55 protein-coding genes and 2 pseudogenes (2 of these 57 running past the window's edge) are annotated in these 56,025 nt (G+C 62.5%); 31 read left to right on the top strand and 26 right to left on the bottom strand.

Translation table 11 applies throughout. The features are described from left to right. From E1748_RS00515 to E1748_RS00505, 3 genes are all read right to left on the bottom strand, one after another. A protein-coding gene (locus E1748_RS00515) for a sugar ABC transporter ATP-binding protein (protein ID WP_133645206.1) crosses the window boundary here: on the bottom strand, positions 1 to 1,000 show its 5' portion. It extends 530 nt beyond the left edge of the window; the window shows 1,000 of its 1,530 coding nt (coding positions 1-1,000); its start codon is at positions 998 to 1,000; the stop codon falls past the left edge of the window. A gap of 72 nt (positions 1,001 to 1,072) precedes the next feature. Beyond that, entirely contained in the window at positions 1,073 to 1,966 is an 894-nt protein-coding gene (locus E1748_RS00510; RefSeq protein WP_133645205.1) for an amidohydrolase family protein, read from the bottom strand. A 100-nt stretch (positions 1,967 to 2,066) separates the two neighbouring features. Continuing rightward, the gene (locus E1748_RS00505; protein WP_133645204.1) at positions 2,067 to 2,393 is read right to left on the bottom strand and encodes an L-rhamnose mutarotase; all 327 of its coding nucleotides are present in this window, start codon (positions 2,391 to 2,393) and stop codon (positions 2,067 to 2,069) included. A gap of 230 nt (positions 2,394 to 2,623) precedes the next feature. Between E1748_RS00505 and E1748_RS00500 the strand changes: the two genes are divergently transcribed. Further along, on the top strand, positions 2,624 to 3,574 hold the full coding sequence (locus tag E1748_RS00500) for a LysR family transcriptional regulator (RefSeq protein WP_133645203.1): 951 nt from the start codon (positions 2,624 to 2,626) through the stop codon (positions 3,572 to 3,574). Between the two features lie 14 nt (positions 3,575 to 3,588). Here the strand turns inward: E1748_RS00500 and E1748_RS00495 are convergent, their stop codons facing one another. From E1748_RS00495 to E1748_RS00480, 4 genes are all read right to left on the bottom strand, one after another. Next, positions 3,589 to 4,371: an L-rhamnose 1-dehydrogenase Lra1 gene (locus E1748_RS00495; RefSeq protein WP_133645202.1), complete on the bottom strand. Its 783-nt coding sequence runs from the start codon at positions 4,369 to 4,371 to the stop codon at positions 3,589 to 3,591. Positions 4,372 to 4,408: 37 nt separating this feature from the next. Beyond that, complete coding sequence (gene rhmD, locus E1748_RS00490) at positions 4,409 to 5,587, bottom strand: L-rhamnonate dehydratase (protein WP_133645201.1); 1,179 nt, start codon at positions 5,585 to 5,587, stop codon at positions 4,409 to 4,411. A 63-nt stretch (positions 5,588 to 5,650) separates the two neighbouring features. After that, complete coding sequence (locus E1748_RS00485; RefSeq protein WP_133645200.1) at positions 5,651 to 6,979, bottom strand: MFS transporter; 1,329 nt, start codon at positions 6,977 to 6,979, stop codon at positions 5,651 to 5,653. Positions 6,980 to 7,041: 62 nt separating this feature from the next. Beyond that, positions 7,042 to 7,794 carry an SDR family NAD(P)-dependent oxidoreductase gene (locus tag E1748_RS00480; protein WP_133645199.1) on the bottom strand — a complete coding sequence of 251 codons (753 nt, stop codon included), beginning with the start codon at positions 7,792 to 7,794 and terminating at the stop codon, positions 7,042 to 7,044. A gap of 262 nt (positions 7,795 to 8,056) precedes the next feature. Here E1748_RS00480 and E1748_RS00475 point away from each other — a divergent pair, with 262 nt between their 5' ends. After that, the gene (locus tag E1748_RS00475) at positions 8,057 to 8,434 is read left to right on the top strand and encodes an ArsR/SmtB family transcription factor (RefSeq protein ID WP_133645198.1); all 378 of its coding nucleotides are present in this window, start codon (positions 8,057 to 8,059) and stop codon (positions 8,432 to 8,434) included. After that, complete coding sequence (locus E1748_RS00470) at positions 8,406 to 8,891, top strand: SRPBCC family protein (RefSeq protein ID WP_133645197.1); 486 nt, start codon at positions 8,406 to 8,408, stop codon at positions 8,889 to 8,891. The genes E1748_RS00475 and E1748_RS00470 overlap by 29 nt, the downstream gene beginning before the upstream one ends. 13 nt (positions 8,892 to 8,904) lie before the next feature. On the opposite strand, the gene E1748_RS00465 is transcribed toward E1748_RS00470, so the two are convergent. Next, on the bottom strand, positions 8,905 to 9,390 hold the full coding sequence (locus tag E1748_RS00465) for a DinB family protein (protein ID WP_133645196.1): 486 nt from the start codon (positions 9,388 to 9,390) through the stop codon (positions 8,905 to 8,907). 155 nt (positions 9,391 to 9,545) lie between these two features. On the opposite strand from E1748_RS00465, the gene E1748_RS00460 reads away from it, so the two are divergent. Further along, positions 9,546 to 10,121, top strand: a complete 576-nt coding sequence (locus E1748_RS00460) for a TetR/AcrR family transcriptional regulator (protein ID WP_240766213.1) — start codon at positions 9,546 to 9,548, stop codon at positions 10,119 to 10,121. Positions 10,122 to 10,176: 55 nt separating this feature from the next. Here E1748_RS00460 and E1748_RS00455 read toward each other — a convergent pair whose 3' ends face one another. The 4 genes from E1748_RS00455 to xylB all read right to left on the bottom strand — a co-directional run bounded on the left by E1748_RS00455 (position 10,177) and on the right by xylB (position 14,296). Continuing rightward, positions 10,177 to 10,419: a GFA family protein gene (locus E1748_RS00455; RefSeq protein WP_133645194.1), complete on the bottom strand. Its 243-nt coding sequence runs from the start codon at positions 10,417 to 10,419 to the stop codon at positions 10,177 to 10,179. A 121-nt stretch (positions 10,420 to 10,540) separates the two neighbouring features. After that, positions 10,541 to 11,038: a hypothetical protein gene (locus E1748_RS00450; protein ID WP_133645193.1), complete on the bottom strand. Its 498-nt coding sequence runs from the start codon at positions 11,036 to 11,038 to the stop codon at positions 10,541 to 10,543. 68 nt (positions 11,039 to 11,106) lie between these two features. Then, positions 11,107 to 12,588 (bottom strand): glucose-6-phosphate dehydrogenase, encoded by a 1,482-nt coding sequence (zwf, locus tag E1748_RS00445; RefSeq protein WP_240766212.1) that lies wholly within the window; start codon positions 12,586 to 12,588, stop codon positions 11,107 to 11,109. Positions 12,589 to 12,775: 187 nt separating this feature from the next. Next, on the bottom strand, positions 12,776 to 14,296 hold the full coding sequence (xylB, locus tag E1748_RS00440; protein ID WP_240766211.1) for a xylulokinase: 1,521 nt from the start codon (positions 14,294 to 14,296) through the stop codon (positions 12,776 to 12,778). Positions 14,297 to 14,759: 463 nt separating this feature from the next. Here xylB and E1748_RS00435 point away from each other — a divergent pair, with 463 nt between their 5' ends. From E1748_RS00435 to E1748_RS00410, 6 genes are all read left to right on the top strand, one after another. Further along, on the top strand, positions 14,760 to 15,533 hold the full coding sequence (locus E1748_RS00435; protein ID WP_133645191.1) for an L-iditol 2-dehydrogenase: 774 nt from the start codon (positions 14,760 to 14,762) through the stop codon (positions 15,531 to 15,533). Between the two features lie 72 nt (positions 15,534 to 15,605). Beyond that, on the top strand, positions 15,606 to 16,940 hold the full coding sequence (locus E1748_RS00430; RefSeq protein ID WP_133645190.1) for an ABC transporter substrate-binding protein: 1,335 nt from the start codon (positions 15,606 to 15,608) through the stop codon (positions 16,938 to 16,940). Between the two features lie 95 nt (positions 16,941 to 17,035). Next, complete coding sequence (locus E1748_RS00425) at positions 17,036 to 17,968, top strand: carbohydrate ABC transporter permease (RefSeq protein ID WP_133645189.1); 933 nt, start codon at positions 17,036 to 17,038, stop codon at positions 17,966 to 17,968. A gap of 44 nt (positions 17,969 to 18,012) precedes the next feature. Beyond that, the gene (locus E1748_RS00420) at positions 18,013 to 18,843 is read left to right on the top strand and encodes a carbohydrate ABC transporter permease (RefSeq protein WP_420819304.1); all 831 of its coding nucleotides are present in this window, start codon (positions 18,013 to 18,015) and stop codon (positions 18,841 to 18,843) included. 147 nt (positions 18,844 to 18,990) lie between these two features. Next, complete coding sequence (locus tag E1748_RS00415; RefSeq protein WP_133645187.1) at positions 18,991 to 20,103, top strand: ABC transporter ATP-binding protein; 1,113 nt, start codon at positions 18,991 to 18,993, stop codon at positions 20,101 to 20,103. Between the two features lie 143 nt (positions 20,104 to 20,246). After that, a complete protein-coding gene (locus tag E1748_RS00410) occupies positions 20,247 to 21,248 on the top strand; it encodes a LacI family DNA-binding transcriptional regulator (RefSeq protein ID WP_133647173.1) in 1,002 nt (333 codons plus the stop codon). Between the two features lie 19 nt (positions 21,249 to 21,267). Here the strand turns inward: E1748_RS00410 and E1748_RS00405 are convergent, their stop codons facing one another. Both E1748_RS00405 and E1748_RS00400 read right to left on the bottom strand, forming a co-directional pair. Next, positions 21,268 to 21,675, bottom strand: coding sequence for a GFA family protein (locus tag E1748_RS00405; protein ID WP_133645186.1), 408 nt, complete (start codon positions 21,673 to 21,675; stop codon positions 21,268 to 21,270). A gap of 58 nt (positions 21,676 to 21,733) precedes the next feature. Beyond that, positions 21,734 to 22,216 (bottom strand): aldehyde dehydrogenase family protein, encoded by a 483-nt coding sequence (locus tag E1748_RS00400; protein ID WP_240766210.1) that lies wholly within the window; start codon positions 22,214 to 22,216, stop codon positions 21,734 to 21,736. Between the two features lie 314 nt (positions 22,217 to 22,530). Between E1748_RS00400 and E1748_RS00395 the strand changes: the two genes are divergently transcribed. The 4 genes from E1748_RS00395 (at position 22,531) to E1748_RS00380 (ending at position 27,316) form a co-directional block, all read left to right on the top strand. Then, positions 22,531 to 22,896: a DUF2946 domain-containing protein gene (locus tag E1748_RS00395; RefSeq protein ID WP_133645185.1), complete on the top strand. Its 366-nt coding sequence runs from the start codon at positions 22,531 to 22,533 to the stop codon at positions 22,894 to 22,896. 77 nt (positions 22,897 to 22,973) lie between these two features. Further along, a complete protein-coding gene (locus E1748_RS00390; RefSeq protein ID WP_133645184.1) occupies positions 22,974 to 25,364 on the top strand; it encodes a TonB-dependent receptor in 2,391 nt (796 codons plus the stop codon). 14 nt (positions 25,365 to 25,378) lie between these two features. Next, positions 25,379 to 26,833: a PepSY-associated TM helix domain-containing protein gene (locus tag E1748_RS00385; protein ID WP_133645183.1), complete on the top strand. Its 1,455-nt coding sequence runs from the start codon at positions 25,379 to 25,381 to the stop codon at positions 26,831 to 26,833. 33 nt (positions 26,834 to 26,866) lie between these two features. Continuing rightward, positions 26,867 to 27,316, top strand: a complete 450-nt coding sequence (locus E1748_RS00380) for a copper chaperone PCu(A)C (protein WP_133645182.1) — start codon at positions 26,867 to 26,869, stop codon at positions 27,314 to 27,316. A 141-nt stretch (positions 27,317 to 27,457) separates the two neighbouring features. Here E1748_RS00380 and E1748_RS00375 read toward each other — a convergent pair whose 3' ends face one another. From E1748_RS00375 to E1748_RS00365, 3 genes are read right to left on the bottom strand one after another with little or no spacing between them, the layout of a single operon-like run. Then, the gene (locus E1748_RS00375; RefSeq protein ID WP_133645181.1) at positions 27,458 to 28,708 is read right to left on the bottom strand and encodes a type VI immunity family protein; all 1,251 of its coding nucleotides are present in this window, start codon (positions 28,706 to 28,708) and stop codon (positions 27,458 to 27,460) included. Positions 28,709 to 28,726: 18 nt separating this feature from the next. Further along, complete coding sequence (locus E1748_RS00370) at positions 28,727 to 29,596, bottom strand: VRR-NUC domain-containing protein (protein WP_133645180.1); 870 nt, start codon at positions 29,594 to 29,596, stop codon at positions 28,727 to 28,729. A gap of 26 nt (positions 29,597 to 29,622) precedes the next feature. Continuing rightward, on the bottom strand, positions 29,623 to 32,340 hold the full coding sequence (locus E1748_RS00365) for a type VI secretion system Vgr family protein (protein ID WP_133645179.1): 2,718 nt from the start codon (positions 32,338 to 32,340) through the stop codon (positions 29,623 to 29,625). A 532-nt stretch (positions 32,341 to 32,872) separates the two neighbouring features. On the opposite strand from E1748_RS00365, the gene E1748_RS00360 reads away from it, so the two are divergent. After that, positions 32,873 to 33,361 carry a dihydrofolate reductase gene (locus tag E1748_RS00360; protein WP_133645178.1) on the top strand — a complete coding sequence of 163 codons (489 nt, stop codon included), beginning with the start codon at positions 32,873 to 32,875 and terminating at the stop codon, positions 33,359 to 33,361. A 33-nt stretch (positions 33,362 to 33,394) separates the two neighbouring features. Here the strand turns inward: E1748_RS00360 and E1748_RS00355 are convergent, their stop codons facing one another. Together E1748_RS00355 and E1748_RS00350 are read right to left on the bottom strand one after the other, a co-directional pair. Beyond that, entirely contained in the window at positions 33,395 to 35,353 is a 1,959-nt protein-coding gene (locus E1748_RS00355; protein ID WP_133645177.1) for a methyl-accepting chemotaxis protein, read from the bottom strand. A 326-nt stretch (positions 35,354 to 35,679) separates the two neighbouring features. Then, positions 35,680 to 36,378 carry a TetR/AcrR family transcriptional regulator gene (locus tag E1748_RS00350; protein ID WP_240766209.1) on the bottom strand — a complete coding sequence of 233 codons (699 nt, stop codon included), beginning with the start codon at positions 36,376 to 36,378 and terminating at the stop codon, positions 35,680 to 35,682. Between the two features lie 86 nt (positions 36,379 to 36,464). On the opposite strand from E1748_RS00350, the gene E1748_RS00345 reads away from it, so the two are divergent. Continuing rightward, the gene (locus tag E1748_RS00345; RefSeq protein ID WP_133645175.1) at positions 36,465 to 38,003 is read left to right on the top strand and encodes an MDR family MFS transporter; all 1,539 of its coding nucleotides are present in this window, start codon (positions 36,465 to 36,467) and stop codon (positions 38,001 to 38,003) included. Between the two features lie 19 nt (positions 38,004 to 38,022). Here E1748_RS00345 and E1748_RS00340 read toward each other — a convergent pair whose 3' ends face one another. Further along, positions 38,023 to 39,453: an aminotransferase-like domain-containing protein gene (locus E1748_RS00340; protein ID WP_133645174.1), complete on the bottom strand. Its 1,431-nt coding sequence runs from the start codon at positions 39,451 to 39,453 to the stop codon at positions 38,023 to 38,025. Positions 39,454 to 39,583: 130 nt separating this feature from the next. On the opposite strand from E1748_RS00340, the gene E1748_RS00335 reads away from it, so the two are divergent. The 7 genes from E1748_RS00335 to E1748_RS00305 all read left to right on the top strand — a co-directional run bounded on the left by E1748_RS00335 (position 39,584) and on the right by E1748_RS00305 (position 46,796). Then, positions 39,584 to 40,468, top strand: a complete 885-nt coding sequence (locus E1748_RS00335; RefSeq protein WP_133645173.1) for a DMT family transporter — start codon at positions 39,584 to 39,586, stop codon at positions 40,466 to 40,468. 512 nt (positions 40,469 to 40,980) lie between these two features. Further along, positions 40,981 to 41,289, top strand: a complete 309-nt coding sequence (locus E1748_RS00330; protein ID WP_133645172.1) for a hypothetical protein — start codon at positions 40,981 to 40,983, stop codon at positions 41,287 to 41,289. A gap of 94 nt (positions 41,290 to 41,383) precedes the next feature. After that, a complete protein-coding gene (locus E1748_RS00325; protein ID WP_133645171.1) occupies positions 41,384 to 42,223 on the top strand; it encodes a MerR family transcriptional regulator in 840 nt (279 codons plus the stop codon). 154 nt (positions 42,224 to 42,377) lie between these two features. Continuing rightward, a complete protein-coding gene (locus E1748_RS00320) occupies positions 42,378 to 43,952 on the top strand; it encodes a flavin-containing monooxygenase (RefSeq protein WP_133645170.1) in 1,575 nt (524 codons plus the stop codon). Between the two features lie 53 nt (positions 43,953 to 44,005). Beyond that, positions 44,006 to 44,914: an SDR family NAD(P)-dependent oxidoreductase gene (locus E1748_RS00315; protein WP_133645169.1), complete on the top strand. Its 909-nt coding sequence runs from the start codon at positions 44,006 to 44,008 to the stop codon at positions 44,912 to 44,914. Positions 44,915 to 44,982: 68 nt separating this feature from the next. Then, positions 44,983 to 45,873 (top strand): metal-dependent hydrolase, encoded by an 891-nt coding sequence (locus E1748_RS00310; protein WP_133645168.1) that lies wholly within the window; start codon positions 44,983 to 44,985, stop codon positions 45,871 to 45,873. Next, a complete protein-coding gene (locus E1748_RS00305) occupies positions 45,870 to 46,796 on the top strand; it encodes an alpha/beta fold hydrolase (RefSeq protein WP_133645167.1) in 927 nt (308 codons plus the stop codon). Before E1748_RS00310 ends, E1748_RS00305 begins: the two co-directional genes overlap by 4 nt. On the opposite strand, the gene E1748_RS00300 is transcribed toward E1748_RS00305, so the two are convergent. After that, complete coding sequence (locus E1748_RS00300) at positions 46,771 to 47,325, bottom strand: putative glycolipid-binding domain-containing protein (protein WP_133645166.1); 555 nt, start codon at positions 47,323 to 47,325, stop codon at positions 46,771 to 46,773. The two genes, E1748_RS00305 and E1748_RS00300, sit on opposite strands and share 26 nt — an antisense overlap. 222 nt (positions 47,326 to 47,547) lie before the next feature. Between E1748_RS00300 and E1748_RS00295 the strand changes: the two genes are divergently transcribed. Genes E1748_RS00295 through E1748_RS00285 form a run of 3 tightly spaced genes read left to right on the top strand, consistent with a single transcriptional unit; the run spans position 47,548 to position 49,485 of the window. Further along, positions 47,548 to 48,450, top strand: a complete 903-nt coding sequence (locus E1748_RS00295) for an urea transporter (protein ID WP_133645165.1) — start codon at positions 47,548 to 47,550, stop codon at positions 48,448 to 48,450. Between the two features lie 28 nt (positions 48,451 to 48,478). Beyond that, positions 48,479 to 49,264 (top strand): class II aldolase/adducin family protein, encoded by a 786-nt coding sequence (locus E1748_RS00290; RefSeq protein ID WP_133645164.1) that lies wholly within the window; start codon positions 48,479 to 48,481, stop codon positions 49,262 to 49,264. 32 nt (positions 49,265 to 49,296) lie between these two features. Continuing rightward, entirely contained in the window at positions 49,297 to 49,485 is a 189-nt protein-coding gene (locus tag E1748_RS00285; protein ID WP_133645163.1) for a 4-oxalocrotonate tautomerase, read from the top strand. 14 nt (positions 49,486 to 49,499) lie between these two features. On the opposite strand, the pseudogene E1748_RS31670 reads toward E1748_RS00285, so the two are convergent. Together E1748_RS31670 and E1748_RS00275 are read right to left on the bottom strand one after the other, a co-directional pair. Beyond that, positions 49,500 to 49,691, bottom strand: a pseudogene (locus tag E1748_RS31670) (addiction module antidote protein); the annotation flags it as partial. A gap of 144 nt (positions 49,692 to 49,835) precedes the next feature. Further along, complete coding sequence (locus E1748_RS00275) at positions 49,836 to 50,129, bottom strand: hypothetical protein (protein WP_133645162.1); 294 nt, start codon at positions 50,127 to 50,129, stop codon at positions 49,836 to 49,838. Here E1748_RS00275 and E1748_RS00270 point away from each other — a divergent pair, their 5' ends adjacent. From E1748_RS00270 to E1748_RS31395, 3 genes are read left to right on the top strand one after another with little or no spacing between them, the layout of a single operon-like run. After that, a complete protein-coding gene (locus tag E1748_RS00270; RefSeq protein WP_133645161.1) occupies positions 50,130 to 51,539 on the top strand; it encodes a cytochrome ubiquinol oxidase subunit I in 1,410 nt (469 codons plus the stop codon). Positions 51,540 to 51,575: 36 nt separating this feature from the next. Next, positions 51,576 to 52,577 carry a cytochrome d ubiquinol oxidase subunit II gene (gene cydB / locus E1748_RS00265; RefSeq protein WP_133645160.1) on the top strand — a complete coding sequence of 334 codons (1,002 nt, stop codon included), beginning with the start codon at positions 51,576 to 51,578 and terminating at the stop codon, positions 52,575 to 52,577. Beyond that, entirely contained in the window at positions 52,555 to 52,728 is a 174-nt protein-coding gene (locus tag E1748_RS31395) for a hypothetical protein (protein WP_166653486.1), read from the top strand. The genes cydB and E1748_RS31395 overlap by 23 nt, the downstream gene beginning before the upstream one ends. Before the next feature lie 78 nt (positions 52,729 to 52,806). Here E1748_RS31395 and E1748_RS00260 read toward each other — a convergent pair whose 3' ends face one another. Then, entirely contained in the window at positions 52,807 to 53,013 is a 207-nt protein-coding gene (locus E1748_RS00260) for a DUF7661 family protein (protein ID WP_133645159.1), read from the bottom strand. Positions 53,014 to 53,668: 655 nt separating this feature from the next. Between E1748_RS00260 and E1748_RS00255 the strand changes: the two genes are divergently transcribed. Then, positions 53,669 to 54,412 carry a response regulator transcription factor gene (locus E1748_RS00255; protein WP_133645158.1) on the top strand — a complete coding sequence of 248 codons (744 nt, stop codon included), beginning with the start codon at positions 53,669 to 53,671 and terminating at the stop codon, positions 54,410 to 54,412. Positions 54,413 to 54,418: 6 nt separating this feature from the next. On the opposite strand, the pseudogene E1748_RS00250 reads toward E1748_RS00255, so the two are convergent. Together E1748_RS00250 and E1748_RS00245 are read right to left on the bottom strand one after the other, a co-directional pair. Next, a pseudogene (locus E1748_RS00250) lies at positions 54,419 to 54,585 on the bottom strand (IS5/IS1182 family transposase); the annotation flags it as partial. Positions 54,586 to 54,668: 83 nt separating this feature from the next. After that, entirely contained in the window at positions 54,669 to 55,577 is a 909-nt protein-coding gene (locus tag E1748_RS00245; protein ID WP_133645157.1) for an alpha/beta hydrolase, read from the bottom strand. 65 nt (positions 55,578 to 55,642) lie between these two features. Between E1748_RS00245 and E1748_RS00240 the strand changes: the two genes are divergently transcribed. Next, positions 55,643 to 56,025: the 5' portion of a MarR family winged helix-turn-helix transcriptional regulator gene (locus E1748_RS00240; protein ID WP_133645156.1), read on the top strand. Its footprint extends 82 nt past the window's final position; only the first 383 of its 465 coding nucleotides appear in the window; the start codon lies at positions 55,643 to 55,645; the stop codon falls past the right edge of the window.

Genomic DNA, 56,025 nt, shown 5'->3' with positions numbered 1-56,025 from the left:
CAGCAACTGCCGCAGCAGGACGTCCCGGCGCGAGCTTCTTGCCTGCGATACGGATCTCGCCAGCATCGAGCGGATCGATGCCGAAGATCGCTCGCGCGACTTCGCTGCGGCCCGCGCCGACCAGACCCGCGAGCGCGACGATCTCGCCTGCACGCACGTCGAACGACACGTCGCGGAATACGCCCGTGCGTGTGAGGCCGCGCACCGCGAGCCGCACGTCGCCGGGTGTGACGTCGGCTTTCGGATAGAACGTCGCGAGATCGCGGCCGACCATCTTCGCGACGATCGCGGCGGTGGTGAGATCGGCGGTCGGTGCGTCGAAGACTTTCGCGCCGTCGCGCATGATCGTCACGTGCTGCGTCAGCGCGAACACTTCGTCGAGCCGGTGCGTGATGAACAGGATCGCGACGTCGCGCTCACGCAGCCGCCGCACGATCGTGAACAGCCGCTCCACTTCGGGCAGCGACAGCGCGGCGGTCGGTTCGTCCATGACCAGCACGTTCGCGTTCAGCGACAGCGCCTTCGCGATCTCGATCACCTGCTGATCCGCGATCGACAGGCCGCGCAGCAGACGGTCGCCATGCAGATCGACGCCGAGCGACGCGAGCAGCGTATCGACCTCGCGATGCATCTCGTCGTAGCGGATGCGGCCGAATCGATCCACCGGCTGCCGGCCCATGTAGATGTTTTCCGTGATCGACAGATCGAAGAACAGCGTCGGTTCCTGATAGATCACCGCGATGCCCGCGTCACGTGCCTGCGCCGGCGTCGTGAATTCGCACAGCTTGCCGTCGATGCGCAGCTCGCCCGTGTCCGCGCGGTGCACGCCCGCGAGGATTTTCACGAGCGTCGATTTGCCCGCACCGTTCTCGCCGAGCAGCGCGTGCACCTCGCCGCTGCGCAGCACGAGTTGGCCGTCGCTGAGCGCGCGCACGCGGCCGAACGACTTGCTCGCGTGAATCAGTTCCAGCCGCGGCACGGCGGGGGTCGGTTGCTGCACAGGCTTGTCTCCTTCTTTATGGGGGCGTGTTGTTTGCACGCGACCGGTGTTTTCTAATTTCTGATGCGGCTTTCAGATGCGATACACACGCTCGGCGTTGCGGACGAACAATGCTGCGCGCTCGTCGTCGCTCGCGCCCGCGACGATCGCCGCATACGCATGCCACAGCGCCGCATACGTGCCGAACAGCCGGTCCACCGGAAAATTCGACGCGAACATCGCACGCTCGACGCCGAACGCGTCGATCGTTTCGAGCACATACGGACGCAGGCTTTCGACCGTCCAGCGATGGTCGAACATCGCCAGCCCGCTGATCTTCACCGCGACGTTCGGGCACGCGGCCAGCGTGCGCAATCCGTCGCGCCATGCGCGGTAACCGGCCACGCTATCGCGATCGACGAACATGCCCGCGTGATTGACGATGAACTGCGTGTCCGGATGCGCACGCGCGAGCGCCGCTGCATCGTCCATCTGCGACGGGTACAGCTGCAGATCGAACGACAGCCCATGACGATGCAGCAGCGCAAAGCGCTCGCGCCACAGCGGCTCGCGCATGAAATGCCGGCCGACATAGTCGTACAGCTTGTCGTCATGTACGTTCAGAATCTGCCGCACGCCGCGCGTATTCGCGAACGACGCATGCGCTTCGAGCACCGCTTCCGCATCTGGCGCCGCGAGATCGACCCATGCGACGATGCCGTTCGGCATGCCGTACGAACCTTCGGTGTCCGCTACCTGTTGCAGCCAGCGCGTTTCTTCGACCGGGTTCGCCGGATCGTGATTCGCTTCGACGTGGACGATTTTCAGAACCTCGATTTCCGCTGCGTCGGCGAGCAGATGGTCGAGCAGGTAGTCGTGCTTCAGCGCGCGCGCATCGCCGACGAACGACACGCCGGGGTTTTCCAGCCACGGATAGCGATGCGTTTGCAGGTCCCACAGGTGGATGTGGGGGTCGACTACTTGCATGAGGTTCTTTCTCCTGTGTCGACCAGAGTTAGCGCTTTAGCGCTTACTCTGGTCCCATGCCTGAGTTAGCGCTTTAGCGCCTACTCAGGCGGTCGACCGATCAGCGGTTGCCCGCAGCCAACTCAAACACCGGCACAAGCCCCTGCTGCTCCGGCACATGATCCCGCGCAGTCACCATGATGTCCGCCATCGCGTCCCACCATTTGCGCATCACCGGCAGATCGGGCAGCGCATCCATCGTGTGATCGTCGGTACGCGTGAGCGTCGCGAACAGCGCGCCGGTCGATTCGTCGAGGTAGATGCGATAGTCGCGCACGCCCGCACTGTGCAGCGCATCGACGAGTTCCGGCCAGATCTCGCGATGCCGGCGCGCGTACTCTTCGCGCATGCCGGGGTTGAGCGTCATCCGGAAAGCGATGGTTTCCATGCGGGTTTTGTCTCCTGTCGATGGGAGTTAGCGCTTTAGCGCTTACTCCCATCCCATGCTGGAGTTGGCGCTTTAGCGCCTACTCCAGCGATCAATGTTTTTTGCAGTCGCACGCGTCCTCTCTACGGAGCGTTTCGAACGACTATAATTCCGCCGTCGATAGCGTCTCAATCCGTTGTTGGGATTAGGCGATCCAGAAACCGAATCGCGCAGTTGCCATCCCGGGTCCCATGAATCACCAAGCCGCCACGGTCGCTCTCGTCAATCGCCTCAAGTTCAAGCACCTCGCGCTGCTCGTCGCGCTCGACGACGCGCGCAACGTCCATCAAGCCGCCGAAGCGATCAACGTCGCGCAGCCGAGCGCAAGCCGCATGCTCGGCGACATCGAGGAAGCGTTCGGCTTCCTGCTGTTCGAGCGCAACGCGCGCGGAATGCAGCCGACACCGCTCGGCGTCGTCACGCTCGCGTACGCTCGACGTGCGCTCGCGGAACTCACGCGCTTCGCCGATGATCTCGACGTCAAGCGTAAAGGCGGTCACGGCCAGCTCACCGTCGGCGCGATCATGGGCGCCGCGCCCGATCTGCTCGCGATGGCTGTCGCGTCGCTGAAAACCGAACGGCCGCTGCTGAACATGCGCATCCTCGGCGAAACCAGCGACCAGGTCGTCCAACTGCTGCATCGCCGCGAAGTGGATCTCGCGCTCGGCCGGCTCACGTCGCCGCTGCAGCACAACGATTTCGACTTCGAACCGCTCGCGCGCGAAACGCTGGTGCTGGTCGTGCGTACGCGTCATCCGCTCGCCAATGCGCGCAGCGTCGCGTTGCGCGAACTGATCGACTGGCCGTGGGTCGCGCAACCGCTGACCAGCCCCGCGCGCGTGCTGTTCGAAGAAGAGCTCGCGCGTGCGGGGCTCGCGACGCCGGTCAATCTCACCGAATGCGCGTCGATCTTCGCGACGCTGCAACTGCTCGAAAACTTCGACGCGGTCGCGATGCTGCCCGAGTCCGTCGTGCGCGATCACGTGCGCGGCAAACTGCTGGTCGCGCTGCCGATCGAGATCGGCAAGAGCCTGCCTGGTTTCGGCATTCTCACGCGCAAGGGCGAAGCGCTCGCCGAACCGGCCGAACATTTCGTCGGACTGCTGCGGCGTTTTTCGCAGCCGTTCGATACGCCTCGCTAAACCGCTCGCTGCGTTCACTGCAGGTTCACGAACAACCCGCCGTCCACCAGCAACGCCGCGCCGGTCACGTAGCGCGCCTTGTCCGATGCGAGGAACAGCACGCAGTCCGCGACATCTTCCGGCGCACCGAGACGGCCCAGCGGAATGCGCTTTTCGAAGTACGCTTTCTTCGTTTCGTCGGCGAGGTCTTCCGCGTTCAGATCGGTTGCGATCGTGCCGGGCATCACTGAATTGCAGCGGATACCGTACGGCCCCAGCGCAATCGCGCACGACTGCATCAGCGAATGCACGCCCGCTTTCGTCGGCGTGTAATGCGTCTGCATCCCGCCGCCGACCAATGCGCTGATCGAACTCGTCGCGACGATCGCGCCGCCGTGGCCCTGCTCTTTCATCTGCCGCGCGGCCGCCTGCGTTACGTAGAACGCGCCGTTCAGGTTCACGCCGACCGTGCGTTCGAGCACCGATGGCGGCATGTCGAGAAATGCGTGGAACGGACAGATGCCCGCATTGCTCGCGAGCACGTCGACCTTGCCGAACGCTTCGACGGTCTGACGCACGAGATCGATACCGGTCTGCGGCGCCGCGACGTTGCCCTCGACGGCAATCGCGCGACGTCCGAGCCCTTCGATCTCGGCGAGCACTTCGCTGATCGCCGAACGCTTGCCATACGATGCGTCGTTATCGCCCCAGTAGTTGATCGCGACGTCCGCGCCCTCTGCCGCGCATGCGACCGCAATCGCCCGGCCGATGCCGCGCGATCCGCCCGTCACGATGACCGCCTTGTCCTTGAGCAGCACTGCTGCCTCCTGATCGAACGTTGAGTTTTCCGCGTGTTTAATGCTGGTACGGACGCACCAGCGTGCAATCCGGATTGAGCCGCACGCCGAAGCCCGGTGTCTCCGGCACCTTCATCCGGCCGTTCACCGGTACCGGCTCGTCGAGCAGCAGCGGCGTGAACATCGGCACAACTTCGTCGGCCTTCGGCGCCATCATCAGAAACTCGGCGAACGGCGAGTTGTGCCGCGTGACGACGAAGTGATAGCTGTACACCGACGAACCATGCGGCACGACCATCACGTTGTGCGCATCGGCGAGCGCGGAAATGCGGATCAGCTCCGTGATGCCGCCGCACCAGCCGACGTCCGGCTGGATGAAATCGCAGCACTCCATTTCGAGCAGCATCCGGAAACCCCAGCGTGTCGCTTCATGTTCGCCGGTCGACACCATCATGCCGCGCGGCACGTTGCGGCGCAGTTCGGCGTAACCCCAGTAGTCGTCGGGCGGCAAACATTCTTCGAGCCACTTGAGCCCATATTCCTGCGCGGCCTGTGCAAGACGCGTCGCGTAGCGCACGTCGAGACTCATCCAGCAGTCGTACATCAGCCAGAAATCGTCGCCGACGCGGCTGCGCATTTCCGCGAGCTTCTCGATGTTCTTGCGCAACCCCTCTTCGCCTTCAGCGGGACTGTGCTGCAACGGCAGCTTGCCGCCGATAAAGCCCATCTCCTTCGCGAGATCGGGTCGCGCGCCGGTTGCGTAGAACGTCAGCTCGTCGCGCACCGGGCCGCCGAGCAACTGATACACCGGCTCCTTGCGCACCTTCGCGAGCAGATCCCACAGCGCGAGATCGACGCCCGAGATCGTGTTCAGTACAATCCCCTTTCGGCCGTAGTAAAGCGTCGCGTAGTACATCTGATCCCACATCTTCTCGATGTCGGTAACAAGCTGCCCTTCGAGAAAACGCGCAAGATGCCGCTCGACGATGAACGCACCGATCTCGCCGCCGGTCGTCACGCCGAAGCCGACGGTGCCGTCGCTCGCCTCGATCTCGACAACGAGCGTACCCAGCACGTTGATGCCGAACGATTGCCGGCTTTGTCTGTACTCGGGGTAGCGCGCCATCGGCGTCGAGATGTGATCGTCGATCCAGTGGCCGTCGCCCTGGTCGTGATAGTCCGCGCCGCCGCCGCGAACGATGAAGGCACGCACGTGCCGGATAGTGGGCATGGCCATGTCGATGAACTCCGTAGTGCTGTCGCTTGATGTTGCTTCGTGTTGGGTCGAAACACCGCCGCGTTACGCGGACCGGTGCAATGCAGTTGCTGTCTCCGCGCCGCGCCGTTCGCGCGCCGTCACACCGATCAGCAACGCGGCCAGCAGGCTCGCCGCGCCGAGCACGATGAGTCCCGCCGACGTCGATTGCCACGCGTGTTCCGCGACCGTGCGCAGGGTCGGCGCGATGAAACCGCCGAGTCCGCCGAGCGAATTGATCAATGCAATGCCGCCAGCTGCGGCAGCGCCGGTCAGATAACGTGTGGGCATCGTCCAGAACAGCGGTTGCGCGGCGATGAAGCCGCTTGCCGCGCAACACAGCGCTAGCAAACCGACGAGCGGACTGTGCGTGAGCCCCGACACACCGATGCCGAGCCCCGCGAGTACCAGCAGCGCGACAGCCCAGCGTCGATGACCACCGTGCAGGTCCGCACGACGCGGCACCCATGCGGTCACCGCGACCGCACACAGCCACGGCAGCGCGGTAACGAGCCCGACGCGCAGCCCCACCTTCGTACCGAGCAATGCAGCGACCTGTTGCGGCAGATAGAAGATCACGCCGTACACGCTGATCTGAATCAGCAGATAGATCAATGACAGCATCAACACGCGACGATCGAACATCGCGGCAAGCACACCGCGCGGACCATGCGATGCAGCGGCCTGCGCATCGCCGGCGAGTGCCGTGCGCAGCACGTCGCGATGCGCGGCATCGAGCCAGCGCGCGTCGTCGGGACGATTGTCGAGAAAGCGGAACGCCCACACACCCACCGCCGAAGCAAGAACGCCCTCGACGAGAAACAGCCATTGCCACCCCGCGAGCCCAAACGCGCCGTGCAGATCGAGCAGCAGACCCGACAGCGGACTGCCGAAAATAAACGCGAGCGGCGCGCCGAAATAAAACACGCCGACCGCACGCGCTCTAGACGCCTGCGGAAACCAGTGCGTGAGGTAATAGATGATGCCTGGGAAGAAACCCGCCTCGGCGACGCCGAGCAGAAAACGCAGCCAGTAGAACGCAGTCGGCGTGTGCGCGAACGCCATCGCCGCCGACACGATGCCCCACGTCACCATGATGCGGCACATCCAGATGCGCGCGCCGACGCGATGCAGCAGCAGATTGCTCGGCACCTCGAACAGCGCATAGCCGACGAAGAACACGCCGGCACCGAACGCGAACGCCGCGTCGGAGAGACCCGTGTCGTGCTGCAGCGCCTTTTGTGCAAAGCCGATGTTCGCGCGGTCGAGAAACGCGAGCACGTACATCAGCAGCAGAAACGGCAGCAGACGCCGCATCACGCGGCTCACTGCGGATTCGAGCGTGGCCGCGTCAGCGGCCGGTTGCGTGGTCATGATGGCTCCGGAGGGACCGTTTCACGCATCGTTGGGGCCAGGCGCTTCACAGCGCCTCGCGCTCAGTAAGTCGCGCGGCCGCCCGACAGATCGAACACCGAGCCCGTGCTGAACGCGCAATCCTCGGAAGACAGCCAGAGGATCAGCGACGCGGCCTCTTCGGGCAGCAGGAAGCGGTTCATCGGGATTTTCGACAGCATGTAGTCGATGTGCTCCTGCGCCATCGAATCGAAGATCTCGGTCTTCGCGGCCGCCGGTGTCACGGCGTTGACGAGGATGTTGCTCGTCGCGAGTTCCTTGCCGAGCGACTTCGTCAGGCCGATCAACCCGGCCTTCGACGCGCTGTAGTGGGAAGCGTTCGGATTGCCTTCCTTGCCCGCCACCGACGCGATGTTGACGATGCGCCCGTAGCCCTGCTTGAGCATCTGCGGGACGATCGCACGCGACGTGAGGTACGGGCCGATCAGATTGACGTCGATCACGCGACGCCACATGTCGGGCTCAAGCTCCCAGGTTTTGCCGTTGCCGCCGGTGATGCCCGCGCAGTTGATCAGCACGTCGATCCGCTGATGTCGTGCGACGGTTGCGTCGGTTGCGGCGGTGACCGAGTGTTCGTCGGTGAGTTCGACGATGGCGGTCGACACGTCGCCGAGTGCAGCGAGTTCGCGCTGACTGCTTGCCAGCCGGTCGGCGTCGACGTCCCATAGCGAGACTGCGGCGCCTGAGCGTAACGCGCGTTGTGCGACGGCGTAGCCGATGCCGCGTGCGCCGCCTGTGATGACTACGACGCGGCCTTTGAGGTCGATCTGGTTCATGCTTTTGTCTCCTGTGCTGTCAACCAGAGTTGGCGCTGTCGACCAGAGTTGGCGCTTTAGCGCTTACTCTGGTCCCATGCGCTTACTCCGGCGCGGCTGTTTATATTCAATGACGGCCAATATACGGGCCGTTCATGGCGACCACAATTCAACTATCGGATGAAGCGATAACAAAAGCGGATTGTCTCGCGGGCCTTCTGCGTGCCCTTCGTCCGGGTGCGCGAGTTTCCCTCTTTGAAGAAGTTGCCCCATACTTAGCCACATGGCTAACTATTCAACCAACGCAACCGACGTCAGCAGCATCTTCCAGGCACTCGCCGACCCGACCCGCTGCGCGATCGTCGCGTCGCTCGGCCGTCGCGAGCAGAGCGTCTCCGAGCTTGCCGCGCCGTTCTCGATGGCGCTGCCGTCGTTCATGAAGCACGTTTCGTTGCTCGAACGTAGCGGCCTGATCCGCACGCGCAAGACCGGGCGCACGCGCGTGTGCGAACTGATGCGGGACCGGTTATCGGAAGCCGAGCAATGGATAGCCGAACAGCGGGCGATGTGGGAGGCGCGATCCGACCGCATGGCCGATTTTGTCGAACGCCTTCACGAACAGGAGCAAGCGCATGTCAACAAACCCCGCCGGTCACGCTGAAACCCACGACCTCGTGATCTCCCGCGTGCTGCGCGCGCCGCGCGCGACGCTGTGGCGTGCGTGGACCGAGCCCGATCTGCTGAAGGAATGGTGGTGCCCGAAACCGTGGACCACCGAGGTACTCGCATTCGATCTGCGGCCCGGCGGTGCCTTTCACACGCTGATGCGCGGCCCCGACGGCGGCGTGAGCGACAACCCCGGCAGTTTCCTGGAGATCGTGCCGCACGCGCGCCTCGCGTTCACGTCGATGCTCGTCGCGGACTGGCGGCCGAACACGCCGTGGCTCGGCTTTACAGCCATCATTACGATGGCCGACGAAGGCACAGGCACCCGCTACGAGGCACGCGTGATGCATCCCGACGACGCGACGCGGGAGCGTCACGAAACGATGGGCTTCTTCGACGGCTGGAACGCCTGCATCACGCAACTCGACGATTTCGCGTCGACGTTGCGCTAGGCCTTCGCATGCTTCACGCCGCGTATTCGAGAAAATCGGTGATCGAATCGCGGCTCGGCGTCATGCCCTTCAGTTGCAAAACGGCACCGGCGTTGCCGCGATGGTAGGTCCCGTGCTGGCAGACATGCAGAATGATCTCGCCGCGTCGCATGCGTGCCGGCTTGCCGCTCGTGAACGCGAATTCGAGCGGCTGCGCGAAATCCTCGTCGTTGAGACTGTCGACGTATGACGCGTACCAGTCGTCGACTTCCCGCGCGCTGTTCGCAAGCGCTTGCAGATCCGGGATTTTTTCCGAGCGCGGTGCGCTGAACGGATGCGGGCGTCCCTGCAAATGATGCTGAAAGATCCGGTCGACCACGTGAATGTGATCGAGGATGCGCAGCATGATCGACGCGTCGTCAGCGGTCAGCCGGTCGAAGTTCTCGCTGACGACAGCGTAGAGGCCGAGATCGGCCCATCGCTTGACGGCTATAAGCTGTGAGTAAGGCTGGGTGGTCATGGGGCATTTCCTCCATCGTAGGGGTTGTGGTTCAATCCACCCGATGCATAATACGAGTCATCACTCGTATTCCCCTACTCGCATTCTGAGTGCGAAAAATGCCCCGCAAACCGCTGACCAAACCCAGAAAACACGCGTCTCAACAGAGATCGCGTGTGACCGTCGATGCACTCGTCGAAGCAACTGCTCGCATTCTGGTGAAGGACGGCTTCGACAAGGCAAGCACTAACCGGATTGCGGAGAAGGCTGGCGTAAGCGTCGGTTCGCTGTATCAGTACTTCCCGAGCAAGGAGGCGTTGGTGACCGCGGTCATCGAGCGCCATAGTCAGGAACTGATGCAGGTTGTCCGCCGCGCGTTGCTAAAGGCTGCAATGCTCCCGATGGAACAAGCAGTGCGCACACTCGTCGTCGCAGCAATCGACGCGCACCGGATCGATCCCAAGCTACATCGCGTGCTCGCGGAGCAGATTCCGCGCACGGGGCGGTTTGAAAATGCGGCAACCCTGGATAGCGAAACCTATGCGCTGTTCCGCGCGTACCTCGAAGCTCATAGCGATGAGTTTCGCCCACTGGACATGGGGCTCGCGGCGTTCGTATGCGTAACGTCAATCGAAGCGCTGACGCATACGGCCGTCGTGCATCATTCGGAGAGTCTTTCGGATGAGGCGTTCGATGCGCTGGTTGATGAAGCAACGCGGCTTATCGTCCGGTATCTGCAGCCCGATGTTTAATGTTCTTTGTGACTGTTCGATGCGATGGAGTGGCCGGGCCACTCCATGCCTTACGTCAAGGACTCAGCGCAAAACCCACCGCGCCGTCAAACGACTTGAGCCACTCCACCGAACGATCCGTATAGATCTCGATCTGCGGGGCCGGTAGGCCTTCCATGCTGTCGAGTGTGCCGGCTTTCACGATGACCTGCCCCGGCATTGTCGATACCCGCGTGACCACAGTCGACCCGCAGCTTCCGCAAAAGTAGCGGTACGACGGATGCCCGCTATCGCCGAAGTCCTCGATGGCCTTGATCACACCTTGCTGCCGGCTGGACTTGCCCGTGAGCTCACGCCGTCACCGTGTCGAGCTGAACCCCAAATGCCGGAAAACCCGCGCCAGCTTTGATCCGGAAAACCCAGGTGGATCAGCTTGGCGGCTACACCATCCGATGTCTGTCGCGTAGACTCGCCCGCAACGGAGATTCGCAGTGGGGACTTGCCAGCAATCTCCGAAGACTGGCGTCGGCCTCGGCAATGCAACCGTTGGTCGCCGAAGCCAGCTCCTGATCGTAGATACGAAGGACGGGCTTCAGTACTTCGATGTCGTCTCTCATGAGTTGCCAGACACCTGTTTCTTCCGCTCGCAGCACGGTACGATCAAGCGCTTCTTCTGCGGCCACGAACATCGACAGACTTGAGTCACTGCGACTTCGTTCTTGCAGAAAGAACGCCACGTAGACGACCCGCGCGAGCCACATAACCGAATGGCGGTCACTGCCCGGATATCCGCTTGCAACCAGAGCGAGATGGCTCCTGAGGGAAAGGTCACGAATGCAGGTGTCGGTCAGCGGCATTAAAAGCATCTTTCTGTGCCACCAGGATATCTGCGCTTGAGGATTTTTTCCCCTGTGCGACGACTGCTTCCGAAATGTCATGACGAGTTTCCCGAGCAGACTTGCTGCCGCGATAATGATCCAGGCAGCAAACTGCTACCCCCTGGTTCTTATTCGGTTTCGATCCGGCAGGTGTCGGCACGTGCGAGCATGGCGTTCGCCGCAACGGGGCCCCATGTACCGGCTGCGTAAGGCCTGGGCTTGTCTGGAAAACGTTTCCATTCGTCGAGAATCGGCGCAACCCAACGCCATGCAGCCTCTTGCTCATCTCGCCGGACGAAAAGCGCAAGCCTTCCGTCTATGACGTCGAGAAGCAGCCGCTGATATGCCTCCATGCGGTCCTCCTCGAAGAACTTGTCGAAAGCCAGGTCAAGGAACACCCCGCGCAGGTTCATGCCCATGCCAGGCATCTTGCCTAGTGTGTCGAGCCGAATCGATTCTTTAGGCTGAAGGCGTATGGTTAGTCGATTCGAGCCGGATAACAAAGGCACGGGGCCTAGCGCCGAATGCGGTACTGGCTTGAAGTTCACGACAATCTCCGCGACTCGCTCAGCCAGTCGCTTCCCCGTCCGAAGGAAAAAAGGTACGCCCGACCAGCGCCAGTTTTCGATTTCTGCTTTCAGCGCGACGAAGGTCTCCGTCACGCTGTCGGGTTCGACGCCGGCTTCATCGTGGTAGGACGGAACCCTCTGCCCGCGGATGGTCCCTGCGCGGTATTGCCCACAAACGAGATTGTCCCGAATGCGCCCAGAGACGAGGGGTTTGAGCGCCTGTAGTACCCGAAGCTTTTCGTTCCGTACAGCATCGGCGTCCATCGAATGCGGCGGCTCCATCGCGATGATGGAGAGAAGCTGCAGGAGGTGGTTTTGCACCATATCCCGGAGAGCACCAGTCTGGTCATAAAAGAGCCCGCGTCGCTCGACGCCGAGCTCCTCTGCAACCGTGATCTGAATGCTTTCGACCCACTCTCTGCGCCACAGCGGTTCGAACAGAATGTTTCCGAACCTCAGTGCGAACAGGTTCTGCACCGCCTCTTTCCCGAGATAGTGGTCGATACGGTAGATCTGATTCTCTTCGAAAACTCTTCCGACTTCGTCGTTGATGGTTGCTGACGACGCGAGATCGTGTCCGAGCGGCTTTTCCAGCACGATGCGCGCATCGTCGGTGAGATTGGCGGCAGCCAGGCCTTCGCAGACCGGCACGAAGAGGGATGGACCCGTTGCGAGATAGTAGATGCGAACGGCGCCGCTCTTCAGCGCGGGGAGCTCGCTCAACGCACGATACGCTTCGGGCTTGCCTGCATCGAGCGACACGTAACTAACTCGCTCCAGGAAGGTGCGCCAGCATTCGCCATCGAAACTCCCGTTTTTCAGGTTCGGTTTGACGTGCTCGTCGACCCACTTCAGATAACCCTCCCGGTCCAACGCCGGCTGTGCGACGGAAACGATGGTCCCGAGTTCGGCAAGCGAGCCATCTCGATGTGCCATGTACAGGGCGGGCAAGATCTTGCGCAACGCGAGGTCGCCCGTTCCACCGAAAAGGACGAATGCAAAGCCCTTCTTGCTCGTTGCTCTGGTTCTTTGCGTCAGCACTACAGTGCTCCCGAGGTGTGCCGCCACTCGTCGGTCAGGCATGAACCATTTGCCGGCGCTCGCAGTTGCACGAACCCGTCATGGTGTTCGTCGAGCGCGTGACGGGCGCGGGTACTGGGCAACTTCAGCTGTTCAAGCCGGTTCAGGTTTTTCACGTGCACGTACAAACTCCAGGAAAGCGGTGCGTTCAGCAGTACAGCGTTTGCGCTGCCGAGTAGAGGCCGAGGAATTTTTCATAACGCGCGTTCAGCTGATCGGCCGAAGCGGCATGCGGGACGAACACTTTCTTCGCTGGAAGCGATGCGTGGATGTGAGCATCCGGGAAGCCAAGCGCGGCGAAGCCGAGTTTCGCAGCACCAATGCCAGCTGCAAGCTCGCTGCCCTCGAGAGTACGCAGCTCACGTCCCAGCACATTCGCGAGGAGTTGTGCCCAATATTCGCTAACGGCTCCTCCCCCGACGAGAGAGCACACGCCGACGCCGAGTCCCGATGCTTCCACCGACGTCATGGCGTCGCGCAATGCGAACGCAACCCCCTCAAGAACGGAGTATCCGAACAATGCCGTCGATGTTTCAATCCCGACATTCATAAAGCCGCCTCGAACGTAGGGATCGTTATGCGGGGTGCGCTCGCCGGTTAGATAGGGCAGAAAAAGCGGCGCGCTGTCCGGGGCCGGCTGGTCGAGGAAAACAGTCTTGCTAACCAGATCGAGCAGCGCCTGCTCGCTTGGGATCGACAGCAGCTTCGACGCCCATCGGAGGCAACTGGCGCCGCATAGGACGGCGCCCATCCCGTACCAGCGGGCGGGAATCCCGTGACAAAAACCGTGGACCCCTCTCTCGATCTGGCTCAGCGGAGCATCGGTGAACGACACGACGGCAGCACTGGTGCCTAGCGTGACAAATGAGTCCCCGGGATTGGACGCACCAAGGCCAACGGCCGAGGCAGGGTTGTCTCCCGCACCGCACGCGACGACGACGCCATCCCGGAATCCGAGTTCCTGCGCGACGCGACCGGTAATCATCCCGGTAGCCGCAGTCCCTTCCGCGAGTGCAGGAAACTGCCGCGCATCCAGCCGGCATGCCTCGATCATCGGCCCGAACCACGAACGCAGCTGGACGTTAAGAAAGAGTGTCCCCGCGGCGTCGGACATGTCCGTCATACGATCGCCTGTGAGCTTTAGCCGGATGTAGTCCTTCGGTGAAACGAGGCAGTCAATGGCCCGAAAATTCTCGGGCTCATATTCGCTGAGCCAAAGCAGCTGTGGAGCAGTCAAGCCGGCCATCGGCAAACTTCCCATCTGTTGCACGTGTGCTGCGAACTGCTCCGAGAGCGCCACAGCCTGGCCGGTCGATCGTGCGTCGTTCCAGATGATTGCCGGTCGTACAGGCTCGTCCCGCCTGTTCAGCAGAACGGCACCATGCATTTGTCCTGATAAGCCGACGCACCGGATTTCAGCGTAGGCAGCGGGATAGCGAAGTCTCAGTTCACGCAGCGTCAGGAGACACGCATTCCACCAGTCATCTGGGTCCTGCTCTGCCCAGCCAGCCTGCGGACAAGATGTCGTAATGGGCGCCGACGCTGTTCCGAGAACCTGGCCGACGGCCGAGAGCAGGACGACCTTCAGCCTGGAAGTGCCGAGGTCAATGCCGAGCGAAATGGGTGTGCTGGGAGCACGCGATTCTGATGGCATCGAAGCCTTCTGCACAAAGTGATCCGGACATGCGTCCAGCGGTTCAAGGGGCGCTCGAGCCTCGTGGCTTTATGGGCTTCCTGGATGACGCTATCGCAACCGCGCGCGCTCATGAGAAGGCGTCGCAGGTTGGCGTGAGGTGAATCATAGAAGATTAGAAAGCGCTTGCGCAAGCGCTTGCTTTTGAGTGAAAACCCTGGCTTTGAGCTACTACTAAAGGGAATCAGCAGCTTGGCATTCAGACTTCACTGATACCAATCAATGTTGAACCAAAAAGCGGTAGACGTCGGAATCTCCGCATTTTCCAGGGGAAACTCCCAATCAATTCAAATAAGAAAGCGCTTGCGCAAGCGCTTTCCTTTGCTCTAGCATGCGCTCGTTGGTTGGCCCGATTCCGGGCGGCCTCGACGGTCACCTGATGACCTATTTGCCCCGGATAGGTGACGTTGCCAGGGGAACAATATCAACGGAGTAAAGGATGAAGCTCGACGGCAAGGTTGCGATTATCACGGGCGCAGCAGGCGGCATCGGCGCAGCGGTGGCGCGGCGCTATCTAGGTGAAGGCGCGCGTCTTGTACTGGCAGACCACAGAAGTCCCGACCAGGAAGCGGTGCTTGGCAAGGTGGACGCGCAAAACGTCCTGTCGGTGGCTGCGGACGTCACTAAACGCGAAGACATCGACGTTATCGTGAGCGCCACGGTGGAAAAGTTCGGGCGGGCCGACATCCTGTTCAACAACGCAGCCATCTTCGACATGCGCCCGTTCCTCGATGAATCGTGGGACGTGTACGACCGCCTCTACGCGGTGAACGTCAAGGGCATGTATTTCATGATGCAGGCTGTTGCGCGGCAGTTGGTCAGACAGGGCGGTCACGGAAAAATCATCAACCTGTCGTCGCAAGCTGGCCGCCGCGGCGAGTCGCTCGCCTCGCACTACTGCGCGACGAAGGCGGCTGTCATCAGCTACACGCAGTCCGCAGCAATGGCGCTCGCCGAACACAAAATCAACGTCAACGCTATTGCCCCTGGCGTCATCAACACGCCGATGTGGACCGAAGTTGACGCGCTATTCGCGCAATACGAAGGCCGCCCCCTCGGTGAGAAGAAGCGTCTCGTCGGCGAAGAAGTTCCGCTCGGCCGCATGGGCGACCCCGAGGATCTGACGGGTGCAGCGCTCTTCCTGGCCTCTGCAGACTCCGACTACGTTACGGCACAGACACTGAACGTTGACGGCGGTAACTGGATGAACTAACCCGGCTTGTTTGCCTTTCTGTGCCAGTTGGTCTAGCAGCACATATAACCACCAGGAAGAATGGAGGAAGACATGAAACGAACGATATTGACCAGACACGTTGCGGGTGTCGTCGCGGCGCTCGGCTTTTCTCTCGCCGCGATGTCGAATGCGTCAGCAGTCACGACGGTGACCATCGGCATGCCGAATAACAACGACATGCTCGAGCTGAAGAAGCTCTCCCCGATATTCGAGAAGGCAAACCCGGACATTCAGCTCAAGTGGGTCGTGCTTGAGGAAAACACGCTGCGCCAGCGGTTGACGACTGACATCGCGACTAACGCCGGCCAGTTCGATCTCGCAATGATCGGCATGTACGAAGCTCCGATCTGGGGATCGCGTGGTTGGCTTACCCCGATGACGGATTTCAACGCGAACTATGACATCGACGATGTCTTCAAGACAGTGCGCGATGGCCTGTCGTCGAATGGAAAGCTCTACGCATTGCCGTTCAATGCAGAAAGCACGATGACGTTTTACCGGAAGGACCTCTTTCAGGCGAAGGGTCTGAAAATGCCGGATCAGCCGACATACGACCAGATTGCAGAGTTCGCGGACAAGCTGAACAATCCGTCGCAAGGCGTGTATGGCATCTGTCTTCGCGGAAAGGCCGGCTGGGGCGAAAACATGGCCTATGTCTCCACCCTTATCAACACCTTCGGTGGTCGCTGGTTCGACGAGAAGTGGGTGCCGCAAATCAACACACCGGAGTGGAAAAAAGCAGTCACCTTCTACTCCAGTCTCATGAAAAAAGACGGTCCTCCGGGAGCCAGCTCGAATGGCTTTAACGAAAACCTCTCGTTGATGGCTGGCGGCAAGTGTGCGATCTGGGTGGATGCGACTTCGGCGGCGGGCATTCTCTACAACAAAGCGGAATCCTCGGTTTCCGACAAGGTTGGCTTCGCACAGGCTCCCATCGAGGCGACGCCAAACGGCTCGCACTGGCTGTGGTCGTGGGGCATTGCGATACCGAAGACATCCAGGGTGCAGGCCGCAGCCAGACGCTTCGCCGAGTGGGCAACATCGAAGGAGTACATCCAGCAGGTCGGCAAGGATATCGGCTACGCATCGCTTCCACCGGGAACGCGTAAATCGACCTACGACGACGCTCAATACAAGGCTGCCGCGCCGTTCTCGGATTTCGTGCTAAAGGCAATCAACACAGCTGACCCGCTGCATCCGACCCAGAAGCAAGTACCGTACACCGGTATTCAGTTCGTCGGTATTCCTGAGTTTCAGGCGATAGGTACGGCCGTCGGACAACAGGTAGCGGGTGTGCTGGCTGGCTCGTTGTCTGTCGATCAGGCGCTGCAGGCCAGTCAGGCTATCGCCGAGCGTGCGGTCAAGAGTGCGGGCTATCAAAAGTAAGAGCGCCGCTTCACCTGGCAACGTGCTGGAGTTTCGACGGATGCCGACCAGACTTCAGCACGTCCCCGGTTACGAGAACGCAAACAGGTGCCGCGATGCCCCCAATCGATAGTTCGTGCAGCTTTACGCAGATCGCCTCACAGAGCAGTCATGCAAAGCGAAAGGCAGGCGCAGGCTGGCTTGGTGCGCCGTCTGTCGGCCTTCTGTTTATCTGGATGGCTGTTCCGCTCGCGATGACGATCTGGTTTTCGTTTTCGCACTACAACCTGCTGAATCCCGACAGCAAGGGTTTTGCCGGTCTCGACAACTACGAGTTTCTTGTTGGGGACCCCTCGTTCTGGCCATCGATTGGCCATACGATCGCCCTCATTGGCTGGGTTCTTGTCATCACTGTCGTGGGTGGTGTGCTGCTGTCCGTTCTCTTCGATAGAAAATTCTACGGTCAAGGCATTGCTCGACTTTTTGCAATCGCGCCGTTCTTCGTGATGCCTACCGTGAGCGCACTCATCTGGAAGAACATGATTCTCCACCCGGTGTACGGCATCGTGGCGTCGGCGATGCGCGCCATGGGGATGAAGCCGATTGACTGGTTCGCGGACTACCCGCTCACAGCGGTCATCATCATTGTTGCCTGGCAGTGGCTGCCGTTCGCTTTTCTCATCCTGTTCACGGCTATCCAGTCGCTGGATCAAGAGCAGAAAGAGGCAGCTCGAATCGACGGTGCCGGCCCGTTTGCGATGTTCTTCTTCATTACGCTGCCGCATCTGAAGCGTGCCGTGGCCGTGGTCGTCATGATGGAAACCATCTTTCTGCTATCCATTTTTGCGGAGATCTACACGACGACCGGCGGCGGTCCAGGTACCGCCACCACTAACCTCTCGTATCTGATCTTCGCGCTAGGGCTGCAGCAATTCGACGTCGGTCTCGCTTCGGCCGGTGGAATTCTCGCAGTCATCGTGGCCAACATCGCATCGTTCTTCCTTGTACGCATGCTGGCCAGGAATCTGAAGGGGGAGTACGAAAAATGAGTCGCCTGTCTGTTACACCTGCCCAGCCGAGACAGCGAGTCAGAATCCTGACTGTCGGCGGAATCGCTCGCGGCGTTGGTCGAGTGGTGCCGGGCCTGATGGCATGGCTGGTCGCCCTGCTGCTGTTTTTCCCGATTTTCTGGATGACCGTTACTGCATTTAAAACGGAGCAGCAGGCCTACACGATCTCGCTCTTCTTCACACCGACCCTCGACAGTTTTCGGGAGGTGTTCGCCCGAAGCAACTATTTCAGCTTTGCATGGAACTCGATTCTGATTTCTGCCGGCGTGACGGTTGCCTGCCTGCTGCTCGCGGTGCCATGTGCATATGCGATGGCCTTCTTCCCGACAAAGCGTACACAACAGACGCTGTTGTGGATTTTGTCGACCAAGATGATGCCGTCGGTCGGCGTGCTGCTGCCAATCTATCTGCTTTGGAAGAACACGGGATTGCTCGACACGGTAAGCGGTCTGATCATCATCTACACGCTCATTAATCTGCCTATCGCGGTCTGGATGTCGTTCACGTACTTCGCTGAAATTCCACGGGACATTCTGGAAGCAGGTCGCGTGGACGGGGCGGCGACCTGGCAGGAAATCGTTTATCTCCTCTTGCCGATGGCGTTGCCCGGTGTCGCTTCGACTGCACTCCTCCTCGTTATCCTGTCGTGGAACGAAGCATTCTGGAGCATCAATCTATCCAGCTCGAATGCCGCTCCGCTAACAGTCTTTATCGCATCGTATTCGAGTCCCGAAGGATTGTTCTGGGCAAAATTATCGGCAGCATCCCTCCTTGCGGTTGCCCCCATCCTGGTGCTGGGCTGGGCTTCGCAAAAGCGTCTCGTACGCGGCCTGACTTTCGGCGCCGTGAAATGACAGAGGGCTAATGTCTCTGACGGAACCTCGAAACTCGCAGCGAACGGGTGGTGACGTCCACCGATTCGCGGATGCTTGAAGCACTCTTTCCATGCTCAAGGGCGCTGCACGGCAACTGAATGCAGAATGGAATCACGGAGACAGAAGATGGCCAAAGTAACCCTGCGCAATATCGGCAAAGCCTATGACGACACCGAAGTCATGCGCGAGATCAACCTCGACATTCAAGACGGCGAGTTCGTCGTCTTTGTCGGTCCGAGTGGTTGCGGCAAGTCCACACTCATGCGGATGATTGCCGGTCTCGAGGACATCACAGCTGGCGATCTGCATATCGACGATGTGCGAGTCAATGAGCTGCCTCCCGCCAAACGCGGTATTGCGATGGTCTTCCAGTCGTACGCGCTCTACCCTCATATGACGCTGTACGACAACATGGCCTTCGGGCTCAAGCTCGCTGGCGAAAGCAAAGCCGCTATCGACGTGGCGGTAAAGCAGGCCGCGCGGACACTTCATATCGACCACCTGCTCGATCGCAAGCCGAAGCAGTTGTCTGGCGGCCAGCGCCAGCGCGTCGCTATCGGACGCGCCATCACGCGCAAACCGAAGGTCTTTCTGTTCGACGAACCGCTTTCGAACCTCGACGCCTCCCTTCGCGTAAAGATGCGTCTCGAGTTTGCACGCCTGCACGATGAACTGAAGACGACGATGATTTACGTCACGCACGACCAGGTTGAAGCGATGACGCTGGCAGACAAGATTGTCGTGCTGTCGGGCGGCAACCTCGAGCAGGTCGGCACGCCGGACACGCTGTACCACGCACCGGCAAACCGCTTCGTGGCGGGCTTCATCGGGTCGCCCAAAATGAATTTCCTGGACGGTACGGTGCAATCGGTCTCAAGCGCGGGCGTCCTCGTGCAATATCGAACCGGCGAGACACAGCTCTGTTCGGTCATTGGAGGTAACGCAAAGCCCGGCGATGCGGTGACCGTAGGCATCCGGCCTGAGCATCTGCTGCGCGACCCGACTGAAGGAGGTATCTCCGCATTGACAATGGCAGTGGAGTCGCTCGGCGATGCCGCATATCTGTACGCCGAAAGTAGCCTTGCACCAGATGGTCTGATCGGACGCATTCCTCCGATCGAACAACACCCGAAAGGAAGTCACGTCATGCTCGGCGCGGACCCGAGCTGCTGTCACCTGTTCACCGCGGACGGTCACGCGTTCGAACGACATATCCAGCAGCATCGGATGATCGCCTGAATAGCGCTGTGAGCCCGAGGGAAAGCGATTGCGCAAGCGCTTTCCCCTCTGTAGCATGGCGATTCGCTGAGGGTACGCGTCGACGAGCGCTCTAGCGTTCCCGTAAGCGTGGTGACTTTGAGGAGTGGTACAAATTGGCGACTATGGAAGATGTCGCGCGGGCAGCGAACGTGTCGATGTCCACGGTTTCTCATGTACTGAACAAGACGCGGAAAGTTAGTCCGGCAACTGCCAAGGCGGTCGAAGACGCAATCCGGCAAACCGGCTATGTACCGAATTCACTGGCGCAAGCTCTCGCGGGCGCGTCAACCAGGACGATCGGCGTTGCCATCTCCGCGTTGACCAACCACTATTTCAGCGAGACGGTTCGTGCGATCGAGGCAGAGTGCGCGCGCCGCGGGTTGATGATGCTCCTGGCGGACACGCACGATGACCCGGATCAGGAGTTCAGGGTGGTGCAGGCGCTTCATCAACGCCGCGTGGACGGGATCATACTGGCTCCCACCACGGGACCGGACCGCAGGGCACTGGACTATCTGAAATCGAACAATATCCCCTCGGTACTGGTTGACCGTATCGTCCCCGGTGAATTCGACCAGGTCGGCGTAGAGAACGTGGTTTCGTGTCTGCAGCTTGTCACTCATCTGATTGACCATGGACATCGGCGCATCGGATTTGTTGCTGGGGCACCCGGCATCCCGACCTCGACGGAGCGTTTCGACGGGTATGTGGCGGCCCTGAGCCATGCCGCAATCGAATTCGACTCCAACCTGGTCCGATGTGGTGAGTCGACGAGCGAACCGTCGCGGCGCGCGGTTCACGAATTGCTGTCGCTCGACCCGCGTCCAACCGCGATTGTTGCCTCGAATAACCTGATGCTGATCGGTGCAATGCACGCTTTGAGAGATGCAAGGCTGGAGGTGCCGACGGAAATGGCTCTCGTCGGCTTCGACGATTTCGACTGGGCCGACTACTTCAACCCGCGCCTCACGGTACTCGCTCAGCCGCTGGATGAAATTGGCTCACGTGCGGTGGAACTGCTTATGAAACGGATCGCCCAGCCTGACAGGCGATTCGAGATCGTTCGATTGAAGCCGGAACTGGTGGTCCGCAATTCGTGTGGATGCCTGAACGGCAATTCATAAGTGATGCTTGTGACGCACGTTAGGGACTCAGCGCAAATCCCACCGCACCATCAAACGACTTGAGCCACTCCACCGAACGATCCGTATAGATCTCGATCTGCGGCGCCGGCAAATCTTCCATGCTGTCGAGCGTGCCGGCCTTGACGATGACTTGCCCCGGCATCGTCGATACTCTCGTGACAACAGGCGACCCGCAGCTTTCGCAAAAGTAGCGGTACGACGGATGCCCGCTATCGCCAAAGTCCTCGAAGGCCTTCGTCTCACCTTGCTGCCGGTAGTCGGCTTCGTCTACAAAGAGGTTGAACGAGAACAGACTCCCGCTTTGCCGCTTGCAGTGCGTGCAATGACATATCGCGGTGGCCTTGGGTTCGCTTTTCAACTCATAACGCACGGCACCGCAGAGGCACCCGCCTTTTCGTTCCTGCATGATTCTTTCTCTCGACGATGATTCGAGGTGGAGCCGACCGGCTCCACCATCATTACGTTTACACAGCGTCCGCAACCCGCACCAGCTTGCGGTTCAAAAATTCGCCAATCCCCAGTTCGGACAGTTCGCGCCCAAAGCCGGAATTCTTGACACCGCCGAACGGCAGTCGCGGCGAATCGACAAAACACGAATTGATGTACACCATCCCCGCCTCGATCCGCGACGCGACTTTCTTTGCGTGCTCGACATCGGCGTCGAAAATGTAGGAGCTAAGGCCATACTTGCTGGAATTCGCCAGCCTGATCGCTTCTTCCTCGCTGTCCACGACGTAGAACGACAGCACCGGGCCGAATGCTTCCTGCTGATAAAGCGGATTGTCTTCAGCGATGTCGGTGACGATCGTCGGTTCGAGATAGAAGCCAGGCCGGTCGACGCGCTTGCCGCCGAACACGATCCGTGCGCCTGCGGCCTTTGCATCGTCGATCTGCTTGAGCAGCCCTTCAAGCGCACGTTCGCTACCGGTCAGCGCGACGCCGCGCACGCGAAAGTCGTCGATCAGGCTGGCGGGAGCCTCGCCGAAAGATCTGCAGGAGGTGTGGACGCCGGAGTTGATCGTTCGGTCGTCGGACGGGCCGCATCGTGTGCCGAGTTCGAATGCTGTGCCGGGTAAAGCGGTCGCGGCTAAACGATCGCGTGCGGTTCGGGCTTGATCTCAACCGTTCGCTTTGCCACGCTGCCCACGCAGCGCGGCAAAACGCCGCACCGTTGCCGGCAACAAACCGCGAGCCGATAAACCGCAACTGGTTCGCCACGAATCCCGGTGATACACTTCGACGCGCTATCGCGTCCATCACCATGACCCTCGACATCCGCAAACACTTCACCGCCTGGCTTGGCATTCTTGCCATGTGCCTGATCGTGTTCGTGCCGGTGGTCAGCCAGCTGGTGATGGCGGCGCGTGCGAACGAGCCGGTCGCGACGATCTGCTCGGCCACACAACCGGACGGCGGTAGCAGCACCCAGCATGCGGCCGATCCGCTCGCCGCCTGCGGCTACTGCGATCTGCTCTGTACACATGCCGCGATGCCGTCGGTTGCCCCGGTTGTCGCACCCGTGCTCACGCTGCTCGTGACCATCGCCGTGCCGCTGCTGTCCACTCGTTTCACACCTCTCGGCGCCTTCCCTTCCGGGCGCCCTCGCGACCCACCCTTCGCTTCCTGATCGCCACGGTCAGCCGGTTTCGACGCGCCCATTGAAGGCGCGCGCGGCTGTTCATCCAACGACCATCAGGATTGTCCATGCTGCACTTCGCCTTGCGAAGCCTGTCGCGCCGCGCGCGTCACGGCGCGCGCTACGCGACGCTCGGGCTGTTGCCCCTGTCGTGCGCGACGCCGTTCGCGCTCGCGTCTTCATCCGCATTCGCCGAGAGTCCCGGCGCGCCGGACGCTAAGTCATCGTCTGACGCTTCCGCCATCACAACGCTTCCCGCGGTCGTCGTCACGGCCAGCGGAAGTAACGCCACGGCCGCGCGCCCCGTACTCGACCCGAACCTGCCCGCGTCGAGCGAAACGGTCACGCGCAGCCAGTTCGAGAACTGGAACGTCGTCAACACCGAGGACGTGCTGAAGTACCTGCCGAACCTCGCGGTACGCAAGCGCTTCATCGGTGACCTCAATTCGATCATCGCGGTGCGCGGCACGAGCAATACGCAAAGCGCGCGCGGTCTCGTTTATGCCGACGGCCTGCTGCTGTCGAACCTGCTCGGCAACAGCTATTCGTTTCCGCCGCGCTGGTCGATGGTCGCGCCTTCGGAGATCCGTCAGGTCGATGTGATCTACGGGCCGTTTTCCGCGCTCTATCCGGGCAATTCGCTCGGCGCGACGGTGTTGATCACGACGCGCATGCCGACGAAATTCGAGGCCGACGCCGACGTAAAAGCGTTCACGCAGCACTTCAGCCTGTTCGGCGTGAACCGCAATTTCAACGGCAGCGAAGGAAGCGCGTCGATCGGCAACCGGATCGGCAAGTTCTCGTTCACGCTCGGCGTGAATCATCTCGAGAACACAAGCCAGCCGCTGCAATTCGCGACGCTCGCAAAATCGACGACGCCCGCGAAGCCCGGCGACATCCCCGTCACCGGCGCGCCGTTCTACAACAACCAGACCGGCGCTCCAACGGCGGTGCTCGGCATCAACGGCGAAGGTATCGAGCACACGGTACAGGACCAGTTCAAGCTGAAGATGCAGTACGACTTCACGCCGACACTGCAAGGCGGCTTCACGCTCGGCTACTGGCACCAGACGTACGACAGTCAAACGTCGACGTTCCTGTTAGATGCGAACGGCAATCCGGTGTACAGCGGGAAAGTAGCGATCGGCGGCTACGAGTACAACATTCCGGCTGCCGCGCTCGCGCCGAGCCTCGGCCATAGCGAGAACTGGATGTACGGCGCGTCGCTAAAGACACGCCACGCGACCGGCTGGAACGGCGAGGCGATCGCGTCGTACTACGACGTCAGCGACAGCGTCGCGCGCACCGCGAGCACGGGCGCCCCAGGCAACGGCCCCGGCCTCGTCACGTTCGGCGACGGCACCGGCTGGAAAACGCTCGACCTCAAGGCGACCTACACGCCAGTCTCACCCGACGCAGGCCTCGCCTATCACGCGCTGACCTTCGGCTATCACTACGACAACTACTTCCTCGACAACGAGACCTACAACACGCTCGCGTGGCGCGACGGCGCAAGCGGCAGTCTCGCGAACGCGTTCGCGGGACGCACGCAGACGCAGGCCGTGTACGCGCAGGATGCGTGGCGTTTCCTGCCGCGCTGGAAGTTCGTCTACGGTGTGCGCTACGAGGACTGGCGCGCGTATGACGGTGCAACGTCGCTCGGCAGTACGCGGCTGCCGTATGCGGGCGCGGACCAGCATCATTTTTCGCCGAAGGCGTCGCTGTCGTTCGACGTCACCGACGATCTCACGCTGCGCGCGTCAATCGGCCGTGCGTACCGCTTTCCGACCGTCAGCGAGCTGTTCCAGGGGCAAATCACCGGCTCGTCGATCGTCAACAACAATCCGAACCTGAAGCCCGAAGACGATCTGTCGAAAGAGCTGACCGCGGAATGGGCGCACTGGAACGGGCTGTTCCGTCTGTCGCTGTTCCAGGACGACGTGAAGAACACGATCTTCAGTCAGACCGACACGACCGTGATCCCGAACGTGACCAACTTCCAGAACATCGGCAAGGTGCGCTCGCGCGGCGTCGAAACGAGCTACCAGGGGCAGGACGTCGGGATTCGCGGACTCGATCTGATCGCGAGCGTCGCGTACACGCAGTCGAAGATTATCGCCAACGCGCAGAACCCCGCGACGGTCGGCAAGTACTTCTACCGCATTCCGCTGTGGCGCGCGAACGTCGCGGCGACGTATCGCATCGACGAGCGTTCGGCCGTGACGCTCGCCGCGCGTTATTCGGGGCGCCAGTACAACACGCTCACCAATGCCGACACGAACCCGAACGTGTTCGGCGGCACCAGCACGTACACCGTCGCGGACGCGAAGTTCACGTTCCGGCCGACGAAAGAGAGCGAGATCGGCATCGGTGTCGACAACATTTTCGACGCCCGTTATTTCGTCTATCACCCTTACCCTGGCCGCACCTTCTATGTCGAAGGCCGGTTGCGGTTGTGAACGAGGAGCATGCGATGTCTACTTCTTCTTCGAGCGATTCGACGCGCCCCGGTCGCGGCTACCGCACGCTATGGCGCTGGCATTTCTATGCGGGTCTGTTCGTGATGCCGTTCCTCGTGATCCTCGCGATCACGGGCACGATCTACTGTTTTCAGCCGCAGATCGAACCGCTGCTGTACCCGCATCGACTGATCGTCGCGCCGCAATCTACTCCGCAGTTGAGCGAAGACGCGCTGCTCGCGAAAGCACGCGCCGCGTTGCCGCCGGGCTCGACGGCGGTTGCCGCACGCATCCCGGTGACGCCTGATCGCAGCGCCGAGTTCGTGTTTCGCGTGCCGCACGGGGGCAAGGAAAGCGTATATCTGAATCCGTACGACGGTGAGGTGCTCGGTACGCTGTCGGTCGAGCGCCGCTTCATGCAGGTCGACCGGATGATCCATCGCAAGCTGCTGCTCGGCAAACCGGGCGAGCTGGTAATGGAGCTGGTCGCGTGCTGGACACTTGTGATGATCGCGACGGGCATCGCGTTGTGGTGGCCGCGTGCGGGGGCGACATTGCGAAGCGCGCTGGTGCCGCGTCTGTCGGTGCCTGGGCGCGCGCGCTGGAAGAGTCTGCATGCGGCGCTCGGAATCTGGCTAGCGGTCGGCGCGATTGCGTTCGTCGTGACCGGATTGCCATGGACGGGCTCGTGGGGCAAGCAGTTCAAGTCGCTCGCGACGAGTGTGAACCTGGGGTCGCCGCGCGGTGCGTGGGGTGGGACGACGTTGCGCTCGACGGTGCCTGGTGCGGCGGCGACTGCAACCTCTGCCCCCGCGCATCATCACGCGTCGTCGGAGATGGACTCGATGCCCGGCATGACGATGGACGATCTGCCGCTTGCGAACGTGCCGTGGGCCACGGGTGCGGTGCCGGTGCCGAAGTCTCCCGATGTGTCCTCCGCCGCGTGGTCGCTTGCGCGCGTCGTCGAGTCGCTGCGCAAGCTCGGCCTGACCGGCGGCTATGAAATTGCGCTGCCGACGTCACCCGACGGCGTGTACGCGGTATCGTACTTCCCGTCCGATCCGCAGCAGGAGCGCACGATCTATCTCGACCAGTACAGCGGCGCGGTGTTGAAGGACATTCGCTATCGCGACTATGGTCCGGTGTCGAAGGCCGTATCGTATGGCACGTCGTTGCATATGGGGCGCTACTTTGGGCTGGCGAACCAGATCGTGTGTACCGTGCTGTCGCTCGGGCTCGCGGCGATGGCCGTGACGGGCTTTACGATGTGGTGGATGCGCCGGCCGTCGCGCACACAGGGCGTGCTTGCCGCGCCTTCGCGGGAACGCGCAGCGCCGCCGATGCGCGGCTGGAAGACCGGGCTCGTGCTGCTCGGCATCGTATTTCCATTGATGGGCGGGACGCTCGTCGTCGTGTGGCTTGCCGACCGTCTGGTGTTCGGCCGCACGCCTGACGCCGTTGCGTCCTGACCGTACCATGGCATTTATTTACCGGAGAACCTGATGAACCTGTCGATCAAAACTCTGCTGGTCGCTGCGCTGTGCGGTGCAGCTGTACCCGCGCTCGCTGCGGACCCTTCCGCGATGATGGTCTCGGACTGCTGGATCCGTCTGCTGCCCGGCAACCTGCCGTCGGGCGGCTACTTCAGCGTGATGAACATGAGCGACAAACCAGTCGACCTCACCGGCGTGAAGAGCGACGCATTCGGCATGGCGATGCTGCATCAGACGCAGAGCAACGGCAGCACTTCGTCGATGGCGATGGTCGATCGCGTCGCGGTGCCGGCTGGGGGCACGCTGACGTTTGCGCCGGGTAACTATCATGTGATGCTTGAGCAGCCGCGCAAGCCTTTGAAGGTTGGAACGACGGTGCCGATGACGTTTGCGTTTGGGGATGGGGAGAAGGTGGTTGCGCAGTGTGCGGTTAAGGGGGCGGCGGCGATGGGGAAGTAAGGTAGTGTCGACGCGATGTGCGGCGGTTCGCGTGTGTTCGCACTAATTCAGGATCGGGGGCTTAGGGGTTGGGTTGCCGTGAGCGCCCCGTCGTTTAGCAGGACGTCTTTTTGCACTCAACCTGTTTGATCACTCGTTGCGTCAGGTGCGCAGGTACCAGATCACCATGCCTTGCTCCGTTAGTTCGGGGCCGGGCATCGGTTCACCAGCCTTGACGTGAACCCGTCTCTTGACCAGCGGACTGAACCATTCGCCTTCCTGCGGACAGGGTTGACCCGGCAGCGCACGGATGACCGCACGCTGCGGTAACTCGGCAGGTGGTTGACGTTCCGGCGTGATGGCAGGTTGCGCGGCGTATTCGTCGACTGTCCCGTCAATCTGGTTGAACTCAATCTGATCCGGATACGGTGGCCAGATTCCGGGCGCGTCGAATCGCTGCGACCAGAGCTCGCTCGTGCGACCGTTAAAATGAATTGCACCGGTCATCGAGCCAATGTGGAAACTACGCATCGGCGTTAAGCGCATCGGTTTGATGATGTCGCTCACGACTTTGTAGAGAGGCGGAATGCCATCGGGTACTGGTCCAAGCGTTGGCTGATCCCCGGCCTGTAGTACGTATGTGTGTCCGGCTTTCCATATCTGGATGCCCGGCGTGTTCCTCAGCGTTTCCCAATCGTTCTGCGTAATCGTTGCTGGAAACGCCTTGTCGAACATCGTGAGCCAGTTCGCGCCTTTGAGATGATTTTGGAGATGGTCCATTAGATGAAAACCACTTGCGACCGTCTCCAACCCGAAATAGCGCTGCTGCAAATCGAACTCGGCCGGTAGCGACTCAAATTTGTCTTGCGGTAATAGCGATGCCAGTCCGGCAATACCGTGCCATGGCCGCAATTGCTCACAGCAAAAGCGGATGAAATCGACAAAAACCTGATGATCGCCTTCCGGTCCATAGACAACTTCGATCGGCATCGCGAAATTCAGCCATGACAGCGGGTTGCGAACCTGGATTTCCCATTGACGAACAGTAAGCGCGGCGATGTAGCAATCGCTTGCCTCATCCGCTGAACGTCCCCCCGAGATGCGCCAGTCCATTTCGTCATCCGCGTCCATCGTTGTGATGTAGCTACGCATCGACGATATGTTGTTGTCCGGCTCGATCTCTACCCCGGAGCTTTCAGCATCCTCGTTAGGTACAACCCATTTAACGCGTGACCCAAAAAGCTTCTGAAACCGTTCGAAGCAACGCATCACTGCAAGCCGGCTTTCACGCGTCTCACCATTCCAGAAGTAGAACGTGCCCGACAGCCCCACGCATACCTTGACCATGTCACTGTCGTTCGCTGTGTAGATCAAGTCGTTGCGGTACTTCAGATATTGCGTCCAGATGTTCATATGTTTCACTCCTCGGCGTCACTGCGCGGCTGCAGTTGCGGCGCCGCCCACCACCAGCAGGACCAGTAGAGGTGGGCCTGCAACCACTGCAACGTAGGCGATCGCCAGTGCTCCGACAACCGTCGCCCCGGTCTCCAGCACATTGACGAGCGTAGTGGGCTCAGGGTGCTTCGGGCCAGGTAAGACGCCGTTTCCCACCAGCGCGTTGTGCTCGCGAATTCGCGCGAGTCGTCTTGTCATATCCGGGACAACTGTCTTCTCTGGCAGAGTGACCATTTCCGGTGTTGTCTCAGGTTTATCACATGACTTGCAACTGCACGTTGCAGGCGACAGTAGCTTCAAGCGATCTTGATCGCCGGCAATTTGGACATAGGCTCTCTCTTGACCGGTCTGCCATCTATCCCCCGGAAACTTGATCTCGACCACGCACTCGATGTTCCGCTGACTCAGATCGAAATCGCGCCTGTCCTTCACGATCACGACATCCGGAATACGCAGCAGTCCCTTTTGCGCGCGGCCTGTCAGCTTCGCCAGGTCAATGGCCTCTTCCAGCGCTTTCGTATCCATTCCCAGTGGGAATTGAAATGGCTGATTCCTTTTCAGCGCGGCCATGATCGGTGAAGGCGGATTGTTGATCATGTTGTAGCCCACTTCACCCTTGTATTTCCAGACCTGTTCGCGATAGTCGCAATCGTTGCGCACACTCACTGTCACGCAACGCTGCTTGAGCTGACGACCTTTGCTGGAAATCAACGGCCTGCATTCGCATAGGCAAATGCGCTTGCACAGGTATGCGACATCGTCCGGGGGTAATACAGCAATTGTCTTGCCGCGCGGTTCCGGCAAGGTGCGCGAGTTGCCAATGTTTCGATATACCGGTTCAGCCATGCTCTGGATGCCTGCTATTGAATGGATCAGACAGCGTTATCCAGCACGTCACGAAGCGGAACGTGCCAGGTATCGGGTTCATGTTGACCGGCCGTCGTTGTTACCGCGACAGCGCGGCTCGTCGGAGCAAACACCTGAGCGGTGCGGCCATTTGCCTCGCTGATGCCGTCAGTTAGCCGCCCGTCGCCGGCATCCAGACGGTACGGATATTTCGCCAGTGGGCGGCCTGTTGCGTGATTCACGAACGTCACCCATTCACCGGTCATCTCTCCGGTCGGCAGATCGGGTAACGCCGCATGTTCCGACGTGGCAGCTTCCTTGCTCCACCCTGCACACTTTTCCAGGATCTGCCCGCTGGTGCCATTCACGATCCCGTTCCCTGTGATCTGGATAAACGAGCCACCTGCACCGAGCCAGATCTCCTTTGCCGCATTGAGCACGATCTTCCCGTCCGTACTCGTGACCGTCAGGTCCCTGAGCGCCGCGAGCGCCATCGCATCGCCCTGCGCCTGGATCTCTACTTTTCCTTTACCCGCGTAGAGCCGGATGCCGAGCTGCGATGCGAACAGCGAGATCGCGCCTCTCACCGAGGTCAGCAGCGAGCGGCCCGATACGATGCTCACGTCTCGCCCTGCGGTCACCGCATGATCGTGCTGGCTGGCAACGTGAACGTTCTCCGCCGCCGTCATCCCGATCCCCGCCGCGCTCGCCAGCATCAGGTCCGGCCGGCTTATCTCCGGGAATGGCGCTCCTGTTTGACTGCCCCTGATCGCCTCGTTCTGCATCCCGATCGCCTGCGTGGCCCCGTCCTGGTTGATACCGTTTTCCTGCGCCCCATGCCGCCGCGCAAGCTGCGCCATCTCTGCGTGCTGCTCGCGCGCCTGCGTCAGCCGTGCCACGCTCTCGCCGATGTCCTTCACCAGTGCCGTTGCGCCTTCGCGCGCGTCGGTGGTGAGCAGCATCCCCCGGTTCGCCCGCATCACGCCCCACGCCATCGTCGCCAGCTCGAAGCCTTCGCCGCGTGCCTGCTGCCGCCCCGCCCGGCCCTCGATGCGCGTGTTGTAGCCCAGCACCAGCCGCGACTGCGCGTGATCGCTCGTCAGTTGCACCTGCAGCCGGCCCGGCGTGTCGTCGACCACCACCTGGTTCGCCTGGCTGCCATTCAGCCCCCTGCTGCGCCAGCCCGTCAGCGCCTGGTTCCGGGGGAGTTCCCAGGGTGGCGGGTTGAACTGGTTCACCTGACGGTCCGATACGTACGGCCTGTCCGGATCTCCCTCGTGATAAGTCACCGTCACTTCCTGTCCGATGCGCGGCAGCGCCACGAAGCCGAACCCGCTGCCCTGCCACGGCGAGGACACCCGGATCCAGCAGCTCGCGTGTTCGTCGTGATTGCCGAGCCGGTCCCACACGAACTGGACCTTGACCCGTGCATAGCCATCGACCCACATCGGCTGGCCGGCCGGGCCCACCACCATGGCGGTTTCCGCCGGGGCGTGCGGTTTGCGCTTCAGGCGGTTGCGGAAGAACGTGCTGGCCGGCTGTACCCCGAACCGGGTTTCGCAGCGGTACGCGTCCGTACCGCTCGTGTCGCCGTTGTTGCGGATGTCGAGTGTCGTGGAGACCACCAGGTATTCGGCATTCGCCCGCTTCTGCGGATGGCCCGTCAGGTGGAACGTATGGCCGGTGGCCAGGCCGCGCAGGTTTCCGATGCCTTTCGCGCGTATGCTCCTGCCGCGCTGTGCATCTACCCGTACGCCGGCCAGATAACGTGCCTCGGCGTCGTGGTCGTTGGGTGCGCCTGATAACCCCAGTGCCCCGGCCAGTGGCTGCGCGTAGTCGCCCCAGCCGTAGTGCTCGGCGTGGCTGAACGCGATATCGCTGTGGCGGTCCACGGTGACGGTCATCCGGGCGCGGGACTGCGTCGGGTCGTAGTCGGTCAGGCTGACCGCGCCTGCGGTGAGTGAGCGCGATACCTTCAGGCGGTGGATGTGTTCCTCGTCGATGCGTGCGCCGTCGGGGGCGTGATAGCGCAGCGTGTCGTACATGTTGCCGTGCGGGCGGTGCGCGCCGGGCGAATCGCAGAGCACCAGGGTGGCGCCATCCATGAAGTAATAGATTCCCCACTCGCGCCACAGGCGGGTCAGGAAGTCGAAGTCCGACTCCCAGAGCTGGCGCACGTAGTCACGCACCGGATAGCGGCCGTGCAGGCCCACGGCGCCCAGGCGCAGTTCGTAGCGGAACGGGTAGCGGGCGCAACCGAGGATCGTCTCCGTGATCGCCACCGCGCTCTGGTTCTGGAACAGGCGGTTCTCGCGGTTGCGTGTGGCGAGCCACAGCCACGGACGCACGCGCATCGTGTAGTACGCGTGCCGGTCGTCCTCGCCGGTGAAGCTCAGCCGCGTGACGAGGCCGGTTATCTCGCGTGTGCCTGCGCCCATCCGATCGAGGCCTGCGCCACCGGGTACGCCGGCGATGAAGGTGCCCTTGCCGTCAAAGGCGATGGACACCGTGACCTCGGTGCCGGTCAGCCGCTCGGGCACGACCCGTTCGCGGGCTTCCCATACGGGGAGTGTCGGTGCGTGTGCGGTCTTCAGCGACAGCGTGTAGTCGTACAGGTGGCCGAGCTTCTCTTTGCCGTGCAGGCGCACGGGCAGCAGTACCGGCTCGCCTGCATGCGTCGGCAGGGCTGCACCCGATAGTGTGACGACGCGGAGCCGGTTTGAGTCTTCACGTTTCTCTCTCATCCGTTTCTCCTGTTGCTGAAACCGGTGGCCTGTACGGAAGCGGATGCAGCAGTACATGTGTTGCTGGAACACATCTGCAGGTCAGTGCATAGACGACGTTCGCGCACAGGCCGTCATGACCACGGTCGACCTCGAAGACCGAGTCCACTCACGCGATCACCAAAGGATCAATCCGTCACAGCGCAGTAGCGCGCACAGTTTGAGTAGCCCAAAGATATACGCAACCATTTCGATCTGGATGATCTCAAGCGTATCCGCGATGTGCTGTGACTGATTAATTCAGGACGAGTCCCAGCAAGCCGATCCGATCTGGTAAGCACCACGCGTTGAGTCGTTATGCTCACGGCAATTCAGATGACGATGTCGACTTGCCAAACAGGGACGTTGCTGGCGTTTGCCAGACCCGGACACAATCTTTTGCAGCATGATCCGGCCACACGGGCTAAAAAACTGCGACCGCGACGGCTATTCAGTGTCGGTGCACTTCAACAGCTTTTAAAATGATCGCCACTCCACGCACCCTGAAACAACCATGCTGGAAAACAAACAGATCGTGCTAGTCGCCGCAATGGCAGCCAATCGCGTGATCGGCGCCGGAAACGATATCCCGTGGAAAATCCCCGGCGAGCAGAAGCGTTTTCGCGAGCTGACCGTGCGGCAACTCGTCGTGATGGGACGCAGGACGTATGAGTCGATCGGCAAACCGCTGCCGGACCGCGACGTTGTCGTGATCGGCACGCAGGCTCGCGATCTAGCTGGCGTGCGATGCGTCGCTTCGTTTGCCGAAGCGTCGGCAGTGATTGCAGCGGACCCGCGACCGCAGGCGTTGATCGCCGGCGGTCAGCAGATCTACGCGATGTTCATGTCGTACGCGGACCTCGTGCACCTGACAGAAATCGATCTGCAGGTGGACGGCAATGCGCATTTCCCCGCGCTACCTGCCGATTTTGTATTGACCAGCAACGTCGAGGTAAGCGGCGCGATACCGTATCGCTACCGCACCTACGCTCGCTCGCGTTAGCGATTGTTAGCGATTGCGTGAAATCAATCGCGTCTAATCCAGCCGAAACGCACTAACCGCCTGCGCCAGCCGGGCCGCCTGCTCGCGCAGATCGGCGGCCGCATGTTCAGCCGCCCCCACCAGCGACGCATTCTGCTGCGTCGCCTCGCCGATCTGCGTCACCGCGATGTTCACCTGTTCGATGCCGCCCGACTGCTCGCGCGACGCAACGCCAATATCAGCCATGATCGTCCGCACTTTCTCGACGCGCTCAACGATCGCCTGCATCGTCGTGCGCGCATCGCCTGCGATTCTGTAACCCGCATCGACCTTGCCGACCGAATCCGCGATCAACGTGTCGATCTCCTTGACCGCGGCCGCGCTGCGTTGCGCGAGCGCACGCACTTCGCCGGCCACCACCGCGAAGCCCTTGCCGTGCTCGCCTGCACGCGCTGACTCGACCGCCGCGTTCAACGCGAGGATGTTGGTCTGAAACGCGATCCCTTCGATCACCGCGGTGATGTCGGCGATCTTCTGCGCCGACCGGTTGATCTCGCCCATCGTCGACACGACGCGCTCGACCGCCGCGCCGCCGTCAAGCGCCGCCTGCGCGGCGCTCGCGACGAGCGAGTTGGCCTGCGCCGCATGCGCCGCGTTCTGCTGGACCGTCGACGTCAATTCCTCCATGCTCGCCGCGGTTTCTTCAAGGCTGCTCGCCTGCGTCGCGATGCGCGTGGCGATATCGCCGCTGCCCGTCGCGATCCGTTCGGTGCCGACCGTCATGTCCGCCGACGCGCCGCGCACCTGAGCGACGATCTTCGCGAGACCGTGGCCGATGCCGTCGATCGCGAGCATCAGGCGGCCGATCTCGTCGCCCCGCTCCTGCCCGTCTGCGACCCGCACGCTCAGATCGCCGGCCGCGAAACGCTCCGATGCCTTCGCCGCCGCATCGAGCGGCCGCGTGACGAGCGCGCGCACCGTGAACACAAACGCAGCCGCGAATGCAAGCACCAGCACGAAGCCGATCAACAGAAAGCGGTTACGCGTCGCGTCGATGCCGGCCGTCAACTCGTCGCGATACGCCACGCCGCCGATCAGCCACTGCCACTCGGGCACGGTGACGAATGCGGTGCGCTTGTCGCGCGCGGTCGTTTCGCCGAGCGTGCCGTCCGCCGACGCATACGACAGTTCGCCGCTGCCGGCCTCGAGCATCTGGCTGTACGGACCGTTCGCATCGTCGGCGCGCTTGCCAGCCGCTGCGGGATGCACGAGGAACTGGCCGCGGCTCGCGCCGTTCGATGCATCGATCACGAAGTAGTAACCAGTCGCGCCGATCTTCAGGCCGCGAATATCGTCCTGCACCGCCGCGATTTCGCTGCTGACGTCGACGCCGACGAACAACGCGCCGATCACGCGACCGCTCGCGTCGGTCACCGGTTTGTACTGCGTGATGTACTGCTTGCCGAACAATGTCGCGAGACCGCTGAACACCTGGCCCGAAACGACGCGCGCATACGCGGGCCCCTTGCGGTCGAGCAGCGTGCCGATTGCGCGCGTGCCGTCCTGTTTCTTCAGCGACGTGGTCACGCGGATGAAATCGTCGCCGGTGCGCTCGAACACCGTCGAGATCGCGCCGCTGCGCTCGAAGAACTGGTCGGGGATCGTGAAGTCGAGATTCAGCGTGTGGTCGCCGGCCTTGAAGCCGGGTGTCGCCGTGCCGCTGACGTCGATCTTCTGTGTATCGTCGAGCGCGTATGGACCCGGCACGAAGCTCGCGAACAGCATCATGAAGCGATCGACTTCGGCGATCAGGCCTCGGTTGTACAGCGCGATCATCTGTGCGACCGCGCGATCGTCGCTGCGCATTCTGGCGAGCGCCTCGTCGTTGACCTGGGTCGCGGCCGAATGGGTCAGTGCCCACGTGAACACGGCGAACATCAGCGCGACCAGCGCACACGAAAAGAAAGCGAGTTTTGCGCCGATACCGGCGCTGCGCCACGAGCGGATTTGCATGAGGGTTCTGTAGTTCGTACCTGAAGATCCGGAAGGTCCGGAAAGCCGCAATGGCCGGAAAGCAGTCGGCCAGCGAACGCGCTACACAAGGACGCCGGTACGTACCGGCGCGGGTTGTGCAGCAAACGTTTGCTGCAGGCGTTCGCTTCTTTACGGCACGAACTTACAAACCTTTAGGTCTGCGTGGGGTCGGAGGGTGAGTCAATGCTCGTTGGGTGATTCGTTTGCGACTGTCTGTACGCAGGAAGAACGGGGGGGCGCCCGTCGGAGAGCGAACCGGACGCATCGACATGACAACCGTTTCGAACGGAAACGCGCGGTAAGAACTAACGCGGCGCAACCCCACGCGTCAACAACGCGACCGCATGACGCGCAATGTCGTCCGCGCTCAGCGACTTGCGCACCGGATCGTTGCGCCACGTCTTCGACATCGCGAGCGGCACGATCGTCAGCCCAAGCACGGACGTGAACACCAGCGAAGGCACGAGGTCGCGATCGAGCCGCCCTTCCCGCTGCCACTTCCTGATCGCCGCGAGCGCGGCCCGCTGATGCGCGGTGCCGAAGCGTTCGTGCATCCGCTGCTTCAACAGCCCGCCTTCGCTGATCACCTCGCGCACCCACAGCGGTGCGAACCACGGGTAATGCGTCGCGACATCGATGAGCCGTTGCGCCAGGTGCGCGATGGCCGCGACCGGATCATCCGGATGCTCACGAAACGGGCTGCCCAGCTCGGCACGCAACGGTACGAAACGCTCGTCGATCAGCACGTCGAGCAACTGGTCGCGGGTCTTGAAGTAGTAATGCACCATCGCCGGCGTGAAGCCGGCCTCGCGGGCGATCTCGCCCAGCGTGGTGTCGAGGATGCCGCGCTCGGCGAACAGCGCGAGCGCAACGTCGAGCAGCCGTCCACGCTGCTCGGGTCCGCGTGCACTGCCGGCCGGCCGCCCCGGCCGGCGAGCGGGCGCGGGCGCGGCTGCTTTCGGTTTGACAGCAGGCTGTGCAGCGTTCGTGCGGGTCGTAGTCATACCCTCAATCATACGTTCCATTTGACGCCTCAACGATCTTCGAATATATTAATCTGCAAGTTAATTAAATTCAAGGCTACCCTGCCATGAGTCCCGACGCCACGCTTTCTTCGCCGGTTTCGCCGCCGGCCCCCTCGTCCGGGGCCGCTGCCGGCGGTCACGGGCATCCGCCGCTGCGCCTGCTGTTCCCCGCGCTGCTGCTCGTCATGCTGCTGGCCGCGCTCGACCAGACCATCGTGTCGACTGCGTTGCCCACCATCGTCGGCGAGCTGGGCGGGTTGCAGAACCTGTCGTGGGTCGTGACCGCGTACCTGCTCACATCGACGATCGTAGTGCCGCTGTACGGCAAATTCGGCGACCTGTTCGGCCGCAAGGTCGTGCTGCAGGCGGCGATCGGCATCTTCCTCGTCGGCTCGGCGCTGTGCGGCGTCGCGCAGAACATGACCCAGCTGATCCTGCTGCGCGCGTTACAGGGGCTCGGCGGCGGCGGTCTGCTCGTCATCACGATGGCCGCGATCGCCGACGTCGTACCGCCGGCCGAACGCGGCCGCTATCAGGGCGTGTTCGGCGGCGTGTTCGGTCTCGCGACGGTGGTCGGTCCGCTGCTCGGCGGCTTTCTCGTCGAGCATCTGTCGTGGCGCTGGATTTTCTACATCAACGTGCCGCTCGGCGTGGCCGCGCTCGTCGTGATCGGCGCGGTGTTCAAGCCGCGCACCGCGCACGTGAAGCACACGATCGACTACATGGGCGCCGCGTTCCTCGCCACCGCGCTCACCTGCATCATCCTGTTCACGAGCCTCGGCGGCACGACGCTGCCGTGGTCGTCGGCGGAACTTTGGTGTGTGCTCGCGATGGGGCTGATCTCGATCGGCGGCTTCGTCTATGAAGAACGGCTCGCGGTCGAACCGTTGATGCCGCTCACCCTCTTCCGCGAGCGCACGTTCGTGCTGTCGAGCCTGATCGGGTTCATCGTCGGCGTGTCGCTGTTCGGCTCGGTGACGTTCCTGCCGCTGTACCTGCAGGTGGTCAAGGGCTCGACGCCGACGCAAGCCGGCATGCAGTTGCTGCCGATGATGGGCGGCATGCTCGCGATGTCGGTAGTCGCCGGCCGTCTGATCAGCCGGATCGGCAAGTACCGGATGTTTCCGATCGCCGGCACGCTGCTCGCTGCTATCGCGATGCTGCTGCTCGCGACGCTGACCATCGATGCGCCGTTCTCCGTGATGTACGCGTACATGGCGCTGCTCGGCTGCGGGCTCGGGATGGTGATGCAGGTGTTGATACTCGCGGTGCAGAACACGGTCGCGCCGCAGCACATGGGTGTCGCGACGTCGGGGGCGACGCTGTTCCGCTCGATCGGCGGCTCGGTCGGCGTCGCGGTGTTCGGCGCGGTGTTCTCGAACGGCCTCACGTCGCGGCTCGAAACGCTCATCCCCGCGGGCACCGAACTGCCGCATACGCTCAGTCCGGCGACGATCCATCAGTTACCCGCTGCGCTACGTAGCGATTATCTGCAGGCTTTCGCGGGCGCGCTGCACACGGTGTATTTCGTCGCCGCGTGCGTGATGGCGATTGCGTTCGCGCTGTCGTGGCTGCTGGTGGATCATCCGTTGCGCAAGCGGTGACCGCGCGTTTCCAGCAGCGTCAGACGCGCCCGCGCGATTTCGTCGCCGCCTCCATCGCGCGCTGCAGCGTATCGTAGACCTTCGGACGATTGCACTGCGACACGTTGAAACGCAGGAAATTGCCCGCGCTCTGCGACACGCTGAACACATTCCCCGGCGCGAACACGACGTTCGCGCCGAGCGCGTGACGCGCGACCTCCGCCGCATCGAGCCCGTCGGGCAGGCTCGCCCACACGAACAGACCGCCGCGCGGCCGCGTCCAGATTCCGACGCCGGCCGCAGTGAGCCGGCGCACGGTCTCGCCCATCGCGTCGGCGAGCTTTGCATGCAGCGTCTCGAGATGCCGCCGGTACGTACCGTCGACCAGCAATCGATGCACGACGCTCGCTGTCAGTTGCCCGTTGCCGAACGACGTCGCGAGCTTCAGGTCGACGAGCGGCTCGATCCAGTCGGCCCTTGCCGCGATATAACCGCAGCGCACCGCCGCCGACAGCGTCTTCGAGAAACTGCCGATCGATACGACCCGCGACAACCCGTCGAACGCCGCGAGACGCGGCGCGAAATCGCTCTCGAAGTCCGCGAAAATATCGTCCTCGACGATCAGCAGATCGTGCTCGCCGGCCAGTTTCAGCACGCGATGCGCGACTGCCGGCGCGAGCGTCGCGCCAGTCGGATTGTGCAGCGCCGAGTTGGTCACGTAGAGCCGCGGCCGATGCTCGATAAGCGCGCGCTCGAAGCTCGCCAGATCCGGCCCGTTCGGCGTATACGGCACGCCGACGACGCGCGCGCGATGCGTGCGCAGCAGCGCATGAAAATTGAAGTAGCACGGATCGTCGATCAGCACGGTGTCGCCGGGCTCGAGCAAAAAGCGGCACACGAGATCGAGCGCCTGGGTGCCGCAATCGGTCAGCACGATCTGCTCGGGCGGCGCTTCGGTGCCGTGCTGCGCGAGCCGCCACGCAAGCTGCTGACGCAGCGCCGGCAGACCCGACGGCACCGCATAGTCGGCGAGCGGCGCGGCCGGGTCGCGTGCGATCGCGCGCAGCGCGCGGCGCACGCCATCCTCCGGCAGCCACGACGCGGGCAACCAGCCGCAACCCGGTTTCAGCGCACGATCGTCGGCTTCGAGCGACTGCCGCGTGAGCCACAGCGGATCGACCGCTCGATCAAGACGCGGCCCAAGATCGGCGAGCGTGAACGGCGGCGCATGCCCCGACACGAAAAACCCCGACCCGCGCCGCGCGACCAGCACGCCTTCGGCGACGAGGCGATCGTACGCTTCGACCACCGTCGATTTCGACACGCCGAGGGTGCCCGTCATCGTACGCAACGACGGCACGCGCGCGCCGGGCATCAGCGAGCGGTTCGCGATCCGCTCGCGCAACGAGCCCATCACCGCGCTCACCCGGGTGCCGGACGCGGGCGTGGTGTCCGGATTGTCTTCCGCCATCTGTACTGCTCCTTCGTAAGTACAGTTCGAATGAATTGTCTTCAAGCGTAGCTTACCTTTTTAGCTGCGACGGCGGATGCTTCCCGTTTCAGCCTGAAAAGGCGCAACGAGGCATAACAGGAACATCCAGATGGACAAGACGACGAACGGCTGGTTGAGCGGGTTCCTGGGCGTGCTGATTTTCAGCGGCTCGCTGCCGGCCACGCGACTGGCCGTGCAGGGACTCGACCCGTTGTTCCTGACGCTCGCGCGCGCGGCGATTGCCGGCGTGCTCGCGCTCGGTCTGCTCGTCGTATTCCGCGAGAGCCGACCGGCGCGCCGCGATATCGTGCCGCTGCTGATCGTCGCGCTCGGCGTGGTGGTCGGCTTCCCGTTGCTGACCGCACTCGCGCTGCGTCACATTACGTCCGCACATGCGATCGTGTTCGTCGGACTGCTGCCGCTCGCGACCGCGATCTTCGGCGTGATACGCGCCGGCGAACGACCGCAGCCTGCGTTCTGGTTTTTCTCGGCACTCGGCAGCGCGGCAGTCGTCGCGTTCGCGATCCGCGACGGCATCAACGCATCGCCGGTGGGCGACGCGCTGATGCTGGCGGCGATCGTCGTCTGCGGTCTCGGTTACGCGGAAGGCGCGCGGCTGTCGCGGCATCTCGGCGGCTGGCAGGTGATTTCATGGGCGCTGGTGCTGTCATTGCCCGCGATGCTGCCGCTCGCGTGGTGGATGCGCCCCGCGACACTCGACGGCGTGAGCCACGCCGCGTTGTGGGGTCTCGCGTACGTGTCGCTGTTCAGCATGCTGATCGGCTTCGTGTTCTGGTATCGCGGGCTCGCGCTGGGCGGTATTGCCGGGGTGGGTCAACTGCAGTTGCTGCAGCCGTTCTTCGGGCTGCTGCTTGCATCGCTGCTGCTGCACGAGCCGGTGCCGCCCGCGATGATCGCGGTGACGGTGGCTGTCGTCGCGTGTGTGGCAGGGGCGCGGAAGTTTGCGCGTAGTACGGCGCCTGTGCGGGGCTGAGCGACTAGGCCTACGCATGCGTGGCGTGCATGCGCACGTCACGCATGTCACCTCCTGGACAGTCTCACCTTTCGCGTTTTTCCCGAGCTTTTCACGTTGAGAGACCCTCTCCTGCCATCTCCTGGACGCGCTCACCTTTCGCTCTTTCGCAAGCTGCTTGTTCTCCTGGAACGTCTCACCTTTCGCGTCGAACGTAATCGATGACGATACGGTAGCGCTGTAACGCAAACGGACCGCAACACCTGGTCGCACGGGCCTCGCACGCATCGAAGGCATCGCGTCCTCTCCTGGATCGTCTCACCGTTCGTGTGTCACGTCCGATCGCATTCGCGTCACTCGCACGTCACCTCCTGGGAACGCTCACCTTTCCCGCTTCGGTCTTGTTTCGCGCACGTTGTGCGGGCCGTAGAAGCGCACCTCCTGGACAGTCTCACCTTTCGCACCACTGGCTCTGGAAACGGACGACCGCAGCGGTACGGTATCCTGCACGTCTTTGCCGAACAGGAGCACCCGTGAAGCTTTCGCCTCTTCTTTCGCGCTACGTCGCGGTCGCCGCATTCGCACTGTCGACGACTCCGCTCGTCGCGCACTCGCAGACATCGCAGACCTATCGGTTCGGCGAAGGACAATCGTCGCTGACGCCTGTGCCGCAATCCGCACCGCAGCCCACACAGACGCAGCAGGCCCAACCCGCTCCGCAAGCCCAGCAGCCGCATCAGACCGCGAAACCCGCAAAGCGCCCGCCAAGGCAGCGACTGAAAAAGCACCGCCGCCACATGACCCGCCGGCTCCCCGATCAAAGCCTGTACTCCCATCCGTAATACGCAGCCGATCGCGAGCATGCAGGGACGCGCGATTCGTTACCGCACATTCAATGTACTGACGCCCGCGCACCCCGCACGGTAAAATCGCCGTATGCCCAAGACATCACTCCCCGCCGAGCCGGCGCCCACGGCGCCGCGCAACGAGTACACCGTCGACGAACTCGCGCGCGTGAGCGACACCACGGTCCGCAACGTGCGCGCGTATCAGGATCGCGGTCTGCTGGCGCCGCCGGAAAAACGCGGCCGCGTCGGCGTCTACGATGACACGCATGTGTCACGTCTCAAGCTGATCAATCACCTGCTCGCGCGCGGCTACACGCTCGCGAACATCCAGGATCTGATCAAGGCAGTCGACGAAGGCCACGATCTGCGTTCGATCCTCGGGCTCGAAACGGCGATCGGCAGTCGCTGGTCGCGCGAGCATCCGAAGAAATACTCGCTGCTCGAACTCGCGCAGATGTTCGGCGGCAAGGCATCGCCGGCCGTCCTCGCGAAAGCCGTCGAACTCGGGCTCCTCGAACGCGAAGGATTGTCGTTCGTCGCGCGCAGTCCGGCCGCGCTGAACGCGGGCGCGACGATGGCGCGCGAAGGCGTGCCGACCGCCGACCTGCTCGACGCGATGCGCGAATCGCGCGCGCACTTCAACGCGATCGCGAAGACGATGGTCGATCTGGTCGTGCGGCAACTCGACCGCTACGAAGCCGGCGCGCTGCCGCCCGTCGCCGAAGTGCCGGCGCTGGTCGAAGCGATCTGGCGGATCCGGCCGCTCAGCATGGTGCTCGTCGAAACGGAGATGAACCGCGCACTGGAAGAAGCGTCCGGCGACTACCTCGGCGACCGCGTCGCGGGCATCATGGAAAAGCTCGGCCACCCGCACGACGAAGCCGGCGCATCGACCGCCCGCACGCCCGGCAAGGGCAAAAAGAACTAGCGGCCACCCCGCCGGCCTTACCTGGTAAGGCCGCGCGCCGTTCGATCCCCCATAGAGTCACCCGTCTAAACCGCCTCTTGCGCAGGACGGCCTTCGCCCTTATCGTTACATCATTCAATGTAACAGTTATGAGTGGGTAAAGGAGACAGGCCGGATGAACGCACGCACGATGCCTCCGGACGCCGCCGCGTCCATCGATACCGATATCGCAATCATCGGCTCCGGTTTTGCGGGCCTCGGGATGGCGATCCGGCTGCGTCAAAGCGGCCAGACCGACTTCATGATTGCCGAGAAGGCCGAGTCGGTCGGCGGCACGTGGCGCGACAATCACTATCCGGGCTGCGCATGCGATGTGCAGTCGCACGTCTACTCGTTCTCGTTTGCCCCGAATCCGCGCTGGACGCGGATGTTCGCGCGGCAACCGGAAATCCGTTCATATCTCGAGGAATGCACCGATCGCTTCGGCGTGCGGCGTCATCTGCGCTTTGGTCATGAACTGGTCAGCGCGATCTACGACGAAACGCGGCATCGCTGGCAACTTGCGTTCGCGAACGGTCAGCAATGGTCGGCGCGCGTGCTGGTGTCGGGCATGGGCGGTCTGTCGCGCGCGGCGTTGCCGGACATCCCGGGTCTCGACACGTTCGAGGGCAAGGCTTTTCACTCGCAGCAGTGGGACCACGCGTATGCGCTCGAAGGCAAGCGCGTCGCGGTGATCGGCACCGGCGCGAGCGCGATCCAGTTCGTTCCGCAGATCGCTCCGCGCGTCGCGCAGCTCGAACTGTTCCAGCGCACGCCGCCGTGGATCATGCCGAAGGCCGATCGCGCAGTGAAGCCGCTCGAACAATGGCTCTTCAGGCATCTGCCGTTCACGCAGAAGATCATGCGTGCGGGCCTCTACTGGATGCTCGAATCGCGCGCGCTCGGGTTCGCCGTGCATCCGTCGCTGATGAAGACCGTGCAGAAGATTGCCGAGCGGCATTTGCGTCGTCAGGTGCCCGACCCGCAACTGCGCGCGACGCTCACGCCCGACTACACGATCGGCTGCAAGCGCGTGCTGATCTCGAACGACTATTTCCCGGCACTGTCCCGCGCGAACGTATCGGTCGAGACGACCGCGATCACGCGGATCGATCGCGACGCGGTGGTCACTGCGGACGGCGTACGTCATCCGGTCGACTGCGTGATCTTCGGCACAGGCTTCCAGGTCGCCGATCCGTTCCCGCGCGGAGTCGTGCGTGGACGCGGCGGTGTCGACATCGTCGATACGTGGCGCGACGGTGCGCATGCGTACCTCGGTACAACGCTGCCTGGCTATCCGAACTTCTTCATGATCGTCGGTCCGAACACGGGTCTCGGACATAACTCGATGGTGTACATGATCGAGTCGCAGGTCGAGTACATCCTGCGCGCGCTGAACACGATGCGCACCGAACGCGCCGCCGCGATCGAAGTGCGGCCGCACGTGGAGCGCGCGTACAACGAGCGCATCCAGCAGCAGCTCGGCCGCGCGATCTGGTCGATCGGCGGCTGCAAGAGCTGGTACCTCGATCCGAATACCGGCAAGAACACGACGTTGTGGCCGGGCTTCACGTGGCGTTTCCGCCGCGCGACGAGCACGTTCAGCATGGACGATTACTTTGCATATGCGCCGACTGCGCAGCCGGCGGTGCCGGTTCATGCGGTGGCGGCTCACGGTAGCGCCGCACCTGCTTCAGCCGAAGCAACGTAACTCGTACACGACATTCGGACATTCGAACGACAAAGAGAGAGTGGAGACAAGCCATGAAAAATTTCACCGATAGAGTTGCCGCCATCACCGGAGCCGGTTCGGGCATGGGACGTTCGCTCGCCATCGCGCTCTCGCGCGACGGTTGCCACCTGTCGCTCGCGGACCGCAACGCCACTAGCCTTGCAGAAACCGCGCAACTGGCGCAGGCCGCCGCGCCGAATGTCGTCGGTGCGCCGTTGCGCATCACGACGCGCGTGCTCGACGTCTCCGACCGCGTTGCGATGTTCGACTGGGCCGCGGAAACCGTCGCGCAGCACGACCGCGTGAACCTCGTGTTCAACAACGCGGGCGTCGCGCTGTCGAGCACGATCGACGGCATGGAATACAGCGATCTCGAATGGATCGTCGGGATCAACTTCTGGGGCGTCGTGCACGGCACGAAGGCCTTTTTGCCGCATCTGAAGGCGTCGGGCAACGGACACATCGTCAACACGTCGAGCGTGTTCGGACTCTTCGCACAACCGGGCATGAGTGGCTACAACGCGACCAAGTTCGCGGTGCGCGGCTTTACCGAGTCGCTGCGTCAGGAACTCGATCTGATGAACTGCGGTGTCTCCGCAACCTGCGTGCATCCGGGCGGCATCCGCACGTCGATCGCGCAGTCGAGCCGCATCTCGCAGAACATGGTCGGCTTCATGATCGAGAACGAACAGCAAGGCAAGGACGACTTCGAGAAGTTCTTCATCACGACCGCCGACGAAGCCGCACGCGTGATTCTCGACGGCGTGCGCAAGAACAAACGTCGCGTGCTGATCGGCCGCGACGCACGTGCCGCCGACTGGCTCGCACGCACGCTGCCCTCCGCTTATCAGGCGCTGGTCGTGCTGCAAACGCGCCGCATGAAACGCATCGCGGAGAAGCCCGCGCGTTCGGAAGCAGCGGTGACGAGCCGGCGCGCGTGAAGCACTCAAGCACCGCAACACTACGAACAAAATCGAACTGAACCAAACACGCCACAAGGAGTAGAGCCATGATGCCGATTCGCCGCGACCTCCGGTTCGCACTGCCGCCCGAGCGGGCGTCCGACTGGCACGCGAAGGGTTCGCACGTCACGCACTTCTTCAACGCGCTGTCGCTGCTGTTTCCATCCGGCGAGCGCTTCTTCATGGACAGCGTGCGCCACTATCGCGACCGCATCACCGATCCGGTGCTGAAAAAACAGGTGCTCGGCTTCATCGGTCAGGAAGCGATGCACACGCGCGAGCACATCGAGTACAACGATCTGCTGAACAATGCCGGCCTGCCCGCGCACAAGCTCGACAAGCGCCTCGAGATGTTTCTCAACATCAATCGCAGGATACTGCCGCCGGCAGGCCAGCTCGCGATGACCGTCGCACTCGAGCACTACACCGCGATGCTCGCGGGTCTGCTGCTCGAAGACGAGACGCGCGTCGGCGGATCGGTCGAGGGCTATCAGCAGATGTGGACGTGGCATGCGCTGGAGGAAACCGAGCACAAGTCGGTTTCATACGACGTGTGGAACACCGTCGTGAAGCCCGGGCTCGGCCGCTATCTGCTGCGCACCGGTACGATGCTGATGACCACCGTCGTGTTCTGGCTGATCGTGTTCGACTACCACATCCGTATGATGATCGCCGACCGCAAACGCGGCGGTCATCTGCGCGGGATGTGGGAGGTCGTGAAATTCCTGTACGGTCCGCGACATGGCGTATTCCCGCGTATCGCAGGCGAATGGCTGAGCTTCTTCCGGCCCGGCTTCCATCCGTGGGATCACGACAATCGTGCGCAACTCGCACGCATCGACGGGCTGGTTGCCGCAGTCGATGAAGCCAACGCGAAGCATCCGCCGCTGAAGGCAACGCGTCGCGGCGTGCGGACTGCGGCAGGGTCAGCAGCATGATTCGCGACACGCTCGTCGTCGACGCGGGCGACGTGCGGCTCGCCGTGTACGTGAGCGGCCCGCGCGACGCGCCGCCGATTATCCTCGTGCACGGCTATCCGGATTCCGCGACGGTATGGGAACCGGTGCGCGCGCAGCTCGACACGCGCTATCGCGTAATTGCGTACGACGTGCGCGGCGCGGGTGCATCGGGTGCGCCCGAAGGCCCCGGCGCACGTCGCGCCTACCGGCTCGAACGACTCGCCGCCGATCTCGCCGCAGTCGCGGATGCGACCTGCGGCACGCGACCGTTCCACCTCGCCGCCCACGACTGGGGATCGATCCAGAGCTGGGAAGCCGTCACCGATCCCGCATTCGCCGGACGCATCGCGTCATACACGTCGATCTCGGGACCGTGCCTCGATCACGCATCGAGCGCGCTGCGCGGCTCGGGTACGGACGGCACGACGAAACAGCCCGGCAAGCTGCGCCAGATGCTGAAGTCCTGGTACATTTTCTTCTTTCATCTGCCGCTGGTGCCGGAGCTGGTGTGGCGTGCAGGCGGTGCGCGCATGTGGCCGCTATGGCTGCGTGTGACCGAAGGCATCCGCCCGCCGCGCGACCCCGCGCAACTGCGCAACGCGTTGAACGGGCTGAACCTGTACCGCGCGAATTTCATCGAGCGTCTGCTGCATCCGCGTGCGCGCCATGCGCATGCGCCGGTGCAGTTTCTCGTGCCGATGCGCGACCGCTACGTCGGTCCGCCGCTATCACTCGGGCTCGAACGCTGGCTCGGCAGCTATACGCGCGAAGAAATCGACGCGAGCCACTGGGTCGTGCTGCGCGACCCGTTGCGGATCGCCACGGGCATCGGCCGCTTCGTCGACCAGCATGCCGTGCAACGTGACAGCGGTGCAGTCAACGCACGGACGGCAGGCGTCTGAACAGCGTCGGATAGTCGACGACGAGCCCATCGTCGTCGACGCGCAGATTCGCCGAGAAATTCCGGAAAATCCCCTCGTACCGATACTCGCGATCCGTGTCGAGGCACGCATACGCCTGCTCGACGCGCGTGACCTGGAGATCCGGCGTGCCGATATACGCGACCGCGATCGGCTTGCGCTCGCCGGGTGCCAGCTGCAGACGACGGATCGGCAGCGTGTTCGTGAACGGCGTCGCCGCGATGTCAATATCGATGCAGCCTTCGAGCGCGCTCAACGTGAGATCGTGGCCGTCGCGCCAATGCCCTTCCCCATCGCCATGCAGTTCAAGCTCGCCGCCGCCTGCGATTTTCAGGTACGTGTGCCGGACTCGCCATTGCGGGTCGCAGCGCACCGTGTAGTAGAGCCCGTACGATTTGCCATAACGCTGACCGACCACCGCGCTTTCGACAAAAAAGCCGTCGGCCCGCGCGTCGAATGCCAGATGTTCGATGCCGTCGCCCTCTTCCGATGCCCAACGCACTTCGCGCATGACGTTGCCTCTTCCGGTTGCGACACGCGTGCGCGGCAATGAGGTTGCCAGCGCGTCGTTCGTGTCTGATGGAATCCGCGTTCATGGTAGCGCGACCGGCGCCGCTTGCCATGACGATCAAAAAGCCCTCGCAAATAGCCACTATCATCGCGCCGCGATCCCGGATCGCCGGTTGTTGACCTATGCTCGCGCTTTTGCCTGGTCACGTACTGCACCCCTCCGATGCACGCCGCCGCTCACGACACCGATTCCCCCGCATTGCGCACGCTGTTGCGCAGCGTCGGTCAGATCGTCCTGCAGCCGAATGCGTTCACCGGCGCGTGCGTGCTTGCCGCGCTGCTGGTGTGCAACGTACGTCTCGCGTGCGCGGCGATGATCGGAGCGACGACCGCCAATGTCGTCGCAATGCTGATAAACCACGACGACGCATGCACACGTGACGGGGCGAACGGTTTCAACGGCGCGCTGGCCGCGCTCGCCACATTCTCATATGTCGCGGACCCAGCCACCGCGACCGCGCTCGCGATCCTGTCGGCGACCGCTGCGGCTGTATTGCAGGCGCCGTGGTCGCGCTGGCTACGTATGCGAGGTCTCGCGGTTTATTCGAGTCCGTACATTGTCGTCACGTGGGGCTGGCTCGCGTTATTGCGTGAACCTGTCGATACCATCGCGCCCGCCGTGCAGCCGGTGACGACGTCGCTCGGCATCGCGAGCGGTGTGCTCTCCAGTTTCGCGCAGACCGCGTTCGCATCCGGCGCATTGCCGGGGCTGCTTGTGCTCATGGGTATCGCTGCGGCGTCGCGTCGCCACGCATGCGCGGCGCTCGTCGGCGCCGTGCTTGCGAACGCGGTGCTGTGGTGGTGCGGCACGCCGCTATCGTCTTTCGACGCCGGCCTGTTAGGATTCAACGGTGCGCTCGCGGCGCTCGCACTCGTGGACCGTGGCTTCGGCTACGCGCTGGCCGGTGCCGCGCTCGCTGCCATACTGCAACATGCGACGACCATCGCAGGCTGGCCGATGATGACCGCACCGTTCGTCGTCGCGACGTGGAGCCTGCAGATGCTGTACCGTTCGCGGATCGCGAATGCTGCACGAACCGAGACTGAAAGCGCGCCCGCACGATGAGCGCGCTGCGCATCACGAGGAGACCGACATGTCGTTTGCCCACACGCCCGCCGGCCGCGTCGCCGCGACGGGCCCGATGACCGACGCCGAGCACCGCACGCGCATCGATCTCGCCGCTGCCTACCGGCTCGTCGCGCTCAACGGCTGGGACGATCTGATCTACACGCACATCTCCGCGAGCGTGCCGGGCGAGCCGGGCCACTTCCTGATCAACCCGTTCGGTTTCGCATTCGACGAGGTCAGCGCATCGAATCTCGTGAAGATCGATCTCGCCGGACACATCGTCGGCACGAGCGAGCACACGGTGAACGTGACCGGTTTCGCGTTGCACGCCGCCGTGCATGCGGCGCGTGCGGGCGCGTTCTGCGTGATGCATCTGCATAACACCGCTGGGATCGCGGTATCGATCCAGCGTGCGGGACTGCTGCCCGCGTCACAGCACGCGCTGCGCTTTCACGGCCAGCTCGCGTATCACGACTACGAGAGCCTCGCGTTCACACCGGTCGAAGGCGAGCGCCTCGTCGCGCACCTCGCGGACAAGCCCGCGATGCTGTTGCGCAATCACGGCACGCTGACGGTCGGCCGCACGGTCGCCGAAGCGTACGTGCTGATGGCGACGCTCGTGAAGGCCTGCGAAATCCAGCTGCTCGCGCAGGCGCGCGACCCCGAACACGCGGACCTCGTGCTGCCGTCCGAAGCGGTCGCCGCGCGCACGGCGGAGCAACTGCTCGACGGCGGCGCGATCGAAGGCGCGCTCGAGTGGCCCGCGCTGCTGCGCAAACTCGACCGGCTCGATCCGTCGTATCGCGAGTGACGTTTTCTTTTTACTTCATAGGAGAGCCTGCCATGCCCACGTTTCGTATCGAACTGTTCGAAGGCCGCAGCATCGAACAGAAACGCGAGTTCGTTGAAGCGATCACGCGTGCGACGTGCGAGTCGCTCGGTGTCGAACCGAATAGCGTCGATATCATTCTCACCGACGTGAAGCGCGAGAACTGGGCGACGGCGGGGAAGTTGTGGAGTGACGAACGCTAGGACTCGTGCGTCCTGGTCTTGTATAGGCTCTCCCGCCCGAAGCACGCATCTGCGGCAACTTTCGCCATGCCTCGCGCGCGGGCCACATCGCCGATCGCTGCAACGAGCAGATCGGGATTTCACGCCGCGTTGATGTACGCGGCAATCGCTTCTTCGCTATCAAGATAGTCCGTCGCGTCGAAGCGGGCGGTTTTGATCTCTTCCATACACACACTCCATCGCACTTCGATTACTGCTTCTGAATCTGCTCGACATGATGAGCGCCTTTTCGACAGACGTCGTCATCTGCCGCCCTCGGATCCGATGTCATCGAACTTGCGATTGTCCGTAGCTGCTGATCGAAACCCGCATCACGCATCCACAGCCGCCTCACCTCCCCACACCGTCTGTTGCAGCGCGGTGTATTGCCGCACTTCCCACACAACAGCGCACACCCAATCCTCGCAACGCACATTCAAAAAATCACAGCTGATCAATTGTTTACGCGCCTTCCAGCCCATCAAACCACCACCCCTCTGCGTCTTTTCGCCGCGCAGCGCGCCGCAGCAAAAACACCCGTGATCCCCTAATCTGGCGGCATCTGCTGAAACGCAGTGCGCATCGACAGCGGTCGACGCGCGTAGTCGGTTTCCGGTCTCACGCATATGAACACCTCGCTTTCGGCATTCGATCTGGCGCGCCTCCAGTTCGCATTCACCGTCTCTTTCCACATCGTTTTTCCGGCGCTGAGTATCGGTCTCGCAAGCTTCATCGCCGTACTCGAATGGCGCTGGCTGCGCACCAAGAAGGCCTACTACAAGGATCTTTGTCTGTTCTGGTCGAAGATCTTCGCAGTGGCCTTCGGCATGGGAGTCGTCTCCGGCGTCGTGATGAGCTACGAGTTCGGCACCAACTGGTCGGGCTTCTCCGCGTTCGCGGGTCCGGTCACCGGGCCGCTGCTGATGTACGAAGTGATGACCGCGTTCTTTCTCGAAGCGGGCTTCCTCGGCATCATGCTGTTCGGCTGGCAGCGCGTCGGTCCGCGCGCGCACTTCGCTGCAACCTTGATGGTCGCGATCGGCACGCTGATCTCGACGTTCTGGATCCTCGCGTCGAATAGCTGGATGCAAACGCCGCAAGGCTTCGAAGTCGTCAACGGCCACGTCGTGCCGCTCGACTGGTTCAAGATCATCTTCAATCCGTCGTTCCCGTACCGGCTCGCGCACATGGCGATCGCGGCGTTCATCGTCGCGGCGCTGGTCGTCGCCGCGGTCGGTGCGTGGCATCTGCTGAAGGGACGGCGCGACCCCGCCGTGAAGAAGATGTTCTCGATGGCGCTGTGGATGCTGCTGGTCCTTGCGCCGTTGCAGGCTGTCGTCGGCGATCAGCATGGACTCAATACGCGCAAGTATCAGCCGGCGAAGATCGCTGCGATCGAAGGTCTGTGGGAAACCGAAAAAGGCGGCACTGCGCTGAACCTGTTCGGCATCCCCGACATGCAGGCCGAGACGACCAAGTACGCGGTGTCGATTCCGCATCTCGGCAGCCTGATTCTCACGCATAGCTGGGACGGCGAGATTCGTGGTCTGAAGGAATTCCCGCCGCAGGACCGGCCCAATTCGACGGTCGTGTTCTGGAGTTTCCGCGTGATGGTCGGCCTTGGTCTGCTGATGATCGCGCTTGCGGGAATCGCCTGGGTACTGCGCCGGCGCGATCGTCTGTACGAAGCGAAGTGGTTTCAGCGGCTCACCGTCGCGATGGGTCCGAGCGGTTTCGTCACGCTGCTCGCGGGGTGGGTCACGACCGAGGTGGGTCGTCAGCCGTGGGTCGTGTACGGCGTGATGCGCACGTCGCAGGCGGTGTCGCCGCTCACCGCGCAACAGGTCGGCATTTCGCTGATGGCGTTCGTGGTCGTGTACTTCCTCGTGTTCGGCACCGGCATCTACTACATGCTCAAGCTGATGCGCGGCGGCCCTGCGCTGCCCGGTGCGGAGCCACATGACTCACAGGATCCGCAGATCGGGAACGCGGTACAGGCCGCGTCGACCGCGCGCCGTCCGCTGTCTGCCGCCTGACCCCACTCGCTTTCGAATTCGGATTCGGAGATTGCCATGGATGTAACCGTAGTGTGGGCCGCGATCATCGCGCTTGGCCTTTTCATATACGTCGTGCTGGACGGCTTCGACCTCGGCATCGGCATCGTGTTTCCGTTCTTTCCCGACGGCCGCGAACGCGACCTGATGATGAACACCGTCGCGCCCATCTGGGACGGCAACGAAACCTGGCTCGTGCTCGGCGGCGCCGGACTGTTCGCCGTGTTCCCGACGGTCTACTCGACCGTGCTGTCCGCGTTGTATCTGCCGCTCATCTTCATGCTCGCGTGTCTGATCTTTCGCGGCGTGTCGTTCGAGATCCGCTCGAAGGCGAATCGCACGCGGCATCTGTGGGACCTCGCGTTCATCGGCGGGTCGACGGGCGCGGCGTTTTTTCAGGGCGTCGCATTGGGCGCTTTTCTGCAGGGCATTCCGGTCGTCGACGGCAGCTATGCCGGCGGTGCATTCGACTGGCTCACGCCGTTCAGTCTGCTGACCGGCCTCGGGCTCGTCGCAACGTATGCGCTGCTCGGCTGCTGCTGGCTGATCGCGAAGACCGAAGGCGATTTGCAGCGCCGGCTGCATCGCGTGGTGTGGCCGCTGACCGTCGTGCTGCTCGGCTTCATTGCGATCGTCAGTCTGTGGACGCCGCTGCAGGACCCGCAGATCGCCGCGCGCTGGTTTCACGACGGGCTGCTGCATCGTCTGATGCCGGTGCCGTTCCTCGTCGCGGGCTGCGCGTTCCTGATGCATCGCGCGGTGCGCGGCCGGCATCACATGACGCCGTTCTTCGCTGCGCTCGGAATCGTATTGCTCGGCTACGTCGGCTTGCTGTTCTCGTTGTGGCCGTACGCGATTCCGTCGAGCGTCACGCTATGGGAAGCGGCCGCGCCGCGTTCGAGCCAGGTGTTTACGCTCATCGGCGCGTCGGTAATCCTGCCGGTGATCCTCGCGTACACGACGCTCGGTTACTGGGTCTTTCGAGGGAAGGTTCGCCATGGCGACGCGCATTATCACTAGGCTTGCGGCACCGGTCTCGCGGGTTGCGTCGTTGAAACTGCCGCGCTGGATCTGGTTCGTCGCGCTGTGGTGCGGCGGCGTGAGCGCGGCGATGCTGCTCGGGTTCGCGTTCAAGGTATTGATGAACGCGACGCTGTTCGCGGTCGCGTAACGGCCGCTGCGGGACGTGCATCGGTAAGTGCCGTCGACGCGCAAGCGTTTGCGTCGCATCGCCGGCATACACGCACACTCACACGCGACGAATCTCCGTCCCCGGCGTCGCCTCTTCATGCAGCAGGTCGTTCAGATACTGCTCGACGTCCTGCTCGTCGATATCGTCGGGGATCACGATGTCGTCGACGTCACCCACGACACCATTGCCGGGCCGCTGAACCTTCCATCGTCCATCGATGCGCCGCACGTCGATCCGGTAACGTCCGAAGATATCGAATCTCATCCACTTCTCCGCAGTTGTGAGCCGCGTTGGCGGCTCTTCATCTATTTTCTTCGAGTCCGACGCAACCTGCTTGAAAAATCGCCGTTTGCGATTCGTCTAGAAGACAGGCTCTTGAAACCGGCAGTCGCCGGTCTCGGAAGTCGATCGAAGGGGGACGGGGGAAGCGCGACGAGCGACAGCACGAACGGCACCGCACAGCATGGAACGACAACGCATCGGGCCAGCCGCGTGAGGAGATCACCGTACGAACAGAAACTGTTGCAGTTGGACCGGGGAACGCCAACAATACCGGGGACCGTCGTCCGGAAGCGGATCGCAAGACTGCTTCACCGGGCATCTGGGAGTATCCGCGCCGCCAGGCCGGGAGCCGATCGAAAACGATCGGCTCCCGGGGCCGGATAGTGACGGTAAGCAATCGACGCAGTTAAAAAATCGATGCGCACCGCCACGCAAGCAGTAAAGGAAACGTGCTGACCCGCGAGGGGCTGTAGTACCGCGACGCGAGGCGCGGAGCACCGGTGCCGAGCCGGAGCCACGATGCCGCGTGCAATGCTTGCGCTGCGTCGGCAGCGTCGCGGTCGTCATGCAGAAAGCGGGCAGCAACGGCACAACAACAGTCGTACATAACCCGGTAACGCCGACTCGCGGAGACATCATGAAGTTTCTTGTGGCCGACGATCATGAACTGATCCGCCAGGGTGTCAAAGGCCTCTTGCGTGGCCTCGACCCCGACGCCCAGTTCGACGAAGCCGACAGCTGGGAAACGCTCGCCGCCGCCGCGCGGCCCGACGCGGACCACGACCTCGCGATTGTCGATCTGAACATGCCCGGCATGGGCGGTGCGCCTTCGCTCGCCATCCTGCTGAAGGCGAACCCGGCACTGCCGGTCGTCGTACTGTCCGCCGAAGAATCGCCGGACGAAATGCGCGCGGTGCTCGCCGCCGGCGCGCTCGGCTTCGTGCCGAAACGCCAGCCTGCCAGCGTGATGCTGAAGGCAATCGAACTCGTGCTGTCCGGTGGCGCGTACGTGCCGATGGAAGCGCTGAGTCTGCTCGGCACACGCCAAAACGCAGTCGCTTCAGGGCCGGACACCGCCACGGGTAGTGAGGCTGCTGTCGAAGTGCCGGCATCGCTCACCGAACCGTTGACCGCACCCGTCGTCACTGCGCTGCAGCCGCATCAACAGCATCTGCTGGAAAACCTGTCGCCACGGCAACAGGACATCATGCGGCTCGTGCACCGCGGCTGGACCAACAAGATGATCGCGCGTGAACTCGGCGTCGCCGAAGGGACCGTGAAGGTGCATCTGTCGGTGATCTTCCGCGCGCTCGGCGTGCATAACCGGTCGACTGCGATCGCGGTGATCAACGGCTGGCTCGAAGCGGGCAAGACGCTTTAAGGCTCGCTAACAAAACCGCTCTACGAATCGCAGGCAAATAACGGCACAAGCCAGCACGAGCAACGCAGCGTGAGTTTCGATACTCCGCTCGAAGCGGATACGCCGTTTGCCGAAACCGGCTAGCGACGCATGGGACGCTCGACAATCCGGCGGTGACGGCCGAACTTCTGGTTGCTCCCGGCATCGTGCAAACAAGACGTGCCGTCATACCGACGTGGCCTCAAAGACTCGTAGCCGTTTCGAACGACAGGTACTGTTAGTACACCCTGGATGATCGCAGATGTTGCCTCAAAAAGAGCGCGGCTCGATCCAAGGCCATATCGGCCTCGTCGAGCTGGCCGATGAATGACTGAAAGACGTGCGGCACGCCCGCAGTGACATCCAGCACGACGTCGACCTCTGCTTCGCGGGCACGCTCGGCGAAACGTACCGAGTCGTCGAGCAGCAACTCGTTCGTGCCGACTTGCAGCAAGATCGGCGGGAAGCCCGTCAGGTCGGCCAATACCGCCGGCGCGGCCAATGCCTGATGCGGACTCTGGCCAGCGAGGTACAGGTCGCCGGTATGTTGCATGCCTTCCCTGGTCAGGAACGGATCGACGCCGGCCTTGGTGTCCACTGACTTGCCCGAACGGGTGTGATCAAGACCAGGCGAGAAGGCAACGATCGCGCCCGGCAACGGCAGTGCCGACGCTCGTGCCGCCAGCGTTGTCGTCACCGTCAGGCCTCCGCCCGCCGAATCGCCGGCGAAAGCGATCATCGCCGGATCCACGCCGCTTTCCAACAGGGCGCGATACGCTGCAACGCAGTCCTCGATTGCTGCCGGAAACGGATGCTCGGGGGCGAGGCGGTAGTCGAGCGAAATCGCACGAAACCCCGTCCGCGCGACCAGACTTGCCGTCAGCCCCATCGCCGTTTGCGGTGATCCAAGGATGAAGCCCCCGCCGTGGAAATACAGAATCGTTCCCGGCCTGCTTTCCCCTTTCGGCTCGACCAGCACCGCCGGGCGACCCGCAAGCTGGATTTCACTTTGACGCACATCCGGGACCGGGCACAGCGCCATCAGCGCGACAAATTTTTCCCGCATCTCTTCCACGGGTTGCGGCACGAAACTGTTGCTGCTCTTGCGTAACAAGGCATCGACGGCCTTGCGTTGATCTCGACTCATGCCAGATACCCTCTCTTTGCTAGAATGTATTCCTTGGAATATATTCTATATGCCTAGGAATACAAATGCAAGCAGCAAGCCTGAATCTCAAGACCGTATTCGGCGACCTTGTGCGCATCGAGACGAGGCTGTACAACGCCGTCAACGATCGACTGCGGGCGCGGCACGGACTCTTCGCCTCGCAGTTCGAGTTCCTGTCTTACCTTCGCAACCATCCGAAATCCCGCGTTGCCGATCTCGCGGCCTACTTCGCCATCGGGGTCGGCGCGACGAGCAAAGGAATCGATCGACTGGAAGCGCAGGATCTGGTCCGCCGGTTACCCAACCCGGAGGATGGCCGGTCGTCGCTACTTGAACTGACCGAGACCGGCGCCGCGCAGGTTGACACTGCCGAGCGCACGCTCGACGAACATCTCGTCGCGCTTTTTGGAGCAGCGATTGATCCGGC

It is taken from the genome of Paraburkholderia flava (assembly GCF_004359985.1).
GTDB classification, from domain to species: Bacteria; Pseudomonadota; Gammaproteobacteria; order Burkholderiales; family Burkholderiaceae; genus Paraburkholderia; species Paraburkholderia flava.
Note: the sequence above shows the minus strand (reverse complement) of the source record. Positions and strands in the feature narration are given on the sequence as shown.

Excerpts from the sequence above, each read along its gene's own strand:
- E1748_RS00510 (WP_133645205.1), bottom strand. The coding sequence starts at position 1,966 with ATGCAAGTAGTCGACCCCCACATCCACCTGTGGGACCTGCAAACGCAT.
- E1748_RS00505 (WP_133645204.1), bottom strand. The coding sequence starts at position 2,393 with ATGGAAACCATCGCTTTCCGGATGACGCTCAACCCCGGCATGCGCGAA.
- E1748_RS00500 (WP_133645203.1), top strand. The coding sequence starts at position 2,624 with ATGAATCACCAAGCCGCCACGGTCGCTCTCGTCAATCGCCTCAAGTTC.
- rhmD (WP_133645201.1), bottom strand. The coding sequence starts at position 5,587 with ATGGCCATGCCCACTATCCGGCACGTGCGTGCCTTCATCGTTCGCGGC.
- E1748_RS00485 (WP_133645200.1), bottom strand. The coding sequence starts at position 6,979 with ATGACCACGCAACCGGCCGCTGACGCGGCCACGCTCGAATCCGCAGTG.
- E1748_RS00480 (WP_133645199.1), bottom strand. The coding sequence starts at position 7,794 with ATGAACCAGATCGACCTCAAAGGCCGCGTCGTAGTCATCACAGGCGGC.
- E1748_RS00475 (WP_133645198.1), top strand. The coding sequence starts at position 8,057 with ATGGCTAACTATTCAACCAACGCAACCGACGTCAGCAGCATCTTCCAG.
- E1748_RS00470 (WP_133645197.1), top strand. The coding sequence starts at position 8,406 with ATGTCAACAAACCCCGCCGGTCACGCTGAAACCCACGACCTCGTGATC.
- E1748_RS00465 (WP_133645196.1), bottom strand. The coding sequence starts at position 9,390 with ATGACCACCCAGCCTTACTCACAGCTTATAGCCGTCAAGCGATGGGCC.
- E1748_RS00450 (WP_133645193.1), bottom strand. The coding sequence starts at position 11,038 with ATGACATTTCGGAAGCAGTCGTCGCACAGGGGAAAAAATCCTCAAGCG.
- E1748_RS00435 (WP_133645191.1), top strand. The coding sequence starts at position 14,760 with ATGAAGCTCGACGGCAAGGTTGCGATTATCACGGGCGCAGCAGGCGGC.
- E1748_RS00430 (WP_133645190.1), top strand. The coding sequence starts at position 15,606 with ATGAAACGAACGATATTGACCAGACACGTTGCGGGTGTCGTCGCGGCG.
- E1748_RS00425 (WP_133645189.1), top strand. The coding sequence starts at position 17,036 with ATGCCCCCAATCGATAGTTCGTGCAGCTTTACGCAGATCGCCTCACAG.
- E1748_RS00415 (WP_133645187.1), top strand. The coding sequence starts at position 18,991 with ATGGCCAAAGTAACCCTGCGCAATATCGGCAAAGCCTATGACGACACC.
- E1748_RS00410 (WP_133647173.1), top strand. The coding sequence starts at position 20,247 with ATGGAAGATGTCGCGCGGGCAGCGAACGTGTCGATGTCCACGGTTTCT.
- E1748_RS00405 (WP_133645186.1), bottom strand. The coding sequence starts at position 21,675 with ATGCAGGAACGAAAAGGCGGGTGCCTCTGCGGTGCCGTGCGTTATGAG.
- E1748_RS00395 (WP_133645185.1), top strand. The coding sequence starts at position 22,531 with ATGACCCTCGACATCCGCAAACACTTCACCGCCTGGCTTGGCATTCTT.
- E1748_RS00390 (WP_133645184.1), top strand. The coding sequence starts at position 22,974 with ATGCTGCACTTCGCCTTGCGAAGCCTGTCGCGCCGCGCGCGTCACGGC.
- E1748_RS00385 (WP_133645183.1), top strand. The coding sequence starts at position 25,379 with ATGTCTACTTCTTCTTCGAGCGATTCGACGCGCCCCGGTCGCGGCTAC.
- E1748_RS00380 (WP_133645182.1), top strand. The coding sequence starts at position 26,867 with ATGAACCTGTCGATCAAAACTCTGCTGGTCGCTGCGCTGTGCGGTGCA.
- E1748_RS00375 (WP_133645181.1), bottom strand. The coding sequence starts at position 28,708 with ATGAACATCTGGACGCAATATCTGAAGTACCGCAACGACTTGATCTAC.
- E1748_RS00370 (WP_133645180.1), bottom strand. The coding sequence starts at position 29,596 with ATGGCTGAACCGGTATATCGAAACATTGGCAACTCGCGCACCTTGCCG.
- E1748_RS00365 (WP_133645179.1), bottom strand. The coding sequence starts at position 32,340 with ATGAGAGAGAAACGTGAAGACTCAAACCGGCTCCGCGTCGTCACACTA.
- E1748_RS00360 (WP_133645178.1), top strand. The coding sequence starts at position 32,873 with ATGCTGGAAAACAAACAGATCGTGCTAGTCGCCGCAATGGCAGCCAAT.
- E1748_RS00355 (WP_133645177.1), bottom strand. The coding sequence starts at position 35,353 with ATGCAAATCCGCTCGTGGCGCAGCGCCGGTATCGGCGCAAAACTCGCT.
- E1748_RS00350 (WP_240766209.1), bottom strand. The coding sequence starts at position 36,378 with ATGACTACGACCCGCACGAACGCTGCACAGCCTGCTGTCAAACCGAAA.
- E1748_RS00345 (WP_133645175.1), top strand. The coding sequence starts at position 36,465 with ATGAGTCCCGACGCCACGCTTTCTTCGCCGGTTTCGCCGCCGGCCCCC.
- E1748_RS00340 (WP_133645174.1), bottom strand. The coding sequence starts at position 39,453 with ATGGCGGAAGACAATCCGGACACCACGCCCGCGTCCGGCACCCGGGTG.
- E1748_RS00335 (WP_133645173.1), top strand. The coding sequence starts at position 39,584 with ATGGACAAGACGACGAACGGCTGGTTGAGCGGGTTCCTGGGCGTGCTG.
- E1748_RS00325 (WP_133645171.1), top strand. The coding sequence starts at position 41,384 with ATGCCCAAGACATCACTCCCCGCCGAGCCGGCGCCCACGGCGCCGCGC.
- E1748_RS00320 (WP_133645170.1), top strand. The coding sequence starts at position 42,378 with ATGAACGCACGCACGATGCCTCCGGACGCCGCCGCGTCCATCGATACC.
- E1748_RS00315 (WP_133645169.1), top strand. The coding sequence starts at position 44,006 with ATGAAAAATTTCACCGATAGAGTTGCCGCCATCACCGGAGCCGGTTCG.
- E1748_RS00310 (WP_133645168.1), top strand. The coding sequence starts at position 44,983 with ATGATGCCGATTCGCCGCGACCTCCGGTTCGCACTGCCGCCCGAGCGG.
- E1748_RS00305 (WP_133645167.1), top strand. The coding sequence starts at position 45,870 with ATGATTCGCGACACGCTCGTCGTCGACGCGGGCGACGTGCGGCTCGCC.
- E1748_RS00300 (WP_133645166.1), bottom strand. The coding sequence starts at position 47,325 with ATGCGCGAAGTGCGTTGGGCATCGGAAGAGGGCGACGGCATCGAACAT.
- E1748_RS00295 (WP_133645165.1), top strand. The coding sequence starts at position 47,548 with ATGCACGCCGCCGCTCACGACACCGATTCCCCCGCATTGCGCACGCTG.
- E1748_RS00290 (WP_133645164.1), top strand. The coding sequence starts at position 48,479 with ATGTCGTTTGCCCACACGCCCGCCGGCCGCGTCGCCGCGACGGGCCCG.
- E1748_RS00285 (WP_133645163.1), top strand. The coding sequence starts at position 49,297 with ATGCCCACGTTTCGTATCGAACTGTTCGAAGGCCGCAGCATCGAACAG.
- E1748_RS00275 (WP_133645162.1), bottom strand. The coding sequence starts at position 50,129 with ATGCGTGAGACCGGAAACCGACTACGCGCGTCGACCGCTGTCGATGCG.
- E1748_RS00270 (WP_133645161.1), top strand. The coding sequence starts at position 50,130 with ATGAACACCTCGCTTTCGGCATTCGATCTGGCGCGCCTCCAGTTCGCA.
- cydB (WP_133645160.1), top strand. The coding sequence starts at position 51,576 with ATGGATGTAACCGTAGTGTGGGCCGCGATCATCGCGCTTGGCCTTTTC.
- E1748_RS31395 (WP_166653486.1), top strand. The coding sequence starts at position 52,555 with ATGGCGACGCGCATTATCACTAGGCTTGCGGCACCGGTCTCGCGGGTT.
- E1748_RS00260 (WP_133645159.1), bottom strand. The coding sequence starts at position 53,013 with ATGAGATTCGATATCTTCGGACGTTACCGGATCGACGTGCGGCGCATC.
- E1748_RS00255 (WP_133645158.1), top strand. The coding sequence starts at position 53,669 with ATGAAGTTTCTTGTGGCCGACGATCATGAACTGATCCGCCAGGGTGTC.
- E1748_RS00245 (WP_133645157.1), bottom strand. The coding sequence starts at position 55,577 with ATGAGTCGAGATCAACGCAAGGCCGTCGATGCCTTGTTACGCAAGAGC.